This window comes from Agrobacterium rubi TR3 = NBRC 13261 (genome assembly GCF_000739935.1).
In the GTDB taxonomy this organism is placed as follows: Bacteria; Pseudomonadota; Alphaproteobacteria; order Rhizobiales; family Rhizobiaceae; genus Agrobacterium; species Agrobacterium rubi.
The window spans coordinates 634386-692056 of sequence record NZ_BBJU01000007.1 but is presented as its reverse complement, the minus strand read 5'-3'; the positions used below and the strand labels follow the sequence as shown (position 1 = coordinate 692056).

Genomic DNA, 57671 nt, shown 5'->3' with positions numbered 1-57671 from the left:
GAGCGCGGCGCCTCCGCCGGGTTTATTGGCGCCAAGGGACAGGGTGAGTTTGGGTCCTTGCTCGACAAGCAGAGAGTTGTCGTGGACGCCGCAATCGCACGTTTCGATGCATTGGGGCTGACCAACGATAGCGATACAACAGCCCCAGCCTTGAAAGCACTTGCGGCTGATGCCCGAACCAAGCTCAATAAGCTGACAACCATTCGCCAGGACGTAACGTCTCTCAAGGCCGGAGTTCCGGATATTGCCGCTTACTTCTCCGACACGATAGGCAGCCTTATCAAGATAATCGAATCCATGAGTTCGATGACCACAGACAGCACGATATCCAACCGGATCGTGGCCTATTCTGCGCTTCTACAGGGCAAGGAGCGGGCTGGACAGGAGCGGATGATTGGAACGGCCGCCTTCACCTCCGGCACTTTCAGCCCTGCGAACTACCAACAGTTCGTACAATTCGGTGCGATGCAAAATGTCTATTTTGCGGACTTCAACAGTTACGCGGCGGCTGGCGAGCGCACGGCGCTACAGGATGCCTTGAACAGCGATGCAGGCAAACTAGTCGAAAGCCAGCGTAGCATTGCGTTGAACAGTCCCTTCGGTGGATCGCTGAGCAGCGTCAGTGGCGAGCAATGGTACAAGGCTTCCACGAACCGCATCAACGCGCTGAAAGCTGTTGAAGACCAGACAGGTCTCGATTTGCGAGACTATGCCGCCGCCTCGGCAGCGCAACAGCATAACAGCCTGCTCATCTCCATCCTGACATCTCTGGGTGTGCTCGCGCTCGTGACTGTGCTGGCAACGATTGTCACACGGTCGATTACAAATCCCGTGACCCGTATCGTCAAGACAATGCGTGAGCTTGCGGATGGCAATTCGCAGGCCGAACTGAGCGTCGTTCCCGACCGCAGTGAAATCGGCGACATGGTGAAGTCAGTCGCCGTCTTCAAGACCAACGCGCAGGACCGCGCACGACTGGAAGCGGAAGCAGAAGCAAACCGGACATTGTCGGAACAGGAGCGGCTCGAACAGCAAAAAAGAGAGGCGGAAGAAGGCGCCGAAGTGCAGTTCGCGGTTGACACTCTGGCTGCAGGTCTGGGCGCGATGGCCAATGGCACGCTGAACTACCGCATCAACCAGACCTTTGCGACCCGTCTCGATAAAATCCGGGTGGACTTCAACGGCGCCATCGAACGTCTTGAGGATGCCATCATCGATGTGAGCGGCAATGCGCAGGCCATCTCTGCCGGATCCAACCAGATCCGCGCCTCGGCGGACGATCTCGCCAAGCGCACCGAACAGCAGGCGGCATCCGTCGAAGAGACCGCCGCTGCGCTGGAACAGATCACGACGACTGTTGCCGATACCAGCCGCCGCGCTGAAGAAGCCGGTCGCCTCGTGACCGCAACGCGTGAGAATGCCGAACACTCCGGCACGGTGGTGACGAAAGCCATCAATGCGATGAATGCCATCGAGACGTCGTCCAACGAAATCTCCAACATCATCGGCGTCATCGATGAGATTGCATTCCAGACCAATCTGCTTGCCCTGAATGCGGGCGTGGAAGCGGCAAGAGCCGGTGAGGCCGGCAAGGGCTTCGCCGTCGTTGCCCAGGAAGTTCGCGAACTGGCCCAGCGTTCGGCAAGTGCCGCAAAAGACATCAAGGCGCTGATTGCCAAATCAGGCGATCACGTCAAGAGCGGCGTTGGTCTTGTCGCACAGACAGGAGAATCGCTCGGCAAGATCGTCGAACAGGTCAAGGAAATCAGCGTCAACGTGCTGTCTATCGTCGAAGCATCGCGCGAGCAGACGACCGGCATCAAGGAAATCAACCAGGCTGTGTCCCAGATGGACCAGGGCACCCAGCAGAATGCCGCAATGGTGGAAGAATCCACCGCCGCAAGCCATGCGCTTGCACGAGAAGCGGAAGCCTTGTTTGTTCTGGTCGGAAAATTCGAGACCGACGCCAAAACCGAATCTGCCTTTTCGTCCGCAGCAGACCGGCAGCCCGATCAAAACCGGTCGCCTGCCCGCCAGTTGATAAACCGGGTGAGCTCGTCTTTCTCCGGCAATACAGCCCTCAAAACCAAAAACTGGGAAGAGTTTTAAGCAAACCCAGCTTTGATCGACGTCGATCAGGTCACCTCCCCTTCAGACAAGGGAGGTGACCTGTCATTTATTCAGCCGCAATCGCCGTGTGACCTTCATTCAGCGCGATCAGTTTCTTCGCCCTTGCAAGGCTTTCCGGCTGTTCGGCGTGATAGCGACGACCGACTTCCATCATCAGGACGGTGTCAGGCAGGAATGTGAGCTCGGAGAAGATTCCGTCCCAATCCATGTCACCCCAGCCGAGCGGCATATGCAGATCGCCAATGCCGAGTGCCGTGTTTTCCTGAATGTAGTGCGGTTTGTAGAAGGCCTGTGGGCGACCGAAGCTATCGTGGACGTGCAGATGGCCAGCGACCGGCGCCATGGCGCGAAGCTCTTCACGGAAATTCAGTCCGCGATAGGTGGATTCGATATAGGCATGGCTGAAATCGATCAGCGCCACGAGATTGGGGTGACCGACTGTTTTGACGGTTTCCGCAATCTGCGTCGGTGTCTGGCGGTATTGCCCAAGTTCCGTGGTGAAGATGTTTTCGAACGCGATGCGCACGCCGTAAGGTTTGCAGAATTCTGCCAGCTCATGCAGAGCCTCGCGCTCGCGTCGGTCAGCATCGGCGCGTTCAGCCAGTTGGTCTGCGCGCAGGCAGCCACCGTGCTGAACCAGAATACGCGCGCCGATACGGTCGCAGACAACGGCCAACGCCTTTGCCGCATCAATCTGGTAGCGGCAGGTCGCCGGGTCCATGAAATTGGACGAGACGAGGCTGTGGACGGTGTAGCGAAAGCTGAACTGTTTCGTCAAAGCGACGAGCCGTTCGGCGCGTTCCTCGATAATACGTCCCCGGCGATAAGGTCGAGGCTGGTAAGCGCCAGCTCGACGGTATCGACGCCCATATCGGCGAGAACGCGCAATTCCTGTTCGAGGCTTGCCAGTTCTCCGTCGGTAGAGCCGGCATTGAAGCCTGTGCCAATGATATTACCCATGTTCGTCTTCCTCTTCAGGTCGGTTGCATTTGGGAGTGGATGCCGCGATGGAGCCGCAGCACAAGGTCTGGGCTGTCGGATGTGAGATGACCGATTTTGCGCTCCAGCCAAGGCCGGATCAGCGCCTCGTCATTCAGCGTCCAGACGCCGAGACGGTGGAGTGGCAGTGTCTGCGTGATGAGTGTCCATTCCGCCGCCATGAGTTCATGATGGATGGCGACGATATCAACGAGCCCGTCGACGCTGTGCAAAAAGGTTTCAAGGCCGCCCTGCTTTGCCGCCCACTCGGCATTGACCGAAACCAGACGCGCGATATGCGGCGCAACCCGGCGGCATTCTTCCAGCACGGAAACATCAAACGATGTGAGATGGCAGCGACTGGCGAGGCCAAAGCGCTCGATCTCTGCGACGACCTTTTCCGTGATGCCGGGATAGGGCCGCTTCGCCTCGTCGGATTTGATCTCGACATGGAGCTGCTTGCCATCGGCTTTCGCCAGAACGGCGAGAACGTCGCCGAGCGTCGGCACGGTGTCCGCTGAACCTTCCAGATATGTCGTTTCACGGTCCTGCGGCGTCAGCGTACGGACATGTCCGGTCATATCGGTCGTGCGGTCAAGCGTGGCATCGTGGATGACCACCAGTTCGCCAGCGTCCGTCAGGTGCACGTCGAATTCGACGGCATCGACATCCAATGCCAGCACGTTGCGAAAGCCAGTGAGCGAGTTTTCGGGCCAGAGGTTGCGGGCGCCGCGATGGCCAACGATTTTTGTCATGGGACTGTCCTTTCAGCGAAGTGTCGGGTCGAGCTTGTCGCGCAGCCAGTCCCCGACCAGCGAGATGGAGAGCGTCGTCATCATGATGACGAAGGCCGGGGCCAGCATGATCCAGGGTGCGCGGGTCAGATATTCGCGACCGAAGCCGACCATGTTGCCCAAGCTTGTCTCCGGGGGCTGGACGCCAAGGCCGAGGAAAGACAGCCCGCTTTCCATCAAGATGATTTCCGGGAAGGTCAGCGTCATGGAGACGATGAGCGTTGCGGCGACATTGGGCAGGATGTGGCGCATGTAGACACGTGCCGGTGTAGCACCCAGCTGCACGACAGCCGAGGCATAGCCCTGCGCACTGGCCGAAATGGCCAGGCCGCGCGCGATCCGAGCGTAGCGCTCCCAGCCGTAAAAGCCCATCAGGCCGATCAGGAGAGGCATGGAGGAGCCGAAAAAGGCGAGAACCGCCAGCGACATGACAAGGAAAGGTAAAGCAGCCTGGAAGTCGGCCAGCATCAACACGAACTGCTCGACCACACCACGGAATTTGGCAGCCAGAAACCCGAGTGTCGTGCCGAACACAGCAGAAATGATCGTCGCGCCGAAGGCGATGGTGAAGGAGACGCGGATGGACTGGATGAGACGCGACAGCACGTCGCGCCCGAGCTCGTCGGTGCCGAGAAAATGCGCCGGGTTGCCCGGCAGCGACAGGCGAGCCCGCAAATCCATGGCCGTGATGCCAAAGGGACGGATCGTGTCTGCGAAGACGGCAACCAGGATCATGGCCGCAAGCCAGCAGATGCCGAAGGTAACGGAGAATGGAATTTTACGCAGCTGCCGGATGAACCTAGTAAAGATGGAGGTTTCAGGTGCGGGCTGAGGCTTCGTGTCAGCGATGGTCATCACTCAAATCCTCAATGGGCTGTCTGGCTGCGCAGGCGCGGGTCCAGCCAGCCGTAGAGCAGGTCCACGATCAGGTTGGACACGACCATGGTGGCGGCAATCAACAACAGGATGCATTGCACCACGGCGAGGTCGCGGTTGGTGACCGACACCACCAGCAGGCGACCGATGCCCGGCCAGGAGAAGATTGATTCCACGACGACGGCACCGGCAATCAGCGTGCCAACCATGAAGCCGACGATGGTGACGATGGGCACGGCGGCGTTGGGCAGCGCATGTCTCCAGACGACATCCTGCCACCGCATGCCTTTGGCGGAAGCGGCGCGGATATAGGGCTGGCCCATGACCTCGATCATGGCGCTGCGCGAGAAGCGGGCGAGAATGCCGATACCGCCGATGCTCATCGTCAGTGTGGGAAGAATACCGTGTTGCCAGGTGTCGTGGCCACCCGATGGCAGCAGTCCAAGCGTGATCGAAAAGATCAGCACCAGCAGCAGGCCCATGACGAAAGAGGGAATGGTGAAACCGAATATGGCTGCCAGAATGACGCCGCGATCAACCGCGCTCTGGCGATGCAGCGCTGCGTAAACGCCTGCGGGTATGCCGATCAAGACCTTGAGGAACAGTGCGGGGATCGTCAGTTGCAGGGTGGCCGGGATACGTTCGATGACCAGCTGCATGGCAGACGCCTTGTCGCGCATGGAAACCCCGAAATCGCCCGTCAGGATCGACTTCATATAGGCGAAATATTGAACCCAAAGCGGCTGATCAAGGCCCCACTCCTTGCGGAACGCATCGACGGCCTCTTGCGGCACATCGGGACCGAGCATGATCTGGGCGGGATCACCCGACAGACGCAGCACGACGAAGGCAAAGGTCATCACCGCGATGATGGTGACGAAGGCGCGGAGAAAGCGGACGGAGACGTAACGCAGCATGGGATGTTCCTTACGCCGCAACCGGCTGATCGGCACCGGCCACCAGATGGCACGCAGCGGTGCGGCCACCCGACACCGGCTGCAATGGCGGAACGCTGGTGCGGCAGAGATCGACGGCGACAGGGCAACGCGGATGGAAAGCGCAGCCGGATGGGCGATTGGCCGGGTTTGGCGGCTCGCCTTGCAAGATGGTGCGCCCCTTCAGCATCGTGCCCGGCACCGGCACGCTGGATACGAGCGCCTTGGTATAGGGATGCAGCGGCGTGGCGAAGATGACGTCGGACGACGCCTCCTCGACGATGCGCCCGAGATACATGACGGCGACGCGGTCTGCGATGTTGCGCACGACTTTCAGGTCATGGCTGATGAAGACCATGGCGATGTGGTTCTGTTCCTGCAAATCGCGCAGCATGTTGACCACCTGCGCCTGGATCGAGACATCGAGCGCCGACACGGGCTCGTCGCAGACCAGAAGCTTGGGCCGCGAGGCCAGAGCCCGGGCAATGACGACACGCTGACGCTGGCCGCCGGACAGCTCATGCGGATAACAACCCGCCTGATCCGGCCTCAAGCCCACCGCAGACATCAGTTCGGCCACGCGGGTTGCGCGATGCTCCTTGGGCACGAGATGATGGATGGCGAGCGGTTCGCCGATCTGTTCAGCGATGGTCAAACGCCGGTCGAGGGCTGCCAGCGGGTCCTGGTAGACGAGCTGCATCTTTGCACGCAGCGCCCGCCATTCCGTCGTGCCAAGCTTCGGCATCGGCTGACCCTCGAAAACCATCTCTCCCCATTGCGGCGTATCGATGCCGAGCAGCATGCGTCCGAGGGTGGATTTGCCCGAGCCGGATTCGCCGACGATGCCAAGCGTTTCACCCGGCATGACGGTCAGGTCGATACCATCGACGGCGCGCACCGGCGCAGATTTGCCGAACATGCCCTGGCGAACCTCATAGGTTCTGACCAGGTCTTTCGCCTGAAGAAGAGGCGCGGTCACGATACCGCCTCCAGAACTCGGGTTTCCGATGGAGACCGGACGCCAACCGGGTGGTGGCAGGACAGGAGACGGTGATCATCCAGCGCGGTCAATTCAGGCTGGCGAATACGGCAATCCAGCGCGACATGGGAACAGCGCGGCGAAAACGCGCAGCCATGCGGCAGATCACGCGGGTGCGGCACGGTGCCGGGAATGGGGATCAATCGCGAGCGGGGACCATCCAGCCGGGGAATAGCGTCAAACAGACCGCGTGTGTAGGGGTGACGGGGATTGCTGAAAAGTGTCGCAATCGGCCCCTGCTCCACGATACGCCCGGCATACATGACGCAGGCACGTTCGCAGACCTGGCTGACCGCGCCCAGATCGTGGCTGATGAAGATGGTCGCCATGCCGGTCTCAGCCCGAAGGGCGATCAGCAGATCGAGGATTTGCGCCTGGATGGTGGCGTCGAGCGCCGTCGTCGGCTCGTCGGCCACCAGAAGGTCGGGTTCTCCGGCCAAGGCCATCGCAATCATCAGGCGCTGGCATTGCCCGCCGGAAAACTCATGCGGAAAAAGGTCGAAGCGATTGCGGGCATCGGGAATGCCGACCATATCGAGAAGGCGCAGCGCCTCTTTTTTCGCAGCATCACCCATCAAACCACGATGAATGGCGAGCGTCTCGATGATCTGTCTACCGATCTTTAGAACCGGGTTGAGCGAGCTTGAAGGGTCCTGAAAGATCATTGCGATGCGTTTGCCGCGAATACCTTCCAGCACGGAACGCGGTGCGCCCAGAATTTCCTTGCCATCGAGTTTGACCGAACCGGAAACCGTCGCCTTACCCGGAAGAAGACCGAGTGCCGCGAGCCACGTCACCGATTTACCGCAACCGGATTCACCAACGAGGCCGATTGCTTCGCCGGGGGCGACATCGAGATCGATACCGTGCAGGACCTGGATGCCATCGAAAGCGACTTTGAGGCCGCGCAGTTCCACGAGATTGGAAGCCATGGGAGCTCATCTCCATTTTCAAAAATAAAGACGCCGGCCGTATGAAGACGGCCGGCGCATAAGGGTAAAAAGATCAGGAATTCCAGTTGGCGGTGCGGAAATCCATGGCGAAGGCAGGGGCGGCCTTCCATTTCAGCGAGGACTTCATGCCGGTGAAGACGGCGTTCTGGTGCAGAACCTGATAGGCCGGGTCTTCGCGCTCGCAAATCTCCAGCATGCGGGTAATGGCCTTCTTGCGCAGAGCACGATCCGTGGAGGTTTCCATGACAACGGAGAGCGTGTTCATCTCCTCGTTGGTCCAGTCCTTTTTCTGCTGTGCTTCGCCGTTGGGGCCAAACTGCACGACTAGAGGCGTGATCGGATCGTTGATCGAGTTACCGGCAGACCAGTCGCGAACGCCCTTGACGCCTTCGGGATCGTGGATCTGCGCCCAGTTTTCCTTCATCTGGATCTCGACGTTCAGGCCAACCTGCTTCCACATCTCCACCATGATCTGCGCCGTCGCAGTTTGGTTGGTGTAGTAATTGTTGAGCAGCCGGTAAGGAATCGGATCGCCCTTGTATCCGGCTTCTTTGAGGAGTTTCTGGGCCAGTTCCGGGTTGAACTCGGGTGTCGTCCAGCCATCCACAAACATGTTGGTGGCCTTGAAAGATTCAAATTGCAGGCCGGCGGGAACAACGGTCTGGCCTGCCCACAGCGCGTCAACGATCGCCTGACGATCGATCGAATGCGTCATGGCGCGACGCACCAGCGGGCTTTTGAGGATTGGGTTTTGGGTGTTGAAGGTGGAGATACGGTGATTCCAGATGGTGGAGTTCTGCACTTCGAGACCTGGCGCGCCCTGAATGGCGGAAATCTGGTCCGGCGGAAGATCGCAGGCGAAATCATATTCGCCTGAGAGCAGACCGTTGACGCGGGAGGCAACTTCCGGGACTTCGACGAAACGGATCTGCTGCAAAGGTGGACGACCACCCCAATATTCATCGAAGGCAGCCAGCGTCAGCGAAACGTCCGGTCTATAGTCAGCGACCATATAAGGACCCGTTGTCACAGGTTTGCGCGCCCAGTCGATATAGGTCTTGGCTTCGTCCCAGGAGCGGCGGCTGGTGATCTGGCTGCCGAAGGAATAGAGGCGGCCTTCGAGCGTCACGTCGGGTGTCGCGTTGTGAAAACGAACGGTATATTTATCAACGGCTTCGACACCGGCCAGTGCAGGCCAGAGGCGACGGCCAACGCCGGGCACGATTGCTGGCAGTTCCTTGGCGGTCACGGGCTTATTGTCATCTTCGAAAACCGTCTTGCCACCCTTCGGCTCGGTGTTGCCGAACACGCGCTCCTTGGAAAAGGAGAAGGCTACGTCTTCTGCCGTCAGCTCATCGCCGTTGTGGAACTTCACGCCTTGGCGCAGCTTCAGCTCTAGTGTCTTGTCATCAATGCGCTTCCACTCGGTCGCAAGACCCGGCACCGGGCCCTGATCACCCATCCAGTTGCGGTCGATCAGACCTTCCCACAGGTTCGGGAAGAAAACGCGCTCGCCAACGTTCGACTGCTCGTTCCAGATATCCAGTGTGTTGTTGTTGGTGATCTTCTGCACTGCGATCGTCACAGACGGACGAGCGCCCTGGCTGAATGACATGCGCGGGAGAATGATGCTGCCCGCAGCGGCGGACATGAGCCCCAGCGCGTGGCGGCGATTGATGGAAAGCATGGATCACTCCTGTTGAGCAAAGGACGATACGGACGCGCAGACACATGCGCAGGGCCACAGGGCACCGCGTCAGGTTCCGTTCAATGAGACAGTCGATTTCGTGGCGAGCGACGGGTAAATCTAAACGTCTTTACCGGCCTCTCGACTTCGATTACCTCTATGTTACAAATGTTACGCTGTTGTGACATTTGGGAGAGGGAGCATATGCCTTATCAGCAGAGCATGGTGCGCGCATCGTGGCTGTACCACGTGGAGGGATTGACGCAGGCCCAGATCGCCGAGCGCATGTTGCTGACGCGACGCAGGGTCAACGAACTTCTGGCGGCGGCTCTGGACCAAGGGGTTGTGAGGATCAGCTTCAACTCTCCGCTGACGGAAAATGTGGAACTGGAAGCGGATTTGCGTAGCCGCTTCGGCCTGACGGATGTCGTCATCGTTCCAACGCCATCGGACAAAAGCCAGATCGCAACCGTCATCGGCCGTGCCGCTGCGATGTATCTCGAGCGATTGATACAGGCGAGCGAACCCACCGCGCTGGGTGTTGGTTGGGGCGCCACGCTGCGGGAAACCGTGCACCACATGGCGCCTGCCAATGCACCCGATGTGAAGGTTCGCTCGATGATGGGCGGTCTGACACGCGGCTCGGAGATCAACACATTCGAAATCGTGCAACGCTTTGCAAAGGTGATGAGCGCCGAGTGCCACTATCTCGCGGCACCGATTTACGCCGACAGCCCGCAGTCACGTGACACGATCGTCGCTCAACCGGTTTTCGACAGCCTGCTGCAAGAGGCAACCTCCGTGGATGTATCGATCCTCAGCGTCGGTGACGTGTCCTCCCAATCACTCCAGGTGCGCTACGGCCTGCCGCCTGGCACCGACATCGGCGATATCACAGCCGCAGGTGCTGTGGGCGATCTTCTCGGTCGGTATTTGGACAGAAGCGGCGTCGAGATCGATCATTCCCTCAACCGGCAGGTCATTTCGCCATCGATCGACGAATATCGAAAAATTCCCACGCGCATCATCGCCTCAGGCGGCGACCACAAGAAGGATATCCTGAAAGCCTGTATCACCGCAGGCCTCGCAACGACGCTGATCACCGATGCGGACAATGCGCACCATCTGCTTGGGCGGGGCATCACGTGAAAGAAGCCCTGCTCCGATGAAAACGAAGTACCCGCTTATCGTCACGGCTCATGTCGCTGACGCCGATCTCGCGCCATTTGCAACGCTTCGGGAAAAGCATTTTCCACCGGACAGGAATTTTCTGAGCGCCCATGTCACCATGTTTCACCGTTTGCCCGGCGAATATATCGATGCGATCACGGATGTTTTGAAAACGGTCGCCGCCGCTACCGATGAGATAGAGGCGAGCGTCAGCGGTATTCGACATCTAGGCTTCGGCGTCGCCTTCACGATTGAAAGTCAGGAGCTTCAGGCAGCCAGGGCCAGACTCCGGAGCAGCTTCGCGCAGTGGCTGAACCCGCAGGACAAACAGCCATGGCGACCGCACATCACCGTTCAGAACAAGGTCTCGAAACAAGCGGCGGACGTGCTATTTGGAGAGCTTAAAGCCGATTTTCAGCCGAGTCCGCTCCGCGTCGTTGGCTTCGATCTGTGGGCCTATCTCGACGGACCATGGTGGCTCGAAACGTCGGTGGGTTTCGAGCGCTCCGCGTGAACGACCTCAACCCAGATCGGGACGCGCAATGCCAAGATGGTCGCGCAACGTATTGCCTTCATATTCCGTGCGGAACAGGCCACGCTCCTGAAGAAGCGGCACCACGTCGCGGTTGAAATCATCCAAGCCTTCCGGGAAGAAGGGCGGCATGACATTGAAGCCATCGGCGGCACCGTTTTCGAACCATTCCTGCATGCGGTCGGCAACCTGTTCGGCGGTGCCGATGACGATGTGGTGGCCGCGACCGGCAGCGACGCGCAAGGCAAGCTCGCGGATTGTCAGGCTCTCGCGGCGGGCCAGATCGCGCAGCAATTCGGCGCGGCTGCGAAGCTGGTCCGAAAGCGGGAGATCCGGCAGCGGGCCGTCTAGATCGTAGTCTGCAAGGCTGTGGCCGATGCGCTCTTCCAGAAGCGGCATGGCGCTGGCAATTTCGGTCCAGTTGTCCAGCTCCTTCAGTTTGGCGCTGGCTTCCTCGAAGGTCTTGCCGATGACCGGCATAAAGCCGGGCATAACCGCGACGGTCGATGGATCGCGACCGAATTTGGCGACGCGCTCCTTCAGGCTCTTGTAGAAGGTCTTCGCTTCCGTGATGCTCTGCTGGGCGGTGAAGACGACATCCGAGATACGAGCCGCAAGATCCTGCCCCGGACCGGACGACCCTGCCTGAATGAGAACGGGATGGCCCTGCGGCGCGCGCGGAATGTTCAGCGGGCCTTTGACCGTGAAATATTTGCCGGCATGGTCAAGAATATGTACCTTGGCAGGATCGACATACGCGCCGGTTTCCTTGTTCTTCTGGAAGGCGTCATCATCCCAGCTATCCCACAGACCACGCACGACGCTGACGAATTCTTCCGCCACGGCATAACGTTCGTCATGCTCAGGGTGGCTCCTGTTGAAATTCGCTGCCGTGCGGGCATAGGAGGTGGTCACAACGTTCCAGGCGGCACGACCGTGGCTGAGGTGATCGATGGATGCGAAGGCGCGGGCCACATGGTAAGGCTCGCCATAGGTCGTGGACGCTGTTGCGGCGAGACCGATTTTCTCCGTCACCATAGCCAGCGAGGCCAGCAAAGTCAGCGGCTCGAAACGGGCCATCATCGATGGATGCGCATCCACGCCGCTGGTGAGGCCATCGGCCAGAAACACCATGTCGAACTTGGCCGCTTCAGCCGCCTGCGTGACGCGGCGCAATAGATCGAAATTCTCGCTACCAGCTTCGGCGCGCGGGTGGCGCCAGCCGGAAACGTGGTGACCGGCACCTTGCAGAAACAGGCCGAGATGCATTTTACGGGTGTTGCTCATGAACTTACGCCTTAATGTCGAATATCAATTCGGTGACTGTCCCAACATGTCGAGGAGACCATTGAGGTCTGCCACGCTGTGCATGTTGCGGACGAGATCGGGTATGACGGACAAGCGCGGGTCGTTGCCTGTCGCATCCCGGAATTTGTCTGTTGGATCGGTCACGCCGGGCAGCCCCTTGAACGCGCGGCTGACTGTGCTGCCGTCTTTCCGCTGAAGATCCACCACCACGAACCGCGTCGTCGGATCGCTGGACATGCGCGGTGCCGTGTCGTCGTGCTGGCGGCTGACAAGCCTTGCCACCGCCACCAGGTCCTCTCGCACCGGCACTTCGGCGAAATGATCAATGCGCAAGGCGCCGTCGATCAAGGCTGTCGCAAAGACGTATTCGGCGCTGAAACGGGCATCGATCCCGTTTGCCGGGTTCGTCGTCGTCACCAGCGCTGCGTCACCGCCGCGCGGAAAGGTGATCGTGACACTGTCGATATCTTGCGCCTTAAACCCTTCCTGATGCAGTTGCAGGCCCACCACCGCCACCGGATGGCTGGCGGTGCAGCACGGAAACGCTTTCAAGGTCAGGCCCGGCGAAACGATCTGCCAGGGCGCACCCCAGCCATCCACCGCTGCCTGCGGCTTTTCCTGACCGAAGGCGAAAGCGGAGAAGAAGCCGATGGGGCTATCAAGAAAATCATCCGCACCGCCAATGCCTGCCTTCGCAAGCCTTGCCGACAACAGGCCGGATCGTGCGGCCATACCTGCGTGGTAGGGTTTGGCATCGTGTCCGAACTGAAGCCGCAAGCCGCTGGAATGGGTGGCAGCAAGGCCCAACGCAATAGCCGTCTCTTGCGTGGTGTAAGACAGCACATGCGCCACGGCAGCAGCAACGCCGACGGTTCCCAGCGTTGCCGTGGCGTGAAAGCCGTTCTCGTAATGCTTCGCGCCCAGCGATAGACCAAGACGCGCCATCGCTTCCAGACCGACGATGTAACCGGCGATCAGTTGATCTGCGGAAAGCGCGTGCTCGGCGGCCAGTGCCAGAAGGGCGGGAATGATGACCGTGGTTGGATGGCCGCGCACGCTGGAATGCACGTCATCATAATCCAACACATGCCCGGCATGGGCATTGATGAGGGCAGCGGTCAGGCTATCGGTTTTTGTCGGTTGCCCGATAACGATGGCGTTGCCGGATGTACCTTTCGACAGTTGCTCCAGCAGGATAAGCGTCGTGCGATCATGAGCGCCGCCCAGCGCACAGGCCAGCCAGTCTATGATAGCCGTGCGGGCTGCGCGGACCGCCGCCTCATCATCAAGCGGGTGCGAAGAGAGGATCGCTTCAGCGAAGGCCGTCGTGAGTGTCGCAGTCTTCGTCATCACTCAGATGCCCTCGCCATGCACAAGTGTGGTGCGCGCACCCGCCAAGCCATTGACGAAGCGCTTGATGCGCGGGTTTTCGGATTTGTGGAAAATGTCATCGGGCGAACCCTTGGCCACGATCCGTCCTTCCTCTGTAAAGACGACCATATCGCTGATTTCTTCCGCAAAACGCATTTCATGCGTCACCAGAATGCTGGTCATGCCTTCTTTGACGAGGTCACTGATGACGGCCAGCACCTCGCCCACCGTTTCAGGGTCGAGCGCCGATGTGACTTCATCGAACAGCACAAGATCGGGCTTCATGGCCAGTGCGCGGGCAATGGCCACGCGCTGTTGCTGCCCGCCGGAAAGCTGGCCGGGATAAGCACCAGCCTTTTCCGTCAGCCGCACCTTTGACAATAGGTCACGCGCGTTGCGTTCCGCCTCGGCCTTGTCGACGCCCAGGATGCGAATGGGTGCCAGCGTGATGTTGTCCAGAACCGAAAGATGCGGGAACAGATTATATTGCTGAAAGACGATGCCGATCTTCTGGCGCAGCTTGATGCGCTCGGCCTCGCTCTGCAATTGGTCCACACGCGTGCCATTCACGGTGATGCGGCCCGATTGCGGCATGACCAGCGCATTGATGCAGCGCAGGATCGTGGACTTGCCGGAACCGGACGGGCCGATGATCGAGACCGTCTTGCCGCGCTCGACGGTGAGATCGATGCCTTTCAGGACTTCTGTCTGGCCAAAGGCGAGATGCACATCCGCCAGTTCGACGATGGGATTGACGACGGTATCATTCATATCTGTCCTCACGACTTGAAGCGACGCTCGAGGCGGCGCGTCAGGCTCGAAATGGGATAGCAAAGGGCAAAGAATGCCGACATGACCACGAGATAGGCCAGCACGGTGAAATCGAGACGGCGAACCGCGGTGCTGGCATCCGTCGCCGCATGCAGAAGTTCATGAACGCCGACCAGGGAGGCCAGTGCGCTGGACATGGTGATGGACGCAAACAGGTTCATCCATGGTGGCAGCGAGCGGCGGGCGCATTGCGGCAGAATGATCCAGCGCAGGGATTGCAGCCGCGAAAAGCCCAGACCTTTGGCCGCTTCCCATTGCGTGGTAGGAATGGACTGGATCGCACCACGGGTGATTTCCGCGACATAAGCGCTGGCGGGAATGGCCAGACCGATGACCGCCTTCACCCAATCCGGAAACGGCAGGTAGTGGCCGAACACGACGATTTCGAACGGGAAGATGTAGGTGGTGGCAAAGATCAGCACCAGATGCGGCGCATTGCGGAAAATCTGAACATAGGCAATGACCGGATAACGCACGATCTTCAACGGCGCCAGTTCCAGAATGCCCAAGATGACACCCAACAGCGTGCCGCCTGCCATGGACAGCAAGGCGATAGTGATGTTCATCATAAAGCCGCTGCCGAGATAAGGCAGCCACTCGACGAGAATCCAGAACAGCTGCGTATCGGCTGCCAGCCAGGCGATGATGACGGCGGTCACGAGGCCGAAAAACAATGGCAGACGGCCAATGGCGAGAATCTTTGTGGCTGTCATGACCCGACCCCAAACCCCGGCACGGCCAGACGTTTCTCGATCCAGTGTCCGATGCGGGCAACGGCCAGATTGATGGCGCTGAAAAACAGCAGGAGAACGATCATCAGTTCCACGACATTGTCACGCTGCGTCCAGATCATGATGGACGCATAAGTGATTTCGCTGACCGCAATGGCATTGCCGACGACGGTGAGCTTGACCAGATTGATGAGGTTGTTAACGAGCGCAGGCAATGAAGCACGGAGCGCAAGCGGCGCCTCGACAAAACGCAAGATTTGCAATCGCGTAAAACCGATGGCGCGCGCCGCCTCCCGCGTCTGTTCCGGCACGGCCTCGATGCCCGCACGCAGCGCGTCCGCATGGAGCGCTGCGATGTGCAGCCCGACGACAGCAACCACCCAGAAGAACGGCGTCAGCGGATTGTTCTGCGCACCGCCCAGGAGATCGGACACGATCGTGTTCAGCACCAGAAAACTGAACATCAGCTGCACCAGCGTCGGCGTGTTGCGGGTAATTTCGATGAACACGCGGACGGGGGCCGACAGGAAGGTTTTGCCAGATGTCAGCATGCCGGCGAACAGAAATCCGAAGGCGAGGCTGATGGGTATCAAAAGCGCAATGAGGTACAGCGTGGTGACAAAACCACCACGCCAAATCTGAACCTCATAACCGCTGGCAAGAAACTCGTAATTGAGCCCAATCTTGGCCGACCAGTCTATGAATGTCTGAAGCAGAGAATTCTCCACGGCATGCTACTTTCAGAAGATCAGGCGCTTACTTGCCCTGACCTTCGAGCTTTTTGTGCTGTTCTTCAAGGTAGGTGACATTGAGCAAGCGGTTGGCTTTTGCAAACTCCAGAAGCTTGCCATTGGCATGCTCTTCGCGAATGATCTTGTCGAGCGCTTCGCTCGTGTCTTTCTCGCCCTTGCGCAGCCATACCACGGAATCGGAAGGAACCAGCTCGGTCGGGAAGAGGATGGCGTAATCCTTCCACTCTTCCGGACGATCCTGAATGAGCAGACCGACCGTCGCGCCCACATGCACGGCCACAACGCAATTGCCGCCCTGCAAAGCCAGAAGCGATTCCGGCTGGCTCGGCAGCGCCTTCACGTCCGCGCCATATTCCTCGATCAGAGGCTGGGTGTAGTTGGAGCCCTGAGACACGCAGACGGGCTTGCCCTTCAGGTCAGCCCAATCCTTCAAGCCGCTATCCTTGCGACCGACGGCAGCACCACCGCTGCGGTCATAAGGGGTCGGCACGAAATCAAGGATTTTCGCGCGGTCTTCCGTGTACTGCATGTTGGCGATGAGAATATCGACTTTGCCCTGCTGCAGGAACTGAACGCGATTGGGTGGCGTCACCGTTACCGTTTCCAGCTTCACGCCCAGCTTTTCCGCCAACGTCTTGGCGATATCGACATTGTAGCCCTTCTGTTCCTGGGTCTTCGGTTCGATGTAACCGAAAGGCGCGCCGGAGAGGATGACGCCGACGGTCAACGTGCCCTTCGCCTTGATGCGGTCCAGCGTCGCATCCGCATGGGCGGCGGCGCTGAAAAGCGCGCCGATCGAAAGTGTTGCGGCAAAAAGGGCGGTCGAAGTGCGCTTGGCAAAATTCATGGATCAGGTCTCCTGGTTACCGCGCAACCTAGTGAGACCGCCCCACCCTAGCGAGGAATCGATTTCTCATTATCGGCAAAAAATTAAACCAGATATCCAACCAAGGTCGGTCTTTGAGAAAAATCACGTCAAGACATGAGCGAATGGGATGATCGCATTGCTGTTGAGCGAACGCTTAGATTTTCCGCATGATGCACGTGATTGATCGCCGCGTCATACGGGCGGGAACTCCTGCGTATCGGCTCCGTTAGGAGATCGTGAAAAACACAAAAACCGGAGGAAACACAGATGAAAAAGTATCTTATTGGAACAGTCTTCGCACTCGGATTCGTATCTCTTGCCGCAGCGCAAGGCACCGGTACCGGCGGCACAGGTGCAGCCAGTGGCGGCGCAAGCGGTGCAGCGTCTTCTTCTGGTAACAATGCCAGCGGGACCAATGGCACCAATTCGCAGAATTCTGGCACCAATGGTTCTGGCCAGTCACAGACCAATGGCGACACCAACAACACAAAATGCTCTGCCAGCGGCGAAACGGCACAAGGCATGGGAACGACACCAACAACCGGCGCGCCCTGCCCCGCAAAGTAACAGACTACCAAGGCACGAGCCCGGCCCAGTGCCGGGCTCTGTCACAAAACCAAGCTAGGTCGCAACCTGCGGCTCATGGTCCTTCTTCGCCTGACTGGCCCGCCGCTTCCATCCGCATCTTTCGCGTCCCCAGCTCTGCTCCGGTCACTGCGTCGATCGCCGTCGGCTTGATCTGGCCGCCAGTTTCAACGTCGACATAGCTGGCGATGCCCTCGCCACAATGACGCTGGGCCCACGCGCCGATCATCATCAAAACGGGCAGAAAATCTCGTCCCGCTGCGGTCAAAACATACTCTTCGCGCGGCGGGTGTTCTGAATAGAGCCGCTTTTCCAGCAGCCCGTCCTCAGTCAACGCCTTCAGACGCTTGGTCAACATGGTGGGGACAATGCCCAAGCTCTTCCTGAACTGATCAAAGCGTGTAAGCCCTGCATGGGCATCCCGCAAAACGAGAATACTCCAGGTGTCGCCGACGGATTGCATGGCGCGGGCCACGGGGCATTGCAGAATCGCAGTCTTTTTCATTTCGTATCTTTTCGATAGTGACAAAGTATCAAAATGATAGTAACACGCTTTCAGTTGATGATCCACATCCTTGAGAAAGCAAATGCTATGAGCACAACAAATGGCCGCGTCGCACTCGTCACCGGCGCATCATCCGGCATCGGTCTGGTGACCGCGCAGGAACTGGCCAAGGCCGGATATCGCGTGTTCGGAACAAGCCGGAAGCCATCGCCGCCGTCGCACGGTGTCACCATGCTGGTGTGTGATGTCACGGACGATGTCTCCGTTCAGGCCGCTGTCGATGACATTCTGGCTCAAACCGGCCGTATAGACCTCGTCGTCAACAATGCGGGGATAGGCCTTTTAGGGGGTGCGGAAGAATCGTCCGTTTCCCAGGCCAAGCGGCTTTTTGACGTCAACGTCTTTGGCGTCGTGCGCGTCGTCAACGCCGTGTTGCCAACCATGCGCAAGCAAAAAAGCGGGCGTATCATCAATATGAGCTCCATCCTGGGCCTCATCCCCGCGCCTTACAACGCATTCTACGCCTCCACCAAACATGCCATCGAAGGTTATTCGGAATCACTGGATCACGAAGTGCGCGTGTTCGGCATCCGCGTTTTGCTGGTAGAGCCTGGCGTGACGCGCACTGCCTTTGAAGAAAACCTGACCCGGATCGACCAGCCCCTGCCCGTTTACGAGGCCGAGCGGCAGCGCAGCGAAACGATGATGCGCAGTTGGATCGAAAAAGGCGATGATCCCAAGGTCGTTGCCGATGCGGTGGTGACGGCAGCAACTGCTGACAAGCCGAAGCTTCGCTATTCCGCTGGCAAACAATCCGCTCAGGCGCGCTCAGTCCGCCGCTTCATGCCGGAAAGACTGGTCAACAGATTGTTTAGAAAAGCCAATGGCTTCGCGTCGTAATGCGATGAGACACATCAAGACGCTCCCAACGCGCTTCTGTTCAGAAGCTTCGCCAGCCAATCCACGAAGACGCGAACCTTGTTGGTGACGTGTCGCGTTTGCGGATAGACGATATAGATCGGCATGGGCTCGTGGTTCCACTCGGGCAGAATGCGCACAAGTTGGCCTTTGGCCAATTCCTCCCGGATCGTGAACGGGGCGAGTTGGCCGACGCCCATTCCGGCCAGAACCGCGTTCTGGTAGGTGCGGCTATCATTGGCCGAGACGATGTATCGAGGGTTGACCTCAACCGATCTGGTGCCGTTATCAAAGGCAAAGGTCATGATGTGCCCGGTGGTCGCGTTCAGATAGCCGACACTATAGTGGTCAACCTCAAGGTCCTCGGGCTGCTGCGGCATGCCGAAGCGTTCGATGTAGCTTGGCGCGGCAAAGGTCACGAAATCGAGCTCTGAGACCTTGCGGGCAATGAGCGACTGGTCGCGCGGCGTTCCGACCCGCAAGGCGCAATCCACGTTTTCCGCGATGTAGTCCACCAAGCGGTCCCCCACACCGATATCGAGGCGGATGAGTGGGAAACGTTCGTGAAAGTCACACAGATTGGGTATGATGATGTTATCCGCAAATGCCCCCGCCATCTCGACGCGAAGCCGACCCGACGGTTGGACGTTGGCATTGGAAAGGCTCGCATCCAGCTCATCGACTTCGGCGATGATCTGGATGGCACGCTCATAGTACAGCGCACCATCGGTCGTGACCATCACCCGGCGCGTGGTGCGGTTCAGCAGCGTGGTGCGCAGATGTGCCTCCAGCCCCTGCACCATATTGGTAACAGTGGTTTTTGGCATGTCCAACGCGCTGGCCGCCCGGGTAAAGTTTCCCGTCTCCACCACCCGCGCGAAGACGCGCATTGCCGACAGCTGATCCATAATGACACCTTCGAGCCGATTATCCGTGATTTTGGAATAGTGTTTTCATTTTTGCATGCTTGCGCAATTTCTCTCGAACAATCATATCTGCTTTAGACATGACTGCAAGAGCAGGTTCTTTTTTAAGACCTGCTGAGGAAGCGCAATGAACACGCAATGGCATACGATGGAGAGCAGCGGCACAACGCAGCCACCTCTGTTGGTCCGTGTCTACAAAGGCGAAGGTGAAAATCGCACTCCACCTTTGGTTCTGTATCTGCGTGGTGGTTCGTTTCTTGAGCAAGGCGGCCAATGCAAGGAATTGCCGGTTGCAAGGGCATTGGCGGACAAGGGTGCCGTCGTGATCGAGGCGGATTACAGCACCTCGTCTCGCAACGAGTTTCCGGCGGTGATCGACTGTGCGTTCGAGGCTTTGGATTGCCTCAGCAACAGCCGCAAGCATTATGGCAGCGCAAAATCGCTGTTGTTTGTGGCGGGTGAGGAGGCAGGCGGCAACGTGGCGGCGGGTTTGGCGCTGAAGGCGCGGGACCGGATGCCCGGAAAATTGGCGGGGCAGATTCTGCTCTCGCCGATGATCGACCCGTTGATGGCGTCCACGTCCTTTCGTGACGCCGACAAGATTGGAATGCGACAGCGCTGGGCGGAAGGTTGGAGCCATTATCTGGCAAAGGCCTGTGGGTTTGCCCACCCCTATGCCGCACCCTGCCAGTGTACGCGGCTGAACCGCGTGGCACCGGCGCTGATATTTACAGCCGAGGACGATCCTCTGCGCGACGAGACCGTGAATTATGCCGGTCGTTTGAGCGAAGCGGGGGTACACGTTCGGCAGCATGTATTCCCTGCCGGTTCCGGCTGGACAGGGCTTTATCGCGGTGAAGGTGGCAAATGGCTTTCGGCTGTTTGCACCGAGTGTTCGGATTTCGTTCAAGACCTGAAGCAGTAGCATTTTTCGACATAACTGACCGGCTCCCTGTGGGCCAAGGAGATACCCATGACGCTCAAGAACAAGCGCCGTGCCCTTGCGGGTGCCGGCATCGGCCTTGCCGTGTCCGTCGCAGCGGCGGCATTTCTACTCGACCTTCCCATGACCACCGGCGCCGTGGCGGCATCCGCTCCTGCGGAAACACCGGCTGTTCCGGTGACTGTCGCGACCGTCGAAAGCCGCGACATTACCCACTGGGAACAGTTCTCAGGCCGTCTGGAAGCGGTCGAGCGAGTTCAGATTCGTTCCCGTGTCGCAGGCCAGATTCAGGCGGTTCACTTCCGGGAAGGTGCACTTGTGAAAGCGGGTGACGCCCTGTTCACCATCGATCCGGCACCGTATCAGGCCACAGTTGCCGGTGCGGAAGCACAGGTCGCCTCTGCCGAAGCCAAGGTGAGCCTTGCCAGAACCGAACTCGAGCGTGGCCGCAGAATGTCTGACAACCGCACGATTTCGCAAAGCGATTTCGACCAGCGGCAGAGCAATCTGGCAGATGCCGAAGCACAGGCACGGGCAGCACGCGCAGCGCTGACGACTGCTCAACTCGACCTCAGCTACACCGAACTTCGGGCTCCGGTCTCCGGCCGCGTCGGCAAGCTGGAAATCACCGTTGGCAACCTCGTTGCCGCAGGCTCCACATCACCTGCGCTGACAACACTGGTTTCGGTAGATCCAATCTATGCCAGCTTCAACGCCAGCGAAGAGATGGTCGCAAAGGCTTTGTCGCAGCTTCCCGTCTCGGACGGCGCGCTTCAGGCTCTGGAGCAAATCCCCGTCGAAGTCGGTACGCTGGCCGATGAAGGCACGCCGATCAAAGGCACCTTGCATCTCATCGACAATCAGGTCGATAGCGCAAGCGGCACGATTGGGGTGCGGGCCGTGTTCGCCAATACGGATGGGCATTTGATTCCCGGCCAGTTCGTGCGGGTTCGCATGGGTGAGCCGAAGTCTGAAAACCGCATCGTCATCACCGATCGCGCCATCGGCACAGATCAAGACAAGAAATTCGTCTTCGTCGTGGACGGCGAAAACAAGGTCAACTATCGGCAGATCAAGCCCGGCCCCTCTGCGGATGGTCTGCGCGTGGTCGAAAGCGGTCTGACCGCAGGAGACAAGATCGTCGTCAACGGCCTTCAGCGCATCCGCCCCGGCGCCATCGTCGCCCCGCAGACCGAAGACAAGGTTGCGACCTCGCAGTAAACATTCCGGCGGACCATCTCCAAGGCCCGCCGACCCATTGATCAGAACGGGATGACACGACCTGCCGGTGGCCAATGCCACCGGAATGGTCTCTCGCATTCAAAATTCACCCGGAGAGGGCTTACCTCATGAACATCTCCAGATTTTTTGTGGACCGGCCAGTCTTTGCTGGCGTGCTATCGGTCCTTATCGTGGTGGCAGGCCTCATCGGCATGCGCGCCTTGCCGATTTCCGAATATCCTGATGTCGTGCCACCATCCATCGTCGTGCGCGCCACCTATCCCGGCGCCAATCCGAAGGTTATCGCCGAAACGGTAGCGACACCGCTGGAAGAGCAGATCAACGGCGTCGAAGACATGCTCTATATGTCCAGTCAGGCGACATCGGACGGCGTCATGACGCTGACGGTGACGTTCAAGCTGGGCACGGACCCGGACAAGGCCCAGCAGCTGGTTCAGAACCGTGTCTCGCAGGCCGAGCCGCGCTTGCCAGCGGAAGTCAGAAGCCTTGGCGTTTCCACCGTCAAAAGCTCGCCCGACCTGATGATGGTCGTGCATCTGGTTTCGCCCGGCAACCAATACGACCTGACCTATCTGCGCAACTACGCGGTCCTGAACATCAAGGACCGTCTGGCGCGCATCGAAGGTGTGGGACAGGTGCAGATCTTCGGCGCTGGCGATTACTCCATGCGCGTCTGGATCGATCCACAGAAAGCCGCCGAACACAATCTGGCCGCCAGCGATATCAGCAATGCCATTCGCGAACAGAACGTGCAGGCCGCAGCCGGCACCATCGGCGCCTCGCCAAGCCTAACGGGCGTCGATCTTCAGCTCAACGTCAATGCGCAGGGCCGCCTCTCAACACCTGAGGAATTCGGCAACATCATCGTCAAGAGTGGTTCGAATGGCGAAATCACGCGCCTGCGGGATGTTGCTCGCGTCGAGCTCGGTGCTGCGGATTACGCGCTGCGCTCATTGCTGGACGGTGAGTCTGCCGTTGCCATTCCGGTCTTCCAGGCCCCCGGCTCAAACGCCATCACCATTTCCGACCAGGTGTCGGCCACCATGCAGGACCTGCAAAAGGCGATGCCGCAGGGCGTGAAATACGAGATCGTCTATGACACCACGCAGTTCGTGCGTGCCTCCATCGACAAGGTCATCGATACGCTTCTGGAAGCCATCGCGCTTGTGGTCATCGTCGTCATCCTGTTCCTGCAGACATGGCGCGCTTCGATCATTCCGCTAATTGCCGTGCCGGTATCGATCATCGGTACATTCGCAATGATGTATGTCTTCGGCTTCTCGATCAACGCACTCAGCCTGTTCGGGCTGGTGCTGGCCATCGGTATCGTCGTGGATGACGCCATCGTGGTGGTGGAAAACGTCGAGCGCAACATCGAGAACGGATTGTCTCCACGTGACGCAACCTACCGCGCTATGAAGGAAGTGTCAGGCCCTATCATCGCCATCGCGCTTGTGTTGGTCGCCGTGTTCGTCCCGCTCGCCTTCATCTCTGGACTATCTGGCCAGTTCTACCGCCAGTTCGCGCTGACAATTGCAATCTCGACGGTCATTTCGGCCATCAACTCGCTGACATTGTCGCCAGCCTTGGCAGCACTGCTGCTGAAAGGCCACGACGCGCCGAAGGATTGGCTGACGCGCGGTATGGACAAGGCGTTTGGCGGCTTCTTCCGTGGCTTCAACCGCGCTTTTGGTGCAGCCTCGAACGGTTATGGCAAAAGCGTCGGCGGATTGCTGAACCGCAAGAGCATAGTCATGATCGTCTATGTGGTTCTCGCAGGTGCGACCTATGGCATGTTCAATTCCGTACCGGGTGGTTTCGTGCCCGCACAGGATAAGCAGTATCTGATCGGCTTTGCGCAGTTGCCGGATGCCGCCAGCCTCGACCGCACGGAAGACGTCATCAAGCGCATGAGCGATATCGCCATGAAGCAACCGGGCGTCGAGCATGCGATTGCATTTCCGGGGCTCTCCATTAACGGCTTTACCAACAGCTCCAATGCCGGTGTGGTCTTCGTGGCGCTCAGCCCATTCGAGGAGCGCACGACACCCGAACTCTCTGGCGGTGCCATTGCCATGGCGCTCAACCAGAAATTCGGTGCCGTTCAGGACGCTTTCATCGCCATGTTCCCGCCCCCACCGGTCAACGGTCTCGGCACCACGGGCGGCTTCAAGATGCAGATTGAGGACCGCGCTGGCTTTGGCTATCAACAACTTGACGAGGTGACCAAGGCCTTCCTGGCGAAAGCCTATCAGACGCCTGAACTGGCGGGCCTGTTCTCAAGCTTCCAGATCAACGTGCCACAGCTCTATGCCGATCTGGATCGCGCCAAGGCTGAACAGCTCGGTGTTTCCGTCACCGATGTGTTCGAGACGTTGCAGATCTATCTCGGCTCTCTCTACGTCAACGACTTCAATGCCTTTGGCCGCACCTATAGTGTGCGGGTGCAGGCAGACGCGAAGTTCCGTTCGCAAGCAGACGATATCGGTCAGTTGAAGGTGCGCTCCGCCAACGGCCAGATGATACCACTCTCAGCACTGCTGAAAGTAGATGCCACGACAGGACCGGAACGCACCACACGTTACAACGGCTTCCTGGCCGCCGATATCAATGGCGGTCCGGCTCCGGGCTTCTCATCCGGAGAGGCACAGGCCGCCATAGAACGCATTGCTGCCGAAACGCTGCCATCCGGCATCGCTTACGAGTGGACAGATTTGACCTATCAGCAGATCCTGGCTGGAAGCTCAGGCTTCCTCGTCTTCCCGCTGGCCTTGCTGCTGGTCTATCTGGTGCTGGCTGCGCAATATGAAAGTCTCACGCTTCCGCTTGCCATCATCATGATCGTGCCGATGGGTGTACTTGCGGCCATGACCGGCGTCTGGTTGACGGGGGGTGACAACAACATCTTCACCCAGATCGGCCTCATCGTCCTTGTCGGTCTCTCGGCGAAAAACGCGATCCTGATCGTGGAATTTGCCAGAGAGTTGGAGTTCGAGGGACGAACGCCCGTTGCCGCAGCCATCGAAGCAAGCCGTCTTCGTCTGCGTCCGATCCTGATGACATCACTGGCCTTCATCATGGGTGTGGTGCCGCTGGTCATCTCCACCGGCGCAGGTGCAGAAATGCGCGCAGCCATGGGTGTTGCGGTGTTCTCCGGCATGATCGGCGTCACGATCTTCGGCATCTTCATGACGCCGGTGTTCTATGTGCTCGTGCGCAAGCTGTCGGGCAACCGCCCGCTCATCCAGCACAAGGAAGAGCCTGCGAACACCGACTACAAGATGGACGAAGCCGTGTGATCTCGCCTTCATGACAAGGAAGCCCCAAGACGATGTCGCCTTGGGGCTTTTTTCGTTTCGCGAGCAATGAAAAGGACTGGACAGAGGCCAAGCGACAGGTCACGTTCGGCGCCTCCAATATTCGGTCAAGATTGATCCTCGAAACAAGATGAGTAGCACACGTGCAATCTCCCATTTCGATTGAACAGGGCGTGAAGATGGCGGGCGTGGGCACGTTCCAGCGTCGGCTCTTCGTCATTTTCGGCCTCGTCTGGGCAGCCGATGCGATGCAGGTTCTGGCCATCGGCTTTAGCGCGCCATCCATCGCCAAAAGCTTCGGCATCACGGTGCCGGAAGCGCTTCAGACCGGAACGATCTTCTTTCTGGGCATGCTGATCGGCGCTTTCGTCTTCGGGCGCCTGGCCGATCGCATCGGCAGGCGACCGGTTCTCTTCGCAGCCATCATTCTCGACGCCGTGTTCGGCGTGGCCTCCGCTTTCGCGCCTGACCTTCACTGGCTCTACGTCGCTCGGTTTCTGACTGGCGTGGGTGTAGGCGGAACTCTGCCCGTCGATTACGCGATGATGGCGGAATTTCTGCCTTCGGACCGGCGCGGACGCTGGCTGGTTCTGCTCGAGGGCTTCTGGGCTGTCGGCACGGTTGCGCTTGCTGTTCTGGCACTGGTCGCCGGTAGTCAGGGCGGCGAAGCGTGGCGGACGATCTTTTTCGTCACCGGATTGCCAGCACTTATCGGCATTGCTCTGCGCTTCTATGTGCCTGAATCGCCACTCTATCTCAACCGACAAGGCCGTTCAGAAGAGGCAAGAGACGTGTTGCGGCGTATAGCCAAAACGAACGGCGCATCTGACGAGATACCGCCGCTCTTGCCGCAAAGCCCCGAGCGCAAGTCCATCGCTTCACTTCTGTCACCCGAATTGCGACGTCGCACCACTTTCCTGATGCTGGCATGGATGTTGATCTCGATCTCCTATTACGGCGTCTTCGTCTATCTTCCGGTCAAACTGGCAAGCGATGGCTTCGTCTTCATGCGCGGCCAGTCGTTTCTGGTCATCTTGGCCATCGCGCAATTGCCCGGCTACGCGCTGGCGGCTTATGGTGTCGAACGATGGGGCCGCAGGCCGACATTGATCGGCTTTCTGCTCTTGAGTGCCGCATGCACTCTGGCCTATGGCCTGGGCCAAACGGTCGAAATCGTGGTTGCTGCGTCGTTGATGATGAGCTTTGCGCTGCTCGGCACATGGGGCGCGATCTATGCGTTCACGCCTGAGATTTACCCAACCAGCCTGCGTGCAAGCGGCATGGGCACGGCGGGGTCTGTCGCCCGTTTCGGCGGACTTCTGGCGCCGTCTATCGTCGCGCCTGTCATGGCGTCCAGTTTCGGGCTGGCGCTTGGCGTCATTTCCGGCCTGCTGCTGCTGGCAGCCTTCAGCGTCTGGTTGATCGACGCTGAAAGCCGCAATGAAGCCTTGGCCTAGCCGATCAGTGTCGGCTGCGCAGGCTCCAGATGACCGACCAAGGACCGAATTTAGCGGTTTCTGTCTCGCCCAATGTGAAAATCCTGTCACCGTCCGGCATGGTGTCAGCCGTTGCCGGTTTGCCGGATAAATTGGCATCGAGACGAAGCAGCGCGCCATCTGCGAGCCTCCACGTGGCGGTGACGACCCCACCCTTCATTTGAAACGAACCGGGTCCGAGGTTTTGCGCCTTCAACAAGGGGACAATGTACTGGTGCCGGATGTCGGTCAACGACCGATAAAATGCTTGCATCTCTGCGCCATCTACAGTGTCGGCCTTTGACCAATCCAGTTTCGCAGATGCGAAGGTTTCATAGGCGACGGGATCGGAAACCGTGTCTCCGTCAAAGCCCGGCAGACGGGAGAGTTCTTCGCGCCTGCCCTTGCGAACCTTTTCGTTCAACGCGTCGTCGAATTCGCAGAAAAACGGAAACGGCTCTTTTGCACCCCACTCCTCGCCCATGAAGAGCATGGGAATCTGTGGGGCCAGCAAGCAGACTGCCGCAATGGCTTTGAGCGGCTCGGGCGGCGTGTAAGACGACATCCTGTCGCCATTTGCCCGATTTCCGACCTGATCGTGGTTTTGGGTAAACGAGATGAAGGCCGTTGGCGGCAAGTCTCGGGTCGATTTGCCGCGCTCTTCACCGCGATAGGGCATGTGCTGGCCCTGGAACACGAACCCCTCGGCCAAAGCGCGCGCGAGATTGTCTTCGTCTTCGACATAGTCCTGATAATAGCCGAAGGTTTCTCCGGTTGCCGCGATGTGCAGCACGTGGTGAATATCGTCGTTCCACTGCGCGGTGAAATGCTTGGCACTGCCGTCTTCCAAGCGTCCCAGCAAATCGCTGTTATTGTCTTCGTTCTCAACCACGAGGTGGACACGGCGAGACCCCGCCGCCTGCCGAACACGTCTGGAAAGCTCGTGCAGCACGTGCTCATCGCTGTCGTCCTTGATCGCGTGAACAGCGTCGAGCCGCAGGCCATCCAGCCTGAATTGGGTGATCCAGTAGATCGCGTTTTGAATGACGAACTCGCGCACCGGCTTGCCACCCTTGTCATCATAATTGATGCCCTTGCCCCATGGCGTCATATGGTGATCGGTAAACAGCGGCGCGTAGTTCGGCATATAATTGCCATCGGGACCAAAGTGATTGTAGACAACATCCAGAAACACGCAGATGCCGCGGGCATGCGCCGCATCCACCAGCGCCATCAGCTCTTCCGGGCGTCCATAGCTGCTGTCCGGCGCGTAGGGCATGACACCGTCATAACCCCAACCGTACCGGCCGGGAAAATCGCTGAGCGGCATCAGCTGGATCGCGGTGACACCGAGTTTCTGTAAGTGGTCGAGCTTATCGATCGCGGCCAGATACGTGCCTTCCGGCGTGAAGGTACCCAGATGCAACTCGTAAATGACCATCTCTTCCCAAGGGCGACCGGTCCACTCCGGTGTTTTCCAGTCGTAAGATGAGAGATCGACGACTTCGCTGGGGCCGTGAACGTCCTGCGGCTGAAAGCGCGATGCCGGGTCCGGCACGACAAGGCCATCCGGCTGCTGAAAACGATACAGGACACCCGAACTGACATTGGCCAACTCACAATGGTGCCATCCGCCCTCCATGGCCTGCATCGCGTGCTGTTCGCCCGTTTCCAGCTTCAATATCATGCTGTCTTGCAGCGGGGCCCAAATGCGAAAGAGAGTTGCGTTGTTGAGAATGCGAGGTCCGAAATCGAAATTATCTGACAAAAATCTGACGCCTGTAATGGAGCTGAGAATATCGATCTAACTTGCCCGCGGGAAAAAGGTTTCACACCTGACATATGTCAGTGCATCACCACCACCGGCAACACCAGTGTTCACCGGAGCGTTTTTCATTCGTGACAGGTGGAACCAGATCGGCGCCATCAGGTTTCGGGTGTAGTCCCACTGGAAGCCCCGCATGACCATCCCGACAGCCACCTATCGCATTCAATTCCGCAACGGCATGACCTTTGATCGAGCGGTAGCGCTCGTGCCCTACCTCAAGCAACTCGGCATCAGCCATTTCTATGCCTCGCCGATTTTTACGGCCACGAGCGGTTCGACGCATGGTTATGACGTTACCAATGCCAACGAGATCGATCCGGCCATTGGTGGACGAGACGGGTTCGACCGTTTGGTGAAAGCGCTGAAGAGCGAAAAGATTGGCCTCATCCTGGATATCGTGCCGAACCATATGGCTGCATCCCTGGAAAATCCCTGGTGGCGCGATGTGATCGAGCACGGCGAACAGAGCGCCTACGCGCACCACTTCGACATCGACTGGAGCAGGCGCATGACGCTGCCCGTCCTTGGACAGGATTTCGATGATGTGGTGAGTGAAGGCGACATCTCGATTGCGCTTGATCCTGAGACGGGTAAGCCCGCGCTGCGCTGTTACGAAACCCACTATCCTCTGACGCCTTCATCCTATGCCGGGCGAGAAGCTGAGATCGTCGGTACCGCCGACAAGGCCTTGATTGCCGAACTGCATGACAAGCAATCCTACCGGCTGATGAACTGGCGCGATGCCAGCAGCGAGCTGTCATATAGACGGTTCTTCGAAGTCACCGGTCTGGCGGGTATGCGCGTCGAAGATGCTGTTGTCTATGAGGATACGCATCGCCTGATTTTCGAATTGGTCCGCAACGGCGATGTCGATGGCCTGCGGGTGGACCACGTCGACGGTCTTGCGGACCCAAATGAATATCTCGAGCGCCTGCGCAGAGATGCCGGTCCAGACTGCTATCTGACCGTCGAGAAGATCCTCGGCGAAGGCGAAACGCTGCCACCGGAGTGGCCGGTGTCTGGAACGACGGGTTATGAATTCATCGCCGCCCTCAGCAATGTCTTCGTTGACGATGCCAAGCTGGCTGCCCTGCGCAACGCCTATGAAGATACGATCGGTCAGTCGCTGGATGTGCGCAAGGAGCTTCGCTCGGCAAAACTTCTGATGGCAGACAAGAATTTTGCTGGAGAGTTTTCGACACTGCTTCGCCTGAGCATGGACATCATCGCCGCAGATGGCGAGGTGGGGCATCTGAGCGAAGACGATGTGCGGCCAGCACTGCGTGAACTCGTCGTGTCATTCCCGGTCTATCGGACTTACGGCACCACCCAAGGCATGCCGGTGGAAAGCCAGAGGGTGCTGGCACGGGTCGTGGATGGCATAGCCGCGAGCGACCATGCCCCCGATCTCGATGCGCTCCACAAACTGCAAAGCATCCTCAACGGCGAGACAACGGATCAAAACGTCAAGGCATCGGAATTCAGAACCCGCTTCCAGCAATTGACGGGACCGCTGATGGCGAAATCCGTTGAAGATACATTGTTTTACAGACAGAACCTCGTGCTCGCTCTCAACGAAGTGGGGGCTGAGCCGCTGTCGCGCAGCTATTCCGTCGAGCGCTTCCATACTGAGATGAAACACAGGCTGGAGACGCAGGCCGATGCGCTGTCGACCACCTCCACCCACGACACCAAACGGGGCGAGGATGCCCGAGCAAGGCTTTACGCGATTACCGAAGTGCCGGACCTTTGGAACGAATGCGTCGAACGCTGGCAGGCTCAGAATGTTGATTTTCGTGAGACAATCGCCGATGGCGTTGCGCCAGAGCCGCTGATCGAGTGGATGCTTTATCAGGCACTGGCTGGCGTCTGGCCGCACAAGCTGGCACCAACAGATACCCAAGGCCTGAAAGCGCTGGAGGAGCGCTTCATTCCCTATGTCGAAAAGGCACTGCGCGAGGCCAAGTTGCGCACGAATTGGGGCGACAGCAATGAGGTCTATGAAAATGCGGTGCTGACTTATGCCCGCAAGCTTCTATCGCCTGATAACGAGGCCTTCCTCAGCGATTTCACGCAAACGCTTCAGCCTTTCATAAAGGCAGGCGCTTCAAACAGCCTTGCGCAGACGATCATAAAGCTGACCGCACCCGGCGTCCCGGATATCTATCAGGGCTGTGAAGATTTCGATCTCAGCCTCGTCGATCCCGACAATCGTCGCGAGCCGGATTTCGAAGCATTGGCGGCGCAATTGTCGGCACTCCCAGGCCATCTGGACGAGAAACGGGAGCAGACGGACCCGAAGCTGAAACAACATCTCATCAAACTGCTGCTGGACCTGCGCAAACAGAGATCCGACCTGTTCCGCGCGGGTGACTACCTGCCGCTCGATGTGACGGGCGAGAGCGCGGCTCATCTGGTTGCCTATGCGAGAACCACCAGCGACGACGCCGTCATCGTCATTGTTCCTCGGTTTGCAATGACAGCGATTGCCGAAGGGAGACCACTCCTCAAAGCAGCACATATCGATCTGCCACCCGCCTTGGCGCAGAGCCGCTATGTCAATGTCTTGACGGGTCAGGAATTGGATTTCGATGGTGCCATCGACGCCGTCACGGTCGCGGGCACTCGAGGCTTTGCCGTCCTGCAGCGGCGATAAATGTCTTACTCGAACCGTGATCGATGATCACGGTTCAGGACATCACGCATTGCTGCGCATGCGCGCACGATATTGCTTCGGCCGCATGGCAAATCGTTCAGAAAACGCCTGATAGAAGCGGGAGACCGAACCAAATCCGGATTCGAAGGCCACATCGGTGATGGGTATGTCGGTTGCGATCAGCAACGACTGCGCCGTGTCGAGACGGTGACGGATGATGGCCTGATTGATGGTCATGCCGACGGCGCGCTTGAACACGGACATCGCATAATTCGGGTGAAGCCCCGCATCCCTGCCGACATCTTCCGACGAAATCTCGCTCAGCGCATTTTCGGCGATGTAGCGCAGCATGCGCTCCACATGCTCCATGCGCTCGCTGTCATTGGCGCCGAGGCTTGCAATGGCCGAGCCTTCTTCGCGCAGATCGCGCCAGCCATCGCGCTCGATACGAAGCACGCGCGCGCTCAACTCGTTGCGCACGATCTCGATGAGACCCTCGTCACCCGAGCGCAACTCATCGCGCCAGCGCTGAAAGATTTCGTGGTCGTAGGAGCGCAGTTCCAGCGCCTCGATCATCGCGCCGCGAAACACGGCGTCCCGAAAATGGGTGAGGCTCGCAAGGCCGAGAAAGAATGACATGGGAATGTAGAGGCAGATGAAGGATGTGCCCTCTGCACGCGCGATCACCTGATGCGGGATCATCCCCCAGAACAGGCACAGCCGCCCCTTGTCGATGGAAAGTTCACGCCCGTCGAACCAGTAGGTCATCTGCCCCTCCAGCACGAAATTCAGCTCGACTTGACTGTGCATGTGTGGCCCGGCCATGACCTGCACCAACGACGCTTCGCCAGCACAAAAGCGATGGTCGCCGAAGACAACCAGCGGATGTCGCGGATCGTGCTCTGGATGTACCGGCACGGATTCATCACGCTGAGTAAGCTGTATGGACACCATAATCTTAGAATCCTAGAGAAACTATCCGGAATTTCGGTAGCTTATTGCGGGTTTCGGTCAGATGTTCAAGCCGAACTTGGATTTGGCTTGGGAGGGCGTGCGTATGGTTCACAGTCTCCACGGCGACGTGTCACGGTCATAGGGAGGAAAACATGACCCTTTTTAAAAGCCTCAGCGGAATTGCCTTGTCGGCAGCGCTGTTTTCGTCTGCATTTGCTGGCGAGATCACCATCAATTCCGACCACTCGGACCCCGTACCGAAGAAGGCCATGGAAGAGCTGATTGCAGATTTCCAGAAAGCCAACCCGGATGTGAAGGTCAAGTGGAACAACTTCGACCACGAGGGCTACAAGTCCGCCATCCGCAACTTCCTGACAGCCGATGCGCCTGATGTCGTTGCCTGGTATGCGGGCAACCGCATGGAGCCTTTCGTCAAGGCTGGTCTCTTCGAAGATGTGACGGACGTGTGGACGGCCAACGGTCTTGAAGATCAGTTGAAATCCGCCTCGCCTTCCATGACCATCGACGGCAAGAAGTGGGGCGTTCCCTACACCTACTATCAGTGGGGCATTTACTATCGCAAAGACATCTTCGCGCAGCAGAGCATCACGCCGCCCAAGACCTGGGCCGAGCTGGTTGCAGCCTCCAAGAAGCTGAAGGATGCAGGCATAACGCCGTTCACTATCGGCACAAAGGCGCAATGGCCAGCCGCTGGCTGGTTCGATTATCTCGACCTGCGCGTCAACGGCTATGATTTCCACATGCAGCTGACATCCGGCAAGATTCCATACACCGACCCGCGCGTGAAAGCCGTGTTCGAGAAGTGGGCCGAGCTGGTCAAGCCGGGTTACTTCATCGAAAACCATGCCGCTATCGATTGGCAGGATGCCGTGCCACAGCTCGTGCAGGGCAAGGCCGCCATGTATCTGATGGGCAACTTTGCGGTTGCGACCTTCAAGAATGGCGGACTGAAAGAAGAGCAGATCGGTTTCCTGCCCTTCCCGGAAATCACCGCTGGCATTCCTGTTGCTGAGGAAGCGCCGACCGATACCTTCCACATCCCAAAGGGTGCGAAGAACAAGGACGATGCGAAGAAATTCCTCGCCTATGTTGCGTCTCCTGAAGCGCAGACGAAAATGAACGCGACGATGGGGCAGCTGCCGGTCAACAACAAGGCGGACAAGCCGACCGACCCGTTCCTTGAGGCTGGCTTCGACATGCTGTCCAAGGCAACGGCCATCGCGCAGTTCTATGATCGCGATGCGCAGGCGGAAATGGCCAAGGCCGGTATGGAAGGCTTCCAAGAGTTCATGGTCAAGCCGGACAAGATCGACGCCATTCTTGCGCGCCTCGAAAAGATCCGCGCCCGCGTCTACAAATAAGTCCCGCTCCTCCCAGCGCCGGGTGCCGTAAGCGGCATCGCCGAAGCACCCGGCTGCTATTTTATATATATTTTCAAAAGGTGCCGCCGTGAGCAACGCCGTTTCACCATCGCCCAGTTTCTGGAAGCGCAATCAGCAAAAGCTAGCACCCTGGCTGTTTCTCGCCCCGGGCCTGCTGATGTTCGTCATCTATGTTCTGGTGCCCATCTTCGAGTCGATCTGGATCAGTTTTCACGACTGGGACGGAATGGGCGAGATGAACTGGATCGGTTTTGGCAATTATGCCGAACTGCTTCAGGACGATACCTTCTATGTCTCGCTGAAAAACAACATCATCTGGCTGGTGCTGTATCTCCTGTCCATTCCGGCGGGCCTAGCGGTCGCGCTGTTTCTCAACCAGAATGTGCGCGGTATTCGGCTCTACAAATCGCTGTTCTTTTTCCCCTTCGTCATCAGCCAGGTCGTCGTCGGCCTGATGTTCACGTGGTTCTATGCACCGGATTTCGGGCTGTTTTCCAAACTGCTGGAATGGCTGACTGGCCAGCAGATCGCCATCCTCGCCGACGAAAACTACGTGACCTACGGCATCATCGTCGCGGGACTGTGGCCACAGACGGCCTATTGCATGATCCTCTATCTGACCGGCCTCAACAACATCAATCCCGAGCAGGTGGAAGCAGCGCGCATGGATGGCGCCAAGGGTTTCAAGCTGTTGTGGAACATCATTCTGCCGCAACTGGCACCCGCAACCTTCATCGCCATGGTCGTCACCGTCATCGGCTCGCTGCGCTCCTTCGATCTCGTCTCGGTCATGACGGCTGGCGGCCCATACGGTTCAAGCTCTGTGCTTTCCTACTTCATGTATGAGCAGGCGCTTTCGGAATATGGTTTCCGCATGGGCTATGGCGCAGCCATCGCCGTCGTCCTCTTCCTCATCATGATGATCTTCATCACGCTCTTCATCGTGCGCATGCTGAGCCAGGAAAGGAATTCCTGATGTTCCCCGCACCCATTCAGACAGCCTCACCCTTCATTCGTTGGGGCTATAAAATCATACTGCCGATTGCGCTTATTCTCTGGCTGCTGCCATTGATCGGCGTGGCGATCACCTCCGTCAGACCCGCAGGCGACTTTGCCGCCGGCAATTACTTCGGCATTCCCTCAGGCTTTGCGGGCGTTGAGAACTACACGGCTGTGTTCCGGGATTCGCCTATTGGCCTTTATATCCTCAACTCGTTTAAGGTCACGATCCCGACTGTGATCGGCGCGGTCGCGCTGTCATGCCTCACCGGCTTTGCGTTGGCGGTCTACAAGTTCAAGGCCAACCTGCTGCTGTTTTTCATGTTCGTGGCTGGCAATTTCATCCCGTTCCAGATTCTGATGGTGCCGGTTCGTGACATGACACTGCGGGCCGGGCTCTATGACACGACCATGGGCCTCGTACTGTTCCATGTCGCCTTCCAGACCGGGTTCTGCACGCTGTTCATGCGTAACTTCATCAAGGGCTTGCCCTTTGCGCTGATCGAATCCGCCCGTGTCGAAGGCGTTTCGGAATGGAAGATTTTCCGCCACATCGTGCTGCCGCTGATGCGCCCAGCCATCGCTGCCCTGTCAGTCCTCGTCTTCACCTTCGTCTGGAATGACTACTTCTGGGCCACCGTTCTGGTGCAGGGACAGCATGCCATGCCGGTCACCGCCGGTCTCTATTCACTAAACGGACAATGGGTCGCCGCCTGGCATCTGGTTTCCGCAGGCTCGCTGGTGGCTGCGCTGCCACCTGTCGCCATGTTCTTCATCATGCAAAAGCACTTCATTGCCGGACTGACACTGGGAGCGACCAAGGGATGAGCCTTATCATCACAATCGGCCAAGGAAGCTTTACGCTCAACCTTCGCCTGCCCGAACTCGGCATGCCGGAAATCCTGTCTTTTGCAACAGCCGCAACGGCACCCGGCACCCTGTTCGATATCGAACGCTCTAGCCGCATTAACGGCATGGACGTCGCCGTCCCCTCATCGGTTCTGCTGCCAACCGGAGGCATGGGCTTCTTCGGCTGGCCAGCCATCACCGGCCACCGCCAGGGACGCGATTTCACATTGCAGTTCGGTTCGTGGACGGTGGAAAGTAATGCGAACACAACGATGCTGCGCGGCCACGATACCGTTACAAAGATCGATATCGCTATCACCCTGACCGAGCATGTGTCCGGCCTGATCTCCATGTCCACCGCGCTGACCAACCGCGCAGACACCGACTACCAGCTGGACCGCTGTATGGCGGCCACCTTTGCGTCACCGGCGGGCGAAACGGAACTGACCAGCTTCACCGGCATGTGGGGACGTGAGTTCCAGACCCGTAAAGAGACGCTCGGCAACGGCATCTGGTCTCAAGAAAGCCGTCGTGGGCGCACGTCGCATGATCGCTTTCCGATGGTCTTCATCGAGACCGCCGGACAGCGTTTCGGCGTCACCCTCGGCTGGAGCGGCAACCACCACGTCGCCATCGACCGCACCGATGACGGCCAGCGGCTAATCCATATGGGTGAATTGTTCGAACCGGGTGAAGTCATTCTCGCATCCGGCGAAACCTATCAGAGCCCCGTTGCCTATGCGGGACCGGATACTGAAGCATTTCATGCCTTCGTGCGTGGCGAGCTTTTGGATTGGCCTGATGGTAAAATGTCTCCCCGCCCGGTGACGCTCAACACCTGGGAAGGCAATTATTTCGACCACAAGATGGACTCTCTGAAGGCGCAGGCAACGGCTGCGGCAAAGATCGGCATCGAACGTTTCGTGCTGGATGATGGCTGGTTCGGCAAGCGCGATGACGACACCACCAGCCTTGGTGACTGGGATATCGACGCCCGTAAATACCCCGAGGGTTTGAAACCGCTCGTGGACCACGCGACCGGTCTCGGTATGCAGTTCGGCATCTGGTTCGAGCCTGAAATGATCAATCCGGTGTCGGAGCTTTACCAGAAGCACCCGGATTGGGCCTTGCAGATCGATGGTCGCCCGCTGCTGCAGTCGCGCACGCAACTCGTGCTCGATCTTACGCGGAAAGAGGTTTCCGACTATCTCTTTTCCAAGATCGACGCAGTTCTTGCCAACCATTCCATCTCCTACATCAAGTGGGACATGAACCGAGACCTGACCCATGCGGGCGGGCGTGACGGCAGGGTGAAGACTTCTGCCCAGACGCGCGCCGTCTATGCGCTGATGGACCGCGTGCGGGCCGCGCATCCTACTGTCGAAATCGAAAGCTGCGCCTCTGGCGGCGGGCGTATCGATTTTGGCGTTCTGGCCCGCACTCACCGCGTCTGGACATCGGATTGCACGGACGCACTGGAACGGCTGGAAATTCAGCGCGGCGCATCACTGTTCGTGCCGCCGGAAATTCTCGGCAGCCATATTTCCGCCTCCCCCAACCACCAGACGGGCCGCCGCCACACGTTAGCCTTCCGGGCGCTGGTGGCGATGGCCTATCATCTCGGCGTCGAGCTAAGCCCGCTGGAACTGACGGCGGACGAGAACGACGAGCTCAAGCTCTACATCGCGACCTACAAGCGCTTGCGGAGCGTTCTGCATGCGCTGGGCGCCAATTTCCGCATGGAGCCTGTCGATGGCCGCTATGTCTGGGGCGCAGCCACGGCGGAAAAGATCGTCGTGATCGTGGCGCAAGGACCGCAGATGGTGGGAGAGCAACCGTCACCACTCAAGCTGCCAGCCAGCGTGACCAAGCTGGGCGGCACGTGGACCATCACCAACACGCTTCCGGCCAAGCCGGAGTTCATTCGCATCTCAGAGGGCCAGAAAAAGCTGCTCTCCGGAAACATCAGCTTCGAGCTTTCAAGCGTGGGCCTTGCAGGCTTGCCATTGCCGATGCTGAAACCGGAAAGCGCGCTGCTCCTCGAACTGGAACCTGTCAAGGGAGGCAAGACCAATGGCTGACGTAAGCCTGCGCAACGTCAAGAAAGAGTTTGGCGCACTCAGCGTCATCAAAGGCGTCGATCTCGACGTGAAAGACGGCGAGTTCTGCGTCTTCGTCGGCCCCTCCGGCTGCGGAAAATCAACGTTGCTGCGGATGATTGCCGGTCTCGAGCAGATCACCTCCGGCGCGCTGTCCATCGGCGGGCAGGACATGACCAAGATCGGCCCATCCGAGCGGGGCGTCGCCATGGTGTTCCAGTCCTACGCGCTCTATCCACACATGACCGTGGCTGAGAACATCGGCTTCGGGCTGCGCATGACCGGCCATTCCAAGGATATGATCGCCGAGCGCACAGCCCATGCAGCCAAACTGTTGCAGCTTGAGCCGCTGCTGCAACGCAAGCCGGGCCAGCTTTCCGGTGGTCAGCGCCAGCGTGTCGCCATCGGTCGCGCCATCGTTCGCAACCCGGAAGTCTTCCTGTTTGATGAACCACTATCCAACCTCGATGCCGCCTTGCGTGTGCAGATGCGCGGCGAACTTTCCAAGCTGCATCAGGACCTGAAGGCGACGATGATCTACGTGACCCACGATCAGGTGGAAGCCATGACCATGGCCGACAAAATCGTGGTTCTCTCTGCGGGCAAGATCGAGCAAGTTGGCACGCCGCTGGAACTCTATCACCGTCCCGCCAACCTCTTCGTGGCAGGCTTCATCGGTTCGCCGAAAATGAATGTGCTGAAAGTCCCGGCAAAGAGCGAGAGTGGCAAAATTATTGTGACGCTGCCCGGACACGTGACGCTTGCTCTTGATGGTCCAGACGGTTCCGCACTCACGGACGCGTCCATCGGCATTCGCCCAGAGCATATCAGCGCGACTGGTGAGGGTGATGTCGTTCTCGAAGGCACCGTGAAGCTCGCAGAGTATCTCGGCTCAGAAACGCTGTTCTTTGTCGAGTTGGCCGATGGTTCGGAAATATCGGTGAAGGCCGATGGTCTGGCCAGTGCCAAACCGGGCGACACACTGAAACTCGGCATCAATGCTAGGGCCTGCCACGTGTTCGACGGGCAAGGCCGTGCCATCATCAACGGGGATTTGACGCGATAATGCTGGGTGTATGTTACTATCCCGAACACTGGGACGAAAGCCGCTGGGCTGAAGACGCACGCCGCATGCGAGAACTCGGCATCTCCTTTGTGCGCATCGGCGAATTCGCATGGTCGCGGCTGGAATCATCCCGCGACAACTTCCATTTCGAATGGCTGGACCGCGCCATGGATGTGCTGCATGCCGCAGGCCTGAAGGTTGTGCTGGGAACGCCCACCGCCACGCCCCCGAAATGGCTGGTGGATGAGCATCCTGACATCCTGCCCTATGGCGAAGACGGCAAGGTTCGCGGCTTCGGCTCGCGCCGCCACTATACGTTTTCCTCGCAAACATGGTGGCGCGAAAGCGCGCGCATCGTCGAGATCATCGCCAAGCGTTATGGCGAGCATCCCGGCTTGGTTGGCTGGCAGACGGACAACGAATATGGCTGCCACGACACCACCGCGTCCTGGGGCCCTGAAGACCTGAAGCAGTTCAAGCAATGGCTGCGCCTGCGCTACCAGTCGCCGGATCAGTTGAACGAAGCCTGGGGCTCGGTTTTCTGGTCGATGGAGCTGAAGAGTTTCGATGATGTTTCGCTGCCGAACCTGACGGTGACGGAACCCAACCCGGCGACGCGCCTCGATTTCTGGCGCTTCCAGTCCGATCAGGTCGCCGCCTATGACAAGATGCAGTGCGACATCATTCGCAAGCATTCGCCCGGTCGCTGGATCACCCATAATTTCATGGGCTTCGTTTCGGATTTCGACCACTTCAAGGTCGGCGATAATCTCGATCTCGCATCCTGGGACAGCTACCCGATCGGCTTTGTCGAGAAATTTCCGTTCACGGAAGAAGAGCGCAATCGCTGGGCCGAAACCTCGCATCCCGATATCGCGCCTTACCACCACGACCTTTATCGCGGTGTCGGCAAAGGTCGTTTCTGGGTCATGGAACAGCAACCCGGCCCGGTCAACTGGGCACCGTGGAACCCGGTGCCGAAGCCCGGCATGGTACGTTTGTGGACATGGGAAGCGCTGGCCCACGGCGCCGAAGTCGTCAGCTACTTCCGCTGGCGTCAGGCTCCCTTTGCGCAGGAACAGATGCATGCCGGTCTCAACATGTCCGGCCTGGACGAGCTTTCCCCCGGTGGGTTGGAAGCGCAGCGGGTTGGTAAGGAGCTAGCGGCATTCGGTGACTTGCCGGAAAGTGGCAAGGCGCAGGTTGCGCTTGTGTTCGACTATCAGAGCTATTGGACGACGAATATCCAGCCACAGGGCAAGGATTTCCGTTACGAGGAACTCTGCTTCCGCTGGTACGAGAGCCTACGCCGCCTTGGTCTGAATATCGATTTCGTGCGTCCAGGCGATTCCCTCGAAGGCTATCCTCTTGTCGTGGTGCCCTGCATGACGGAAGTCGATGAGGCGACGCAAGCGGCTCTTGCCAAAGCGACTGGCCAGATCCTTATCGGCGCGCGCACCGGCTCACGCGACCGCAACTTCGTCATCCCGAAGAACCTGCCGCCGGGACCGTTGGGTGAGCGCACGGGCAACCGTGTCATTCAGGTGTCCACTCTGCGCCCCGGCCTATACGACGCCGTGTCTGGAGACGTCTCCGGCGCGGCCGTCCGTTGGCGCGAAACCGTCCAGACATCCTCCAATGTCGTCGCCCGCTTTGCCAATGGCGATCCAGCCCTGACGGAGAGCGGCAATATGCTCTATCTCGCCTGCTGGGCGGATGAGACGCTGCTGTCCAACGTGCTGGCACTGGCGGCTAAAAAGGCGGGTCTCAAGACCATAGCCTTGCCGGACACCATCCGCATCCGCCGTCGCGGCAACCTCACCTTTGCGTTCAACTATGGCACTGAGGACTGGACTGTACCGGAAGGTTTAACAATGGCGCTTGGCAACAAGGTGCTGGAACCGCAGGCCGTATCCATTTGGAAAGACTGATATTTCAACAATTTAGAAGGCTGCATTCCCTCTAGCGGATGCAGCCTTTTTCCGTTTCATACCCGCTTACCCAAACGCCTGGCTGGCAAGCGCCCAGGTCTTCGGCTCAAGGCCCTGCGCGTCTTCGCTCTCCCGCATCCAGCGTCCACCCAGGGACATGGTGGTCACCGTATCGAAGACGGCAATGCCGGAGCGTGCGAGATATTGCGGGAAAGCGCCGCTTTCCTCTCGCGTATCGAGCCGCAGAAACTGCCCGGCATGATCCACCACATGCGGGTGGGTGACGGCGATGGCATCGGCTTCATTGAGCGCCACTACCGGGCCGATCAATGCGCCACGCCCGAAACGGCGACAGAGCGAGAAGGCTTCGATGCGCTGGCCACGCACCAACACCACACCTTTGGAAACCGGCAGCAGCGAGTTGAAAAGCGTCTCACGACTGGCACCAAAAGCCTTCGCATCGAGTGCAAGGATTGCCGCGACATCGCCTGATGTCAGTGCACGCAGCGTGGCCCCGCCCGAGAGCGGTGGAGCGGAAACCGGCGTCGCCTCCCCCTGACACTGAAACACGGTTTTTTCGATTGCAAAACCCATAGACTGATAGAGACGCTTGGCCGCACGCGTGGCGTTCAGCCCGAATTGCCGCTTCCCCGCCTGCTGCATCACATGCAGCATCATCCAGCTTCCCGCACCTCTGGCCTGAAGCCGGGGCGGGGTGATGACCATGCCGATCGTGGAAAAACTAGCGCCGAAATCGAACCACATGGCCGAGCCTGCGAGACGACCGATGGAATCCACGGCGACCACACCGTTGCCGTTATCCAGAAGCATCTGCCAGTCCTTGGGACGGTGCGGCCAGCCGACGCCGACCGACAGAGCATGCAGCTTTTCAATATCGGCACCGGCGATATCGTCGAGCGTCAGTTCAAAGGCTTCAAGCTGTATGGTGTCGTGATGATCCACCGCGCCCCCTTGTACAGGCTTCGTGCGCCATGAGCGTCCCTGCATGTTAAATCCGTCGTCCAGAATTACGGCATCCACACCAAATATTTCAGCCGAATTCGCCGGACTTTCAGCAGTATCCACTAAAGCGAAGAGGCTTTCGGCGTATTTTGGTTCGCAAAGTCTCTAGCTTGTCTGAAAAGAGCGCGGAGCTGATATGACGGAACTCGATATATTGGAACGATTGGTGTCGTTTCCCTCGGTGGTGGGGCAGCCCAATGCGGATATCGTGCAGTGGATTGCCGAATACGCCAGAAGCCACGGTGCGGAGGTGACGATCGCTTTGGGGCCAGAGGGTGATCGCTCCAACCTGTTCGCCACTATCGGCCCGAAGGACGTGCCGGGTGTCATTCTCTCCGGGCATATGGATGTCGTTCCGGCTGCTGAAGCTGACTGGTCGAGCGACCCCTTCGGCCTGCGTGCCGAAGGCGACAAGCTGTACGGACGCGGTACCAGCGACATGAAGGGCTTTTTGGCCTGCGCTCTCGCTGCTCTGCCTGAGTTTGCGAAAATGCCATTGAAACGGCCCGTACATCTTGCCTTTTCCTATGACGAGGAAGCGGGTTGCAAGGGCGTGCCGCACCTCATCAAAATCATTCCCACACTGTGCGCGCTTCCGGAGATGTGCATCGTGGGAGAGCCGAGCGGGTTGCACGCCATTCGCGCCCATAAGGGCAAGGCAGCAGCGCGTATCACAATCCACGGTCGCTCGGGCCATTCGTCGCGGCCCGATCAGGGCCTGAATGCCATTCATGCCATGAGCGAGATCCTGACACGTGCCGTGAAGGCGGCAAATGCTCTGACCCAAGGCCCTTTCGACAGCAATTTTGAGCCGCCCTACTCCTCGCTTCAGGTCGGCACGATCAGCGGCGGACAGGCCGTCAACATCATTCCCGATCTGTGTGTCGCAGATATAGAGGCAAGGGCGATATCAGGTGTTTTGCCGGCTGAGCTGCTCGAGCCATTGCGCAAAGCGACAGAGGCGCTGCGGGCTACCGGTTTCGATGTGACGCTCGACACGTTGAGCGAATATCCGGCTCTGTCTCTTGCCGCTGATGCTTCGCTCACCGCCCTTATGCATGAGTTGACCGGCATCGAGCCGTTGCCAGCGGTGAGCTACGGCACGGAAGCGGGGCTTTACCAGGCGGCCGGTATCGACAGCATTATCTGCGGTCCCAGCGATATCGCCCGCGCCCACAAGGCTAACGAGTTCATTACCCGCGATGAACTCACTGCCTGCCGCAGCATGCTCGTGAGCCTTGGAGCTCGGTTGAGTGGCTGAATCGGTCAGATGTGCTGCGAGCCATCGCCGCTTCAGTGCATCCTGCCGTTGGAAATACGCCACCTTTGGACGATCGAAGACGAGGGTTGCCCATGACATTTCTGTTCAATTCCGACGCAGCAAGGGCGAAAATCTTCGCCGAGCTTTTCGCACGGGAATTGCCAGAGGTGCCGTTTGCGTCCGATCCGGCGTCCGTCGATCCTGAACGCGTGCGTTACATCATCACCTGGACGGCGCCATCTGATCTTGCGCGCTATACAAACCTCGCGATTTTGTTTTCCATTGGTGCCGGTATCGACCAGTTCGATACGTCAGCGCTGCCCGCCCATGTCAAGCTGGTGCGCATGGTGGAAGACGGCATCATCAGGATGATGCAGGAATATGTGACGCTCGGTGTTCTGGCGCTCCACCGCCGTCTGCCCGACTATCTGGCGCAACAGAAACGCGCGGAATGGACAGCGCAGCCGGTCAAGCAGGCGCAGGAGCGACGTGTCGGCGTGCTGGGCCTCGGCCATCTCGGCAAAGCGGTTCTGGAGCGGCTGAAACCCTTCGGCTTTCCTCTCGCCGGCTGGAGCCGCAGCGCCCACACCATAGACGGCGTGACCTGCCACCATGGCGCAGATCAACTCGACGGTTTTCTGGCACACATAGACATTTTGATCTGCCTGCTGCCGCTGACGCCTGAGACGCGCGGGTTTCTGAATGCCGACCTGTTTGCAAAGCTACCAACTGGAGCGGCCCTCATCCATGCCGGACGCGGCCCGCAGCTTGATCAAGCCGCGTTGATCGACGCACTCGACAGCGGCCATTTGTCCGGTGCCATGCTCGACGTGACCGACCCGGAGCCGCTGCCAGCTGACCACCCGCTTTGGACGCACCCCAGCGTCATCATCACCCCGCACATCGCCTCCGTCACCCAGCCGGAAACGGCAGCGATGGCCGTCATCGACAACATCCGCCGACACACAAACGGCCTTGATCCCATCGGCCTCATCGACCGCAGCCGCGGCTACTGACCATCACAGAAAGGACATTCCATGTCGCTGATTACCCGTATCGATACCAACCCGCAGACCACGCCGAAGGAGGCAAAGCCGACGCCGGAGCGGCTTATTTCCGGCAATCCATCCTTCAAGACCTGGGCGCTGGATGATTGCCGCGATGGCACCGTTCACACCGGCATATGGGAAGCCACGCCCGGCGAGACGCATTCCATCAAAGGTACGACCTACGAGTTCTGCCACATCATTTCCGGCGTCATCGAGTTGGAAGAAAAAGATGGCGAAACCGTTACCTACCGCGCCGGAGACAGTTTTATGATGAAGCCCGGTTTCGTCGGCGTCTGGCGCACCATCGAGACGGTTCGCAAGATTTACGTGACCGTGACGGACCCGGCATAGGGGGCGCAAAGCCATGACGCTCAGTTTTGATCCCGACACGATTTCGCTGCCGCATTATCATTTCATCGGCGGGGAAAGGGTGGCCGCCAGCGAAGGCATTGCCATGCGCCGCCCGTCGGATGGCGCAGCATTCGGTGATTGCCCTGTGGCCAGCGCCGATCTGTTGGATCAAGCGGTTCAGACCGGCAAAACGGCACTCAAAACCAGCAATTGGGGCGGCGTGCGCCCGCGCGACCGTGTCAGAGCCATGCAACGTTGGGCCGATCTGATCGAGCGGGATGCGGAATATCTGGCGAAGCTGGAGGCCGTATCCTCCACCCGGCCCGTCGGGCATCTGGTGGCGGGCGATATTGCTGTGACCGCCGAGCAAATCCGGTTCTTTGCCGAATTTGCGGATAAGGAAGGCAGCGATCTCGTCCCCACCTCCGACACCAGTCTCGGCATGATCATGACCGAGCCCTATGGTGTCGTGGGCGCCATCACGCCGTGGAATTTTCCGCTGTCGATGGCCGGGTGGAAGCTGGGGCCAGCGCTCGCGGCAGGCAATGCCGTGGTGCTAAAGCCATCCGAAATGACGCCGTTTTCGACGTTGCGCATTGCCGAGCTTTCGGTCGAGGCGGGTATTCCTGCCGGGCTCATTAACATCGTTCTGGGCGATGGCTTGGTGACCGGCACCGCCATCACAGGCCACACGGAGATTTCCAAGGTCAGCTTCACCGGCTCAACCGCCGCCGGTGCCGCTATCATGCAGAACATCGCCCGCACCGGCATCAAGCCAATGACTTTGGAGCTAGGCGGCAAGAGCCCGCAGGTGGTCTTTGCCGATGCCGATATAGAGCGCACCGCCAAGGCTGTCGCACAAAGCATCATTTCCAATGCGGGCCAGGCCTGCGTGGCAGGTTCACGGCTGATCGTCGCCAAGGAGATTGCGGAGAAACTCATCGCTGCGATCACCACTATTATGCGCCGGGTCGAGACCGGTCCGACATGGGATGAGACAACCCAGTACAGCCCGATCATTTCGCAAAAGCAGATCGAACGGATCGACGCCATCGTGCGTGCAGCGATCGGTGCCGGTGCGGAATGTCTGACGGGCGGGCAGATCATGGATCGCGACGGCTATTTTTACGCGCCGACGCTGCTCGGCAACGTGACACAGAATTCCCCTGCCGTGACCGAGGAAATCTTCGGGCCGGTGTTGACGTTGCAGACATTCGAGGATGAGGAAGAGGCTTTGGCCCTGGCCGATCATCCGACATACGGTCTGGCGGCAGGCGTTTTCACGCGTGATCTGTCGCGCGCCATTCGCGTCACGAGGCGGTTGCAGGCGGGCACGATCTGGGTCAATCGTTATGGTCGTTCTCGCGACCATATTCTGCCAACCGGTGGCTATAAAAGCTCCGGCATCGGCAAGGATTTGGGGCGTGAGGCCTACATGGCGAACCGGAAGTCCAAAAGTGTTCTCATCGATCTCTAAAGCGGATATTGCATATGAAAAACCATTCCATCGCACTCATTCCCGGTGACGGCATCGGCACCGCCGTGACGGACGCCGCCTGGGCTGTGTTGCAGGCTGCCGCCAAGAAGCACGGAACGTTCACGCTGACGGGCAAGACATTTCCATGGTCCTGCGCCTTCTACAAGGAAACGGGCGCAATGATGCCATCAGATGGCATCGAAACTCTGCGCAGCTTTGACGCCATTTTATTGGGTGCCGTTGGTTGGCCAGCCGAGGTGCCGGACGCCGTTTCGCTTCACGGTCTGCTGCTGCCCATCCGCAAGGCCTTCGTGCAATATGCCAATATCCGCCCCCACCGTCTGCTGCCTGGCGTCGAGGGTCCCTTGAGGAAAGAAGGCTTCGATATTCTTTGCATCCGTGAGAACACGGAAGGGGAATATTCCGGTGCCGGTGGCCGCGTCCATGTCGGCACGCCGGATGAAGTCGCTGTCGAAACCTCGATCTTCACCCGTGCAGGTGTGGAGCGCATTCTGCGTTTCGGCTTCGAGCAGGCACGCTCCCGTCGTAAGAAACTTGCGTCCATCACCAAGTCCAACGCCCAGAAATATTCTATGGTGTTCTGGGACGAGATGACGGCGAAGATTGCCGCCGAATATCCTGACGTGGAGGTGACGAATTATCATATCGATGCCATGGCAGCGCGCATGGTCATGGCACCGGAAAGCCTCGATGTCGTCGTCGCATCCAACCTGTTCGGCGACATCCTGACCGATCTGGGTGCGGCCATTCAGGGTGGGCTTGGCTTTGCGGCCTCGGCCAACATCAACCCTGATCGCACGGCACCCTCGATGTTCGAGCCCGTACATGGCTCGGCGCCCGACATCGCCCATCTCGGCATTGCCAATCCCATCGCCGCTATCTGGTCCGGCGCGATGATGCTCGACCATCTCGGCGAAAGCCAAGCCGCAGCCGATATCATGTCGGCCATCGAAGCAACAACGGCCAGGGGCATTGGCACCGTGCCCGGCAAGGACAAGACGGACACCATTACAGCCGCCGTGCTGGCAGCGCTGGTTTAAAAAAAGAGGAGAACCGCATGAACTTTCTGAAAGATTCTGATCTCTTCCGGCAGCATGGCCTTGTCGGCGGCCAATGGCTGGATGCGGCATCCGGCAAGACGGTTGATGTGATAGACCCGGCAACGCAAAACGTGCTGGGCACCGTACCGGATATGGGCGGCGATGAAACCCGAGCTGCCATCGATGCTGCGGCAAAAGCCTTTGGCCCATGGAAAGCCAGAACCCATGCCGAGCGCGCAGCGCTGCTGGAAAAATGGCACGCGCTGATGATCGAGCACGAGGACGATCTCGGGCTCCTCTTGACCATGGAACAGGGCAAGCCGCTGACCGAAGGCAAAGGCGAAATCCGCTATGGCGCATCCTTCGTCAAGTGGTTTGCCGAGGAAGCCCGTCGCATCAACGGCCACACCATTCCCGCGCCCACCGCAGACCGGCGCATCGTGGTGATGAAAGAGGCAGTTGGTGTTTGCGGCATCATCACGCCGTGGAATTTTCCCAATGCAATGATTACCCGCAAGGTCGCGCCCGCGCTTGCCGCCGGCTGCACCGTCGTCATCAAACCCTCCGAGTTCACCCCCTATTCGGCGCTGGCACTGGGCGTTCTGGCAGAACGGGCAGGCATTCCCGCCGGTGTCATCAACATCGTCACCGGCATGCCGACGGAAATCGGCAACGAGCTGCTGTCGAACGAAACGGTGCGCAAGATTTCCTTCACTGGATCGACCCGTGTCGGATCGCTTCTGATGCGCGGTGCTGCAGACAGCATCAAACGTCTGAGCCTGGAGCTTGGCGGCAATGCGCCTTTCATCGTGTTTGACGATGCCGATCTTGACCTCGCCGTCGAAGGCGCCATCGCCTCGAAATTCCGCAATGGCGGCCAGACCTGCGTCTGCTCTAATCGCATTCTGGTTCAGGCAAGCGTCTATGATGCCTTCGCGGAAAAACTTTCAGCGCGGGTGTCCGCCATGACGGTCGGCCCCGGCACGGAGGCGGGCGTCACGATCGGGCCGATGATCAACGCCGCCGCCATCGACAAGATCAACCGCCATATCGAAGACGCGCTCTCAAAGGGTGCAGAAATTCTCTCGACGCCACCGAAATTGCCTGAAGGCAATCAATTCACCGCCCCCATCGTGCTGGGGGGCGCCACGACAGACATGCTGCTTGCAGGGGAGGAAACCTTCGGACCTGTCGCGCCGCTTTTCCGCTTCGAGACGGAAGACGAGGCGCTTGCCATCGCCAACGGCACACCGTTCGGCCTTGCCGCCTATTTCTACACGGAAAGCCTGAAGCGTTCCTGGCGGGTGGCGGAAGCGCTGGAATTCGGCATGGTGGGGCTCAACACCGGGTCCGTTTCCATGGAAGTCGCGCCTTTCGGCGGCGTCAAGCAATCCGGCCTTGGCCGTGAAGGCGCGCAGTGCGGCATCGAGGAATATCTGGAAACCAAGGCCTTCCACATTGGCGGCCTGAACTGAAACGAAGAGGCCCGCAAAAGCGGGCCTTTTGCCTTTACTGGAACTTGTCGAGCATCTTGTAATAAAAGCCGACGACCGGCAGGAACCAAGGCTTGCCGGAATAGCCGGGCACTGCATTCCAATCCAGACCCTTCAGCGGGTTGCGATCCGGCTTGCCGAGCAATTTATCGGCAATCAGCATTCCCATGTGGATCGACATCTGCGCGCCATGGCCGGAATAACCCATGGCGAAATTCAGGCCGTCGACTTCGCCTGCGCGCGGGAAGCGGTCGCTGGTCATGCCTACCAGACCGCCCCAGCAATAGTCGATATCGACACCACGAAGCTGCGGAAACATCTCGGCAAGGCCGTTCTTTAGGATTTCACCGCTTTTGGCGTCTGAGCGCGCATCCGATGTTGCGGAAAACCGCGCCCGCCCGCCGAAGATCAACCGGTTATCCGGTGATAGCCGGAAGTAGTTGCCGATATTCATTGAGGTGACGCAGGTGCGGTTGCCGGGCATGACGGAGGCGACCTCGGAATCGCTCAGCGGTCTCGTCGCCACAATGAAGCTGCCGACCGGGATGATGCGGCGCTTGAAATAATCGAACGGGCCGGATGTATAGGCATTGGTGGCAACGACGACATTGCGCGCTTCGACAAAACCGCGTGGTGTCGTCAAGCGGTTTATACCGCCCTGTTCGCTGCGATGCGTCACCGGTGTCTTTTCGAAAATGGTTACGCCATGGCGCACGCAGGCTTGCGCGATGCCATGCACGAAACGGCCCATATGCATCATGCCGCTTTTCTTGGATAGCATGGCCCCGTGGAAATCATCCGACCCGATTTCCGTTTTCAGATCGGCCTTGGAGAGAAGCGCGGTATCAGGATCGATTTCGCGATGGACGACCTCGAAATTTTTCGCAATCGCATCCATATGGGCAGGCTTCGATGCCAGCTTCAGCTTGCCGGCCCGCCGGAAGCTGCAATCGATACCCTCCTCGGCGACGATTGCCTCGATCGTATCCACCGACGCGTCATAGGCACGGTAGAGGGCGCTGGCACGCTCCACGCCCAGATGTTCCTTCGCCGAGATGAAACTGTGGGCGATGCCGTTGTTCAGGTGGCCGCCATTGCGGCCCGAACCGCCAAAGCCAACATGCTGTGCCTCCAGCACCACCACTTTCGCGCCGCCCTTTGCCAGACTGCGCGCTGCCGACAGGCCGGTAAAGCCGCCACCAATGATGGCGACATCGAACGTGCCTTCGACCTGTCCCGGTGCCGCAGAGGTAAAGACGGGTGCCGTATCGTGCCAGTAGGATTTGAACTGCATCGTCCTCATTCCCCTTAGAGAGTTACATCAAAGTCCGACGACGCCGGGTAGACCCGAGATATCCTTGATCTCGGTATAGCCGTAATAGGGATTGGCCGGTTCGTGGCCTCTGTTAACCCAGACCTTGTTCTTGATGCCGAGATCATGCGCAGACATGAGATCGTAGCGGAAGGATGAGGAGACGTGCAGAATGTCTTCCGGATTGCAGCCCAGCATATCGAACATATATTCGAACGCCTTGAAGCGCGGCTTGTAGGCATTGGCCTGCTGCGCGGTATAGACCTTATGGAAGGGTGCGCCGAGTTTCTCGACATTATGCATGATCTGTTCATCCATGGCGTTTGACAGAATGACCAGCGGAATTTCCTTGGCGACTTTCGCAAGTCCGGCGGGCACATCCGCATGCGGACCCCAGCTCGGCACCTGCTCGTAAACGAAACGACCGTCCTCATCCTTGAAGGTAACACCGTTCTTTCGGCAGGCCCGCTCGACTGCGTTGTGAACGACTTCATTATAGGGCTTCCAGTCCCCTAGAATTTCATCCAGCCGATAGGCCGCAAAGTTCTTGATGAACTGCGCCATCTTTTCCGCATCCAGCCGGTCGCCATAAAGCGTCTGCGCCGCCTCTGCCATCTGAAAGTTGGTCAGCGTACCGTAGCAATCGAAGGTGATGTACTTGGGGCGAAACTGGGTCATGTCGATTGTCCTCATGGATTGGCCGTGCGGCTGCGCTGTTTAGAGCATCATAGGCGTGAGAATTCGGCTGCGGTCACCGCAATCACCGTGCGGCAAAGCAGATTGTTGCGTATCGATGCGCGGCTTTGGCAGAGAGTTGTGCAGAGCAGCCACGAGGCAACGCTGAGAGGCCTGTGACTCCTGACCCGCAGCATAAGATGCGGCGCACCCCATCACAGACAGATGAAACAGAGCGAACCAATGCCGAGGTCAGGACGATGTTCTTTGCTTGAGGGGCTATCAAAGAGAAAAGCAAACATGCCGCGAGGGAATACGCCATGCTGGCGAGCCAGATCGATCTCGTTGAACTGACCCACGACCATCTGGAAGGTGCACATGCCCTATCACAACAGGCGCAGTGGCCGCACCGGATCGAAGATTGGGCCATGGCTTTGTCACTCAGCAAGGGTGTCGCTGCCGTTCACAAAGGTCGCGTTCTGGGCACCGCGATGGCCACGCTGTATGGGAACGATGTCGCCACCATCAATATGGTCATTGTCGACGAGGCCATGCGCGGATTGGGAATCGGCAAGCGTTTGATGGATTTTGCGCTCGATGCCGCCAGCGGTCGCGAATGCCGGCTGGTCGCCACGCAAGATGGATTGCCGCTTTACCAGAAGCTCGGTTTTCGCGAAACGCATCGCATCGTCCAGCATCAGGGACCGGTTTCCGCCATCGCGCCAAGCGAGGGCGTGGAGTGGGCTGATGCAAAAGACGTGGCAGAATGCGCCAGCCTCGACCTAGCCGCCTGCGGCATGGATCGCCGCAATCTGATCGAATACCTTGCCGAACATGACCGACTGGCCGTCATTCGTCGCAATGGACAAATCTCAGGCTTTGGTGCCATCAGACGCTTCGGGCGTGGCGAAGTCGCTGGCCCCGTCGTGGCAGAAAATGCCGACGATGCAAAAACGCTGCTGTCTTTTCTCATGGCCGAGCGCGAGGGGCAATTCCTGCGCGTCGACACCAGCGAACACACTGGTCTTGCGCCATGGCTGACCGAAGTGGGCCTCTCCCATGTTGGCGGCGGCATTGCCATGGTTCGCGATGCCCACCCCCGCGAAAACACCACCATTCAAACTTTTGCATTGGCCAGTCAGGCCCTCGGTTGACCCTGGAGATCACTATGCTCAGCAATTCCCTCATCGAACTCGACCGCGCTCATCTGGTCCATCCTGTCGCCTCCTACAGAGGCCATGAAAAGCTCGGTGTACGGGTGTTGAAATCCGCCAAGGGCGCAACCGTTACCGACATGAGCGGCCACCAGATGATCGATGGCTTCGCCGGTCTGTGGTGCGTCAATGCGGGCTATGGCCATGAAAGCATCGTTGAAGCGGCTGCAAAACAGATGCGCGAGCTTCCATACGCGACGGGCTATTTCAGCCTTGGCTCGGAAGCCGCGATCCGGCTGGCCTCCGAACTGGCAGACCGCGCGCCGGGTGATCTCAACCATATCTATTTCACGCTCGGCGGTTCTGATGCGGTGGACAGCACCGTGCGTTTCATCCGCTATTACTATCATTCCCTCGGTACTCCGCAGAAAGACCAGTTCATCTCGCTGGAGCAGGGGTACCATGGTTCCAGTACGGTCGGTGCGGGCCTGACAGCACTTCCGATCTTTCATGCGGGCTTCGGCCTGCCATTCGACTGGCAGCACAAAATTCCGTCGCATTATGCCTATCGCAACCCCGTCGGCACCGACCCGCAAGCCATTATCGCCTCTTCGGTTGCGGCATTGCGGGCGAAGATCGAGGAGATCGGTGCGGAGCGTGTTGCGGCCTTTTATGTCGAACCCATTCAGGGTTCAGGCGGCGTTCTTGTGCCACCAGATGGCTGGCTGAAAGCGATGCATGCGGTTTGCAAAGAGTATGATGTGCTGCTTGTTGCCGATGAAGTCATCACCGGCTTTGGCCGTACCGGCCCGCTATTTGCTTGCGAGCAAGATGATGTCGTCCCTGACTTCATGACAACGGCCAAGGGGCTCACCTCCGGTTACGTGCCCATGGGTGCTGTGTTCATGTCGGACAGGGTCTATAATACGATTGCAGATGGTGCAGGGAGCGCCGCCATCGGTCACGGCTATACCTATTCCGCCCATCCGGTTAGCGCCGCTGTCGGTTTGGAAGTGCTGAGACTTTACGAAAACGGGCTTCTCGAAAACGGTGTCAAAGCGGGCGCGCGTTTGATGGCGGGGCTTCAAAGCCTTGCAGACCACTCGCTGGTGGGAGATGTGCGCGGTCGCGGCATGCTGGCGGCCATCGAGCTGGTGACGGACAAGCAGAAGAAGACGCCCCTGCCCGCTGCTGCCGACCCATCCCGCCGCATTTTCGACCGTGCCTGGGACAATGGCCTCGTCATCCGTGCCTTCGGCAACGGCGTTCTTGGCTACGCACCGCCGCTGTGCTGCACGGAAAGCGAAATCGATGCCATTATCGAGCGTACCCGCATGACACTGGATCAGACGCTGGAAGACCCGGACGTGCGATCAGCCATGGCGTAAGGCTGCGCTGGATATACCGCTTTGGCAGCATATTCGGAATATTCTGCCGCATGGGTCTGGTCTTTCAGCTGATGCCACGAGCAATTGTTGCGATGATGGGTGAAAGACGGCGGAAAACAGCGATATCGGATAGAAACTGACAGCACAGAATTCTGTAGAGATAACCAAGGTCATCCGCGATCCGCATTCAAACAGGAGCACGACATTGCCGAAGAGTTTAGCAGACTTCAAATATCTGAGCTTCGACGTGGTTGGAACGCTGATTGATTTTGAGAGCGGCCTGACGAATTGCCTGAAGCAGATTGGTGAAGAGCACGGCGTCACTGTCGACGGCGAAGCGGCGCTGACGCTCTATCGCGCAGCGCGTTACCTGCCGGATGTCGGCCTGTTCCCGGATGATCTCGTTCGCGTCTATCTCGTCATCGCGCCAGACCTCGGCTTGCCTTCTGACCGTGCCCTTGGTGAACGGCTTCGCGATTCCGCCAAAAGCTGGAAGGCCTTTCCTGACAGTGCCGCAGCACTTGCGCAGCTAGCAAAGCGCTACAAGCTGATCGCTATGACGAATGCCCAGCGCTGGGCTTTCGAGTGCTTTTCCGAAGAGCTCGGAAACCCGTTCTATCAAGGCTTTACCGCCGACGACACGGGTACTGAAAAGCCAGACCCTGCCTTTTTCGACTATGTCTTTGAATTCGTTCAGTCCGAAGGCAACAGCAAAGACGATATTCTCCACGTCGCCCAGAGCCAGTACCACGATATCGGAATCTCGCGAAAGCTGGGCATGACGAACTGCTGGATCGAACGGCGCCATGCACAAAAGGGCTATGGCGGAACGATCGAGCCTGAAAACTTTACGGAGCCGGATTTCCACTTCACCTCAATGGCCGCACTTGCCGATGCCGTCGAGGAGAGAGCCAACGCCTGAACTGCCCTCGATGGGTAAAAAGCGGCGTCATAAGCCGTTCGACCCGCATGAACTCAACAAAAAGGGGAATGAACATGACCGATAATTCCATGATGAACTGGACATCCGCCGACGATGCGATGGTTGAGAACGCCATTCGCCGCGGCGCAAGCCGTCGCGACCTTCTCAAGATGTTGATGGCCGGTGGCATTGCCATGTCTGCTGGCTCCGCCATTCTCGGCCGCGCCGGCCAGGCACTGGCCGCAGCACCGGTGTCCGGCGGCTCCCTGAAAGCGGCCGGCTGGTCTTCCTCCACAGCCGATACGCTTGACCCTGCCAAGGCATCGCTTTCGACCGACTATGTTCGCTGCTGCGCCTTCTACAACCGCCTCTCGACCATCGATCAGGCAGGCATGACGCAGATGGAACTGGCCGAAAGCATCGACAGCAAGGACGCCAAGGTCTGGACCGTTAAGCTGCGCAAGGGCGTGACCTTCCACAACGGCAAGTCGCTGACATCGGCAGACGTCGTCTATTCTCTCAAGCGGCACCTCGATCCTGCCGTCGGCTCCAAGGTCAATTCCATCGCCAAGCAGATGACGGGTTTCAAGGCCGTCGATGACCTCACCGTCGAAATCACCCTCGAAAATGCAAATGCAGACTTGCCGACAATTCTGGCACTGCATCACTTCATGATCATTGCCGATGGCACGACAGACTTTGCCAAGGCCAACGGTACCGGTGCTTTCGTCTGCGAGGTTTTCGAACCGGGCGTTCGCTCTGTCGCCACGAAGAACAAGAACTACTGGAAGTCTGAAGGGCCTTATCTCGACTCCTTCGAATTCTTCGCGATCTCAGACGATACGGCCCGCGTCAACGCGCTTCTGGCCGGCGATATCCAGCTCGCCGCATCCGTTAACCCACGCGCCATCCGCTTGATGGAGGGCCAGCCGAACGTCGTTATCTCCAAGACGACCTCCGGCAACTACACCAACCTCAACATGCGCCTCGATATGGCACCCGGCAACAAGGCCGATTTCGTGCAGGGCATGAAATATCTGGTCAATCGCGAGCAGATACAGAAATCCGTTCTGCGCGGTCTGGCCGAAATTGGCAACGACCAGCCAGTTTCACCAGCCAACATGTATCACAACAAGGATCTGAAGCCGAAAGCCTTCGACCCTGACAAAGCGAAGTTCCATTTCGAAAAAGCCGGTCTCATCGGCCAGTCGATCCCGATTGTCGCATCGGAAGCCGCTGCATCCTCGATCGACATGGCGATGGTGGTGCAGGCCGCGGGCGCACAGCTTGGCATGAAGTTCGACGTCCAGCGCGTGCCGTCTGACGGTTACTGGTCCAACTACTGGCTGAAGGCACCCGTCCACTTCGGCAACATCAACCCGCGCCCGACACCGGATATTCTCTTCTCGCTCCTTTACGCATCCAACGCGCCTTGGAACGAAAGCCAGTACAAGTCGGAGAAATTCGACAAGATGTTGGTGGAAGCCCGCGGTCTGCTCGACATCGAAAAGCGCAAGACCATCTACAACGAGATGCAGGTGATGATTGCGGAAGAAGCCGGCACGATCGTCCCAGTCTACATCTCCAACGTCGATGGCATCTCCTCCAAGCTGAAAGGCCTTCAGCCCAGCCCGCTTGGCGGCATGATGGGTTATGCCTTTGCGGAGCATGTCTGGCTCGAAGCCTGATCCGGAAACTTTGCCCGCTGCAATTGGCGGCGGGCAACATCCGTTGGCTCCCGACGCATTGCTATCCGCAGCCTTTGGCCGGACAATGCCGTGCATGGACGCCGAGATCGTTTCCGAAAGAGAGGCCGCATGAACAAACATGTCCTTGCACTTGTGGTGAACCGGCTATTTATCGCGATCATCACCCTTTTGATCGTCTCCTTCACCGTGTTTTTCGCGACCGAGATGCTGCCAGGCGATGTCGCGCAGATATTGCTCGGGCAATCCGCCACGCCCGAGGCTGTTGCCGGTCTCCGCACCGCCATGCATCTGGATGATCCAGCTATCCTGCGGTTCCTGCGCTGGCTGGGTGGTCTTGCCATGGGTGATCTTGGCAAGTCCTACGCCAACAACATGGCTATTGCCGATCTGATCGGCGGGCGTCTGGCAAACACGTTGAAACTGGCTGCCGTCACGGCGCTGTTTTCCATTCCCATCGCGCTCACGCTCGGCATTACGGCCGCCATCATGCGCGGCACCGTTTACGACCGCATCGTCACCACGGTTACGATTGCCGTGATTTCGGTGCCTGAATTCATGGTCGCAACCTCCGCCGTCCTCTTTTTCGCGGTGTACCTGAAATGGCTGCCAGCCCTTGCTTTTGCCAACGAGGTCCACTCGTTCGGAGAATTGCTGCGGGTTTTCGCGATGCCGGTGATCACCTTGAGCTTCGTTATCTCAGCGCAGATGATCCGCATGACACGCGCAGCCGTGATCGAAACGCTGGATACGCCCTATGTGGAAATTGCCCTTCTGAAAGGTGCGTCTCGCTCTCGCATGGTGCTGCGGCATGCGCTGCCCAATGCGCTCGGCCCCATCGTCAACGCGGTGGCGCTGTCTGTGTCCTACCTGCTGGGGGGCGTCATCATCGTTGAGACCATCTTCAACTATCCCGGCATCGCCAAATTGATGGTGGATGCCGTGTCGACCCGCGACCTGCCCCTCATCCAGACATGCTCGATGATTTTCTGCCTCGGTTATCTCGTCCTGATCACCATCGCCGATATCATTGCCATCGTCGCCAATCCGAGGCTTCGCTGATCATGGCCCGTTTCGCGCTTTCTCCCCGCAGCTTCGGTTATCGATTCAATGCCATCGGCATCGCGGCCTTGACGGTCATTCTTCTTTGGGCGCTGATTGCCATCTTCGCGCCGCTGCTCATTCCCTACCCCGTCGGCGATATCGTAGATTTCGACTATTTCGGTCCCATGTCCGAAAAGTTCATTATGGGCACGGATTATCTGGGACGTGATATCTTCTCGCGCATCCTCATGGGCGCACGTTACACGGTCGGCATCTCGCTCGCTGCGGTCGCCATCGCCTGCTTTTCCGGGGTAACGCTTGGCATGTGCGCGGCGGTGGCAGGTGGCTGGTTCGACCAGTGCATGTCGCGCTTCCTCGATGCCTTGATTTCCATTCCCAGCAAATTATTCGGCCTGGTCATCGTTGCGGCGCTGGGCCCTTCCATCCCGATCCTCATCATGACGATGGCGATCATCTACATGCCGGGCTCCTACCGCTTCGCCCGAGCGCTTGCCGTCAACATCAACACCATGGATTTCGTCACCGTGGCGCGGGCGCGCGGCGAAGGCGTCTTCTACATCATCCGTGCCGAAATCCTGCCCAACATATTGGGCCCGGTGCTGGCCGATTTCGGGCTGCGCTTCGTGTTCATCGTCCTGCTCCTCTCCGGTCTGTCTTTCCTGGGCCTCGGTGTGCAGCCACCCAACGCAGACTGGGGTGCGCTGGTGCGGGAAAATATCGGCGGCCTGTCCTTCGGCGCACCGGCGGTGACGTTTCCCTCGGTTGCCATCGCGACGCTCACCATCAGCGTCAACATGCTGATCGACAACCTGCCGCAGAAAATTCGTGACCGGAGTGCATGATGGCCAATCTCGTTGAAGTTCGTGACCTGATGGTCGAGGCCAAAACCGATACTGGTCGTATCGTTGAGATCATTCGCGGCGTGAGCTTCGACATCGCTGATGGCGAAATCGTCGCCTTGATCGGCGAGAGCGGGTCCGGCAAGACGACCATCGCGCTGACGATGATGGGCCACACGCGCCCGGGCTGCAAAATCGTTGGCGGCTCCGTTCGGCTGGGCACAACGGACATGGCAGCGACATC

48 protein-coding genes and 1 pseudogene (2 of these 49 cut by a window edge) are annotated in these 57671 nt (G+C 58.8%); 29 read left to right on the top strand and 20 right to left on the bottom strand.

The features are described from left to right. Positions 1–2109 carry the 3' portion of a methyl-accepting chemotaxis protein gene (locus RRU01S_RS26690; RefSeq protein ID WP_276325037.1) on the top strand. 192 nt of this gene lie to the left of the window's left edge, so only the last 2109 of its 2301 coding nucleotides appear in the window; its start codon lies beyond the left edge, outside the window; the stop codon is at positions 2107–2109. Between the two features lie 67 nt (positions 2110–2176). Here RRU01S_RS26690 and RRU01S_RS07580 read toward each other — a convergent pair. From RRU01S_RS07580 to RRU01S_RS07550, 7 genes and pseudogenes are all read right to left on the bottom strand, one after another. Continuing rightward, a pseudogene (locus RRU01S_RS07580) lies at positions 2177–3090 on the bottom strand (TIM barrel protein). 14 nt (positions 3091–3104) lie between these two features. After that, positions 3105–3863, bottom strand: a complete 759-nt coding sequence (locus RRU01S_RS07575) for a glycerophosphodiester phosphodiesterase family protein (protein WP_045229578.1) — start codon at positions 3861–3863, stop codon at positions 3105–3107. 12 nt (positions 3864–3875) lie between these two features. After that, positions 3876–4757: an ABC transporter permease gene (locus RRU01S_RS07570; protein WP_045229577.1), complete on the bottom strand. Its 882-nt coding sequence runs from the start codon at positions 4755–4757 to the stop codon at positions 3876–3878. An 11-nt stretch (positions 4758–4768) separates the two neighbouring features. Next, complete coding sequence (locus RRU01S_RS07565; RefSeq protein ID WP_045229690.1) at positions 4769–5695, bottom strand: ABC transporter permease; 927 nt, start codon at positions 5693–5695, stop codon at positions 4769–4771. A gap of 10 nt (positions 5696–5705) precedes the next feature. Next, the gene (locus RRU01S_RS07560) at positions 5706–6632 is read right to left on the bottom strand and encodes an ABC transporter ATP-binding protein (RefSeq protein WP_234936100.1); all 927 of its coding nucleotides are present in this window, start codon (positions 6630–6632) and stop codon (positions 5706–5708) included. Positions 6633–6688: 56 nt separating this feature from the next. Next, positions 6689–7684 carry an ABC transporter ATP-binding protein gene (locus RRU01S_RS07555; RefSeq protein WP_045229575.1) on the bottom strand — a complete coding sequence of 332 codons (996 nt, stop codon included), beginning with the start codon at positions 7682–7684 and terminating at the stop codon, positions 6689–6691. Between the two features lie 73 nt (positions 7685–7757). Further along, on the bottom strand, positions 7758–9392 hold the full coding sequence (locus tag RRU01S_RS07550; protein ID WP_045229574.1) for an ABC transporter substrate-binding protein: 1635 nt from the start codon (positions 9390–9392) through the stop codon (positions 7758–7760). A gap of 204 nt (positions 9393–9596) precedes the next feature. Here RRU01S_RS07550 and RRU01S_RS07545 point away from each other — a divergent pair, with 204 nt between their 5' ends. After that, positions 9597–10541, top strand: a complete 945-nt coding sequence (locus tag RRU01S_RS07545) for a sugar-binding transcriptional regulator (protein ID WP_045229573.1) — start codon at positions 9597–9599, stop codon at positions 10539–10541. A gap of 16 nt (positions 10542–10557) precedes the next feature. Then, positions 10558–11076 carry a 2'-5' RNA ligase family protein gene (locus tag RRU01S_RS07540; RefSeq protein ID WP_045229572.1) on the top strand — a complete coding sequence of 173 codons (519 nt, stop codon included), beginning with the start codon at positions 10558–10560 and terminating at the stop codon, positions 11074–11076. A gap of 6 nt (positions 11077–11082) precedes the next feature. Here RRU01S_RS07540 and RRU01S_RS07535 read toward each other — a convergent pair whose 3' ends face one another. From RRU01S_RS07535 to RRU01S_RS07510, 6 genes are read right to left on the bottom strand one after another with little or no spacing between them, the layout of a single operon-like run. Beyond that, a complete protein-coding gene (locus RRU01S_RS07535; RefSeq protein WP_045229571.1) occupies positions 11083–12381 on the bottom strand; it encodes an LLM class flavin-dependent oxidoreductase in 1299 nt (432 codons plus the stop codon). 24 nt (positions 12382–12405) lie between these two features. Then, entirely contained in the window at positions 12406–13752 is a 1347-nt protein-coding gene (locus tag RRU01S_RS07530) for an MmgE/PrpD family protein (RefSeq protein WP_045229570.1), read from the bottom strand. Between the two features lie 3 nt (positions 13753–13755). Then, on the bottom strand, positions 13756–14544 hold the full coding sequence (locus tag RRU01S_RS07525) for an amino acid ABC transporter ATP-binding protein (RefSeq protein ID WP_045229569.1): 789 nt from the start codon (positions 14542–14544) through the stop codon (positions 13756–13758). Positions 14545–14552: 8 nt separating this feature from the next. Next, positions 14553–15317, bottom strand: a complete 765-nt coding sequence (locus RRU01S_RS07520) for an amino acid ABC transporter permease (RefSeq protein ID WP_045229568.1) — start codon at positions 15315–15317, stop codon at positions 14553–14555. After that, the gene (locus tag RRU01S_RS07515; protein WP_045229567.1) at positions 15314–16063 is read right to left on the bottom strand and encodes an amino acid ABC transporter permease; all 750 of its coding nucleotides are present in this window, start codon (positions 16061–16063) and stop codon (positions 15314–15316) included. The genes RRU01S_RS07520 and RRU01S_RS07515 overlap by 4 nt, the downstream gene beginning before the upstream one ends. 28 nt (positions 16064–16091) lie before the next feature. Continuing rightward, positions 16092–16934: a transporter substrate-binding domain-containing protein gene (locus tag RRU01S_RS07510; protein WP_045229566.1), complete on the bottom strand. Its 843-nt coding sequence runs from the start codon at positions 16932–16934 to the stop codon at positions 16092–16094. Positions 16935–17222: 288 nt separating this feature from the next. Here RRU01S_RS07510 and RRU01S_RS07505 point away from each other — a divergent pair, with 288 nt between their 5' ends. After that, positions 17223–17522: a hypothetical protein gene (locus RRU01S_RS07505; RefSeq protein ID WP_045229565.1), complete on the top strand. Its 300-nt coding sequence runs from the start codon at positions 17223–17225 to the stop codon at positions 17520–17522. Between the two features lie 73 nt (positions 17523–17595). Here RRU01S_RS07505 and RRU01S_RS07500 read toward each other — a convergent pair whose 3' ends face one another. Beyond that, positions 17596–18045: a winged helix-turn-helix transcriptional regulator gene (locus tag RRU01S_RS07500; RefSeq protein WP_045229564.1), complete on the bottom strand. Its 450-nt coding sequence runs from the start codon at positions 18043–18045 to the stop codon at positions 17596–17598. Between the two features lie 87 nt (positions 18046–18132). On the opposite strand from RRU01S_RS07500, the gene RRU01S_RS07495 reads away from it, so the two are divergent. Then, positions 18133–18945, top strand: a complete 813-nt coding sequence (locus tag RRU01S_RS07495; RefSeq protein WP_045229689.1) for an oxidoreductase — start codon at positions 18133–18135, stop codon at positions 18943–18945. A gap of 14 nt (positions 18946–18959) precedes the next feature. Here the strand turns inward: RRU01S_RS07495 and RRU01S_RS07490 are convergent, their stop codons facing one another. Beyond that, positions 18960–19871 (bottom strand): LysR family transcriptional regulator, encoded by a 912-nt coding sequence (locus RRU01S_RS07490; RefSeq protein WP_045229563.1) that lies wholly within the window; start codon positions 19869–19871, stop codon positions 18960–18962. 145 nt (positions 19872–20016) lie between these two features. Here RRU01S_RS07490 and RRU01S_RS07485 point away from each other — a divergent pair, with 145 nt between their 5' ends. The 4 genes from RRU01S_RS07485 to RRU01S_RS07470 all read left to right on the top strand — a co-directional run bounded on the left by RRU01S_RS07485 (position 20017) and on the right by RRU01S_RS07470 (position 26848). Further along, positions 20017–20814, top strand: a complete 798-nt coding sequence (locus RRU01S_RS07485) for an alpha/beta hydrolase fold domain-containing protein (protein WP_045229562.1) — start codon at positions 20017–20019, stop codon at positions 20812–20814. A 48-nt stretch (positions 20815–20862) separates the two neighbouring features. Further along, positions 20863–22053: an efflux RND transporter periplasmic adaptor subunit gene (locus RRU01S_RS07480; protein ID WP_045229561.1), complete on the top strand. Its 1191-nt coding sequence runs from the start codon at positions 20863–20865 to the stop codon at positions 22051–22053. A 128-nt stretch (positions 22054–22181) separates the two neighbouring features. Next, the gene (locus tag RRU01S_RS07475) at positions 22182–25373 is read left to right on the top strand and encodes an efflux RND transporter permease subunit (protein WP_045229560.1); all 3192 of its coding nucleotides are present in this window, start codon (positions 22182–22184) and stop codon (positions 25371–25373) included. A gap of 161 nt (positions 25374–25534) precedes the next feature. After that, on the top strand, positions 25535–26848 hold the full coding sequence (locus RRU01S_RS07470; protein ID WP_244446074.1) for an MFS transporter: 1314 nt from the start codon (positions 25535–25537) through the stop codon (positions 26846–26848). Between the two features lie 4 nt (positions 26849–26852). Here the strand turns inward: RRU01S_RS07470 and treZ are convergent, their stop codons facing one another. Then, positions 26853–28634, bottom strand: a complete 1782-nt coding sequence (gene treZ / locus RRU01S_RS07465) for a malto-oligosyltrehalose trehalohydrolase (protein WP_045229558.1) — start codon at positions 28632–28634, stop codon at positions 26853–26855. Positions 28635–28827: 193 nt separating this feature from the next. Between treZ and treY the strand changes: the two genes are divergently transcribed. Continuing rightward, complete coding sequence (gene treY / locus RRU01S_RS07460; protein ID WP_045229557.1) at positions 28828–31350, top strand: malto-oligosyltrehalose synthase; 2523 nt, start codon at positions 28828–28830, stop codon at positions 31348–31350. A gap of 42 nt (positions 31351–31392) precedes the next feature. On the opposite strand, the gene RRU01S_RS07455 is transcribed toward treY, so the two are convergent. After that, on the bottom strand, positions 31393–32304 hold the full coding sequence (locus tag RRU01S_RS07455; protein ID WP_045229556.1) for a helix-turn-helix domain-containing protein: 912 nt from the start codon (positions 32302–32304) through the stop codon (positions 31393–31395). Between the two features lie 152 nt (positions 32305–32456). On the opposite strand from RRU01S_RS07455, the gene RRU01S_RS07450 reads away from it, so the two are divergent. From RRU01S_RS07450 to RRU01S_RS07425, 6 genes are all read left to right on the top strand, one after another. Then, positions 32457–33686: an ABC transporter substrate-binding protein gene (locus tag RRU01S_RS07450; RefSeq protein ID WP_045229555.1), complete on the top strand. Its 1230-nt coding sequence runs from the start codon at positions 32457–32459 to the stop codon at positions 33684–33686. Positions 33687–33774: 88 nt separating this feature from the next. Next, positions 33775–34683: a carbohydrate ABC transporter permease gene (locus tag RRU01S_RS07445; RefSeq protein WP_045229554.1), complete on the top strand. Its 909-nt coding sequence runs from the start codon at positions 33775–33777 to the stop codon at positions 34681–34683. Further along, positions 34683–35534: a carbohydrate ABC transporter permease gene (locus tag RRU01S_RS07440; protein WP_045229553.1), complete on the top strand. Its 852-nt coding sequence runs from the start codon at positions 34683–34685 to the stop codon at positions 35532–35534. The genes RRU01S_RS07445 and RRU01S_RS07440 overlap by 1 nt, the downstream gene beginning before the upstream one ends. Continuing rightward, on the top strand, positions 35531–37636 hold the full coding sequence (locus tag RRU01S_RS07435; protein WP_045229552.1) for an alpha-galactosidase: 2106 nt from the start codon (positions 35531–35533) through the stop codon (positions 37634–37636). Before RRU01S_RS07440 ends, RRU01S_RS07435 begins: the two co-directional genes overlap by 4 nt. Next, positions 37629–38720, top strand: a complete 1092-nt coding sequence (locus RRU01S_RS07430) for an ABC transporter ATP-binding protein (protein ID WP_045229551.1) — start codon at positions 37629–37631, stop codon at positions 38718–38720. The genes RRU01S_RS07435 and RRU01S_RS07430 overlap by 8 nt, the downstream gene beginning before the upstream one ends. Then, positions 38720–40651: a beta-galactosidase gene (locus tag RRU01S_RS07425; RefSeq protein WP_045229550.1), complete on the top strand. Its 1932-nt coding sequence runs from the start codon at positions 38720–38722 to the stop codon at positions 40649–40651. Before RRU01S_RS07430 ends, RRU01S_RS07425 begins: the two co-directional genes overlap by 1 nt. Before the next feature lie 66 nt (positions 40652–40717). On the opposite strand, the gene RRU01S_RS07420 is transcribed toward RRU01S_RS07425, so the two are convergent. Continuing rightward, positions 40718–41614 (bottom strand): GNAT family N-acetyltransferase, encoded by an 897-nt coding sequence (locus tag RRU01S_RS07420; RefSeq protein ID WP_244446073.1) that lies wholly within the window; start codon positions 41612–41614, stop codon positions 40718–40720. Positions 41615–41810: 196 nt separating this feature from the next. Between RRU01S_RS07420 and argE the strand changes: the two genes are divergently transcribed. The 6 genes from argE to RRU01S_RS07390 all read left to right on the top strand — a co-directional run bounded on the left by argE (position 41811) and on the right by RRU01S_RS07390 (position 48348). Then, positions 41811–42935 carry an acetylornithine deacetylase gene (argE, locus tag RRU01S_RS07415; protein WP_045229549.1) on the top strand — a complete coding sequence of 375 codons (1125 nt, stop codon included), beginning with the start codon at positions 41811–41813 and terminating at the stop codon, positions 42933–42935. A 92-nt stretch (positions 42936–43027) separates the two neighbouring features. Next, positions 43028–43951 (top strand): 2-hydroxyacid dehydrogenase, encoded by a 924-nt coding sequence (locus RRU01S_RS07410; RefSeq protein WP_045229548.1) that lies wholly within the window; start codon positions 43028–43030, stop codon positions 43949–43951. A gap of 21 nt (positions 43952–43972) precedes the next feature. Then, positions 43973–44335, top strand: a complete 363-nt coding sequence (locus tag RRU01S_RS07405; RefSeq protein ID WP_045229547.1) for a cupin domain-containing protein — start codon at positions 43973–43975, stop codon at positions 44333–44335. Between the two features lie 13 nt (positions 44336–44348). After that, positions 44349–45812, top strand: coding sequence for an aldehyde dehydrogenase family protein (locus tag RRU01S_RS07400; RefSeq protein ID WP_045229546.1), 1464 nt, complete (start codon positions 44349–44351; stop codon positions 45810–45812). A gap of 14 nt (positions 45813–45826) precedes the next feature. Continuing rightward, positions 45827–46873, top strand: a complete 1047-nt coding sequence (locus RRU01S_RS07395) for a tartrate dehydrogenase (RefSeq protein ID WP_045229545.1) — start codon at positions 45827–45829, stop codon at positions 46871–46873. Positions 46874–46890: 17 nt separating this feature from the next. Continuing rightward, the gene (locus RRU01S_RS07390) at positions 46891–48348 is read left to right on the top strand and encodes an NAD-dependent succinate-semialdehyde dehydrogenase (RefSeq protein WP_045229544.1); all 1458 of its coding nucleotides are present in this window, start codon (positions 46891–46893) and stop codon (positions 48346–48348) included. A gap of 34 nt (positions 48349–48382) precedes the next feature. Here the strand turns inward: RRU01S_RS07390 and RRU01S_RS07385 are convergent, their stop codons facing one another. After that, on the bottom strand, positions 48383–49660 hold the full coding sequence (locus RRU01S_RS07385) for an NAD(P)/FAD-dependent oxidoreductase (protein WP_045229543.1): 1278 nt from the start codon (positions 49658–49660) through the stop codon (positions 48383–48385). A 27-nt stretch (positions 49661–49687) separates the two neighbouring features. Next, a complete protein-coding gene (locus RRU01S_RS07380) occupies positions 49688–50356 on the bottom strand; it encodes a haloacid dehalogenase type II (protein ID WP_045229687.1) in 669 nt (222 codons plus the stop codon). A 317-nt stretch (positions 50357–50673) separates the two neighbouring features. Here RRU01S_RS07380 and RRU01S_RS07375 point away from each other — a divergent pair, with 317 nt between their 5' ends. The 7 genes from RRU01S_RS07375 to RRU01S_RS07345 all read left to right on the top strand — a co-directional run. Then, positions 50674–51507, top strand: coding sequence for a GNAT family N-acetyltransferase (locus tag RRU01S_RS07375; protein ID WP_045229542.1), 834 nt, complete (start codon positions 50674–50676; stop codon positions 51505–51507). Positions 51508–51521: 14 nt separating this feature from the next. Next, positions 51522–52895, top strand: a complete 1374-nt coding sequence (locus tag RRU01S_RS07370) for an aspartate aminotransferase family protein (RefSeq protein ID WP_045229686.1) — start codon at positions 51522–51524, stop codon at positions 52893–52895. Positions 52896–53100: 205 nt separating this feature from the next. Beyond that, complete coding sequence (locus RRU01S_RS07365) at positions 53101–53817, top strand: HAD-IA family hydrolase (protein ID WP_045229541.1); 717 nt, start codon at positions 53101–53103, stop codon at positions 53815–53817. Positions 53818–53891: 74 nt separating this feature from the next. After that, entirely contained in the window at positions 53892–55505 is a 1614-nt protein-coding gene (locus RRU01S_RS07360; protein ID WP_045229685.1) for an ABC transporter substrate-binding protein, read from the top strand. 129 nt (positions 55506–55634) lie between these two features. Then, positions 55635–56585 carry an ABC transporter permease gene (locus RRU01S_RS07355; RefSeq protein WP_045229540.1) on the top strand — a complete coding sequence of 317 codons (951 nt, stop codon included), beginning with the start codon at positions 55635–55637 and terminating at the stop codon, positions 56583–56585. A 2-nt stretch (positions 56586–56587) separates the two neighbouring features. After that, positions 56588–57430, top strand: a complete 843-nt coding sequence (locus RRU01S_RS07350; RefSeq protein ID WP_045229539.1) for an ABC transporter permease — start codon at positions 56588–56590, stop codon at positions 57428–57430. Then, on the top strand, positions 57430–57671 hold the 5' portion of the coding sequence (locus tag RRU01S_RS07345; protein WP_045229684.1) for an ABC transporter ATP-binding protein. Its footprint extends 1423 nt past the window's final position; the window shows 242 of its 1665 coding nt (coding positions 1–242); its start codon is at positions 57430–57432; its stop codon lies beyond the right edge, outside the window. The genes RRU01S_RS07350 and RRU01S_RS07345 overlap by 1 nt, the downstream gene beginning before the upstream one ends.

Coding starts and splice junctions, on each gene's coding strand:
- RRU01S_RS07575 (WP_045229578.1), bottom strand. CDS start 3,863: ATGACAAAAATCGTTGGCCATCGCGGCGCCCGCAACCTCTGGCCCGAA.
- RRU01S_RS07570 (WP_045229577.1), bottom strand. CDS start 4,757: ATGACCATCGCTGACACGAAGCCTCAGCCCGCACCTGAAACCTCCATC.
- RRU01S_RS07565 (WP_045229690.1), bottom strand. CDS start 5,695: ATGCTGCGTTACGTCTCCGTCCGCTTTCTCCGCGCCTTCGTCACCATC.
- RRU01S_RS07560 (WP_234936100.1), bottom strand. CDS start 6,632: ATGTTCGGCAAATCTGCGCCGGTGCGCGCCGTCGATGGTATCGACCTG.
- RRU01S_RS07555 (WP_045229575.1), bottom strand. CDS start 7,684: ATGGCTTCCAATCTCGTGGAACTGCGCGGCCTCAAAGTCGCTTTCGAT.
- RRU01S_RS07550 (WP_045229574.1), bottom strand. CDS start 9,392: ATGCTTTCCATCAATCGCCGCCACGCGCTGGGGCTCATGTCCGCCGCT.
- RRU01S_RS07545 (WP_045229573.1), top strand. CDS start 9,597: ATGCCTTATCAGCAGAGCATGGTGCGCGCATCGTGGCTGTACCACGTG.
- RRU01S_RS07540 (WP_045229572.1), top strand. CDS start 10,558: ATGAAAACGAAGTACCCGCTTATCGTCACGGCTCATGTCGCTGACGCC.
- RRU01S_RS07535 (WP_045229571.1), bottom strand. CDS start 12,381: ATGAGCAACACCCGTAAAATGCATCTCGGCCTGTTTCTGCAAGGTGCC.
- RRU01S_RS07530 (WP_045229570.1), bottom strand. CDS start 13,752: ATGACGAAGACTGCGACACTCACGACGGCCTTCGCTGAAGCGATCCTC.
- RRU01S_RS07525 (WP_045229569.1), bottom strand. CDS start 14,544: ATGAATGATACCGTCGTCAATCCCATCGTCGAACTGGCGGATGTGCAT.
- RRU01S_RS07520 (WP_045229568.1), bottom strand. CDS start 15,317: ATGACAGCCACAAAGATTCTCGCCATTGGCCGTCTGCCATTGTTTTTC.
- RRU01S_RS07510 (WP_045229566.1), bottom strand. CDS start 16,934: ATGAATTTTGCCAAGCGCACTTCGACCGCCCTTTTTGCCGCAACACTT.
- RRU01S_RS07505 (WP_045229565.1), top strand. CDS start 17,223: ATGAAAAAGTATCTTATTGGAACAGTCTTCGCACTCGGATTCGTATCT.
- RRU01S_RS07500 (WP_045229564.1), bottom strand. CDS start 18,045: ATGAAAAAGACTGCGATTCTGCAATGCCCCGTGGCCCGCGCCATGCAA.
- RRU01S_RS07495 (WP_045229689.1), top strand. CDS start 18,133: ATGAGCACAACAAATGGCCGCGTCGCACTCGTCACCGGCGCATCATCC.
- RRU01S_RS07490 (WP_045229563.1), bottom strand. CDS start 19,871: ATGGATCAGCTGTCGGCAATGCGCGTCTTCGCGCGGGTGGTGGAGACG.
- RRU01S_RS07485 (WP_045229562.1), top strand. CDS start 20,017: ATGAACACGCAATGGCATACGATGGAGAGCAGCGGCACAACGCAGCCA.
- RRU01S_RS07480 (WP_045229561.1), top strand. CDS start 20,863: ATGACGCTCAAGAACAAGCGCCGTGCCCTTGCGGGTGCCGGCATCGGC.
- RRU01S_RS07475 (WP_045229560.1), top strand. CDS start 22,182: ATGAACATCTCCAGATTTTTTGTGGACCGGCCAGTCTTTGCTGGCGTG.
- treY (WP_045229557.1), top strand. CDS start 28,828: ATGACCATCCCGACAGCCACCTATCGCATTCAATTCCGCAACGGCATG.
- RRU01S_RS07455 (WP_045229556.1), bottom strand. CDS start 32,304: ATGGTGTCCATACAGCTTACTCAGCGTGATGAATCCGTGCCGGTACAT.
- RRU01S_RS07450 (WP_045229555.1), top strand. CDS start 32,457: ATGACCCTTTTTAAAAGCCTCAGCGGAATTGCCTTGTCGGCAGCGCTG.
- RRU01S_RS07440 (WP_045229553.1), top strand. CDS start 34,683: ATGTTCCCCGCACCCATTCAGACAGCCTCACCCTTCATTCGTTGGGGC.
- RRU01S_RS07435 (WP_045229552.1), top strand. CDS start 35,531: ATGAGCCTTATCATCACAATCGGCCAAGGAAGCTTTACGCTCAACCTT.
- RRU01S_RS07430 (WP_045229551.1), top strand. CDS start 37,629: ATGGCTGACGTAAGCCTGCGCAACGTCAAGAAAGAGTTTGGCGCACTC.
- RRU01S_RS07425 (WP_045229550.1), top strand. CDS start 38,720: ATGCTGGGTGTATGTTACTATCCCGAACACTGGGACGAAAGCCGCTGG.
- argE (WP_045229549.1), top strand. CDS start 41,811: ATGACGGAACTCGATATATTGGAACGATTGGTGTCGTTTCCCTCGGTG.
- RRU01S_RS07410 (WP_045229548.1), top strand. CDS start 43,028: ATGACATTTCTGTTCAATTCCGACGCAGCAAGGGCGAAAATCTTCGCC.
- RRU01S_RS07405 (WP_045229547.1), top strand. CDS start 43,973: ATGTCGCTGATTACCCGTATCGATACCAACCCGCAGACCACGCCGAAG.
- RRU01S_RS07400 (WP_045229546.1), top strand. CDS start 44,349: ATGACGCTCAGTTTTGATCCCGACACGATTTCGCTGCCGCATTATCAT.
- RRU01S_RS07395 (WP_045229545.1), top strand. CDS start 45,827: ATGAAAAACCATTCCATCGCACTCATTCCCGGTGACGGCATCGGCACC.
- RRU01S_RS07390 (WP_045229544.1), top strand. CDS start 46,891: ATGAACTTTCTGAAAGATTCTGATCTCTTCCGGCAGCATGGCCTTGTC.
- RRU01S_RS07385 (WP_045229543.1), bottom strand. CDS start 49,660: ATGCAGTTCAAATCCTACTGGCACGATACGGCACCCGTCTTTACCTCT.
- RRU01S_RS07380 (WP_045229687.1), bottom strand. CDS start 50,356: ATGACCCAGTTTCGCCCCAAGTACATCACCTTCGATTGCTACGGTACG.
- RRU01S_RS07375 (WP_045229542.1), top strand. CDS start 50,674: ATGCTGGCGAGCCAGATCGATCTCGTTGAACTGACCCACGACCATCTG.
- RRU01S_RS07370 (WP_045229686.1), top strand. CDS start 51,522: ATGCTCAGCAATTCCCTCATCGAACTCGACCGCGCTCATCTGGTCCAT.
- RRU01S_RS07360 (WP_045229685.1), top strand. CDS start 53,892: ATGACCGATAATTCCATGATGAACTGGACATCCGCCGACGATGCGATG.
- RRU01S_RS07355 (WP_045229540.1), top strand. CDS start 55,635: ATGAACAAACATGTCCTTGCACTTGTGGTGAACCGGCTATTTATCGCG.
- RRU01S_RS07350 (WP_045229539.1), top strand. CDS start 56,588: ATGGCCCGTTTCGCGCTTTCTCCCCGCAGCTTCGGTTATCGATTCAAT.